Below are 55,439 nucleotides of genomic sequence, written 5' to 3' on the forward strand. Positions count from 1 at the left end.
GCCGGAGTGTTCTCCAGCTCGCGACGACGATGCATCTTGTTGAGACCCAGACCGACAAGCGTGGCCCGCTGGTCCTTGGAGCGGCGGATCGGGCTACCGATCTGCTCGACGGTGATCTTATCAGCCATGAGCTTCCTCCGTCACGCTGCTCTCCTCGGCCCGCGCGGTATCGATACGGCGAGACTGAAGCTCGGCATATTTGATGCCACGGGCGGCGGCGACATCCTTCGGATGCATCTGGTTCTTCAGAGCATCGAAGGTCGCGCGGATCATGTTGTACGGGTTCGACGTGCCGAGCGACTTGGCTACGACATCATGGATGCCGAGCGTCTCGAACACAGCGCGCATCGGGCCACCGGCGATAATCCCGGTACCCGGCTTGGCGGTGCGCAGCACGACCTTGCCGGCGCCATGACGGCCCTTGACGTCGTGATGGAGCGTACGGCCATCGCGCAGAGGCACGAAGATGAGATCGCGCTTGGCGCTTTCGGTCGCCTTGCGGATCGCTTCAGGCACTTCGCGCGCCTTGCCGTGACCGAAGCCGACCCGGCCCTTTTGATCGCCGACAACGACGAGGGCGGCGAAACCGAAACGGCGGCCACCTTTCACGACTTTGGCGACGCGGTTGATGTGAACGAGCTTGTCGACGAATTCGCTATCGCGGTCATCGCGATCGCGGCGGTCGTCCCTACGGTTCTGTGCCATGTTCCTATCCTTGTTCTTTTCCGGAAAACTGGCGATTGGGGTTTCCAATGGATCGGCCGCCACTTCGTTTTCACGAAGCAGCGGCGGCCGGTCCTTACAGCAATTCAGAAGGTGAGACCACCCTCTCGGGCCGCTTCGGCGAGTGCCTTGACGCGACCGTGATAAATGTACGGACCGCGGTCAAAAACGACTTCGGTCACGCCTGCTTCCTTGGCGCGCTCAGCGATCAGCTTGCCGACATTGGCGGCCGCATCGACATTGGCGCCGGAGGTGCTGCGCAGATCGGTGTCGAGCGTCGAAGCCGCGGCCAGCGTATGGCCTTTCACGTCGTCGATCACCTGGGCATAGATGTTCTGGCCCGAGCGATAGATCGAAAGACGGGGGCGGCCATTGGCAACCTGGCGCAGCTTCTTGCGGACGCGGAAAGCGCGTTTCTGGACGGGAGTCTTGTGAGCCATGATCTTCCGTTCCTTACTTCTTCTTGCCTTCTTTGCGGACAATCCGCTCTTCGGCATATTTCACGCCCTTGCCCTTATAGGGCTCCGGCGGACGGTATTCGCGGATCTTCGCTGCAGCTTCGCCGACAACCTGCTTGTCGATGCCCGAGACCGTAATCTCTGTAGGCTTGGGCACGGTGACGGTGACGCCTTCCGGCGGCACGAAGACGACTTCGTGGCTAAAGCCAAGCGACAGTTGCAGATCACTGCCACGCATGGCTGCACGATAACCAACGCCGTTGATCTCCAGCTTGCGCTCGAAACCGTTTTTGACGCCTTCCATGATATTGGCGATCATGGTGCGGCTCATGCCCCACTTGGAGCGAGCGTCCTTGCTGTCGTCACGCGGTTCGATGGCGATCGCGCCATCTTCCATCGCCACGGACACTTCTTCGCCAAGGGTGAATTCGAGTTCACCCTTCGGGCCCTTGGCCTTGACAGTCTGACCGTCGACGGTGGCGGTTACGCCATCCGGCACGGGGACCGGTTTTTTACCGATACGAGACATGATCGTATCCCTGTTCTATCGTTTCCGTTGGGCCCGGCTTAGAATATCTGACAGAGAACTTCTCCGCCGACATTCTGTTCACGAGCCGAGTGGTCCGCCAACACGCCGCGAGGCGTGGACAGGATGGAAATGCCCAGGCCATTGGCGACCTGCGGAATATTCTTCACAGAAGCATAAACCCGACGGCCCGGCTTGCTCACCCGCTCGATCTTGCGGATGACCGGCTGGCCTTCGTAATACTTCAATTCGATCTCGATGTCGGAACGGCCATTCTCATATTCGGTGACGGCGTAGTCACGAATATAGCCTTCGTCCTTAAGGACATCGAGAACGCGGGCCCGCAGCTTGGAGCCCGGCGTCGAGACGGAATTCTTTCGGCGCAGAGTCGCATTGCGGATGCGGGTCAGCATATCGCCAAGAGGATCATTCACAGACATGCCAATGCTCCCTTACCAGCTGGACTTTTTGAGGCCCGGAATCAGGCCAATGGAACCGAGGTCGCGCAGTGCGATACGGCTCATGTTGAGCTTGCGATAGTAAGCGCGCGGACGACCCGTCACACCGCAGCGATTGCGGATGCGGTTCTTGGCCGAATTGCGCGGCAGGGCCGCAAGCTGCAACTGCGCGGTGAAGCGCTCGTCCAGCGGGGCGGACCGGTCCATGACGATCTTCTTCAGCGCGGCCCGCTTGCCGGCGTATTTCTTCGTCAGCGCGCGGCGCTTTTCGTTTTTCTCAACAGCAGAGACTTTTGCCATTCCAGGCTCCTTTTCGCTTGCCGTTACTGCCGGAAGGGGAAGTTGAAGCCACGCAGCAGTTCACGTGCCTCATCATCCGTCTTGGCGGTCGTGCAGACGATGATGTCCATGCCCCAGATCTGGTCGACCTTGTCGTAATTGATCTCGGGGAAGACGATATGCTCCTTCAGACCCATGGCGAAGTTGCCACGGCCATCGAAGCTCTTGGGGTTCAGGCCGCGAAAGTCGCGAACGCGCGGCAGCGCGATCGTGATAAGGCGATCCAGGAACTCATACATGCGGTCACGGCGAAGGGTCACCTTCGCGCCGATCGGCATGCCTTCGCGGACCTTGAATCCAGCGATGGAATTGCGAGCACGGGTCACCACCGGCTTCTGACCGGCGATCATCGCCAGATCCTCGGCGGCAACGGTCGGCTTTTTGGAATCTGCCGTCGCTTCACCGACGCCCATATTCAGCACGATCTTCTCGAGCCGGGGCACCTGGTGCATGTTGGTGTAACCGAACTGCTCGGTCATGAGACCGCGAATCGAGTCATCATACTGAGACTTCAGCCGCGGCGTGTAATTTGCCTCAGCCATCGATCACTTCTCCCGAGCTCTTGGCAATGCGGACCTTCTTGCCGTCACGGACTTCGAAGCCAACGCGCGTCGGCTTTCCGTCCTTGTCAGCAAGGGCCAGGTTGGACAAATGGATCGCCGCTTCCTTTGCGACGATGCCGGCTTCCTGCGTCTGTGTCTGACGCTGGTGGCGCTTGATCATGTTGATGCCGCGCACCTTGGCGCGATCATCTTTCGGCATGACCTCCAGGACTTCGCCAGTACGGCCCTTGTCCTTACCGGTCAGCACCACGACCTTGTCGCCTTTGCGAATCTTTTGCATGGTCCGTTCTCCTCAGAGCACTTCCGGAGCCAGCGAAATGATCTTCATATGGCTCTTGGCGCGCAATTCGCGCGGAACCGGTCCGAAGATACGGGTGCCGACGGGCTCTTTTTTGTTATCGACCAGAACGGCTGCGTTCTTGTCGAAGCGGATGACGCTGCCGTCCGCGCGACGGATGTCCTTGGCCGTGCGAACCACGACCGCCTTCATCACATCGCCCTTCTTGACGCGGCCGCGCGGAATGGCTTCCTTAACGGAGACGACAATGATGTCGCCCACAGAAGCGTATTTCCGCTTGGAGCCGCCCAGCACCTTGATGCACTGGACCCGGCGAGCGCCCGAATTGTCGGCGACGTCGAGGTTAGTCTGCATCTGAATCATGACTGACCGCCTTCAAATTTACGGGAGCCGGGCGGGACCGCCCTGCCCCCTTGCGATTAAAATTCTCGTTACGTGACCCGATGTCCGATCAGGCCGTCTGAGCGTCGGTAACGACGACCCAGTTCTTGTCCTTCGAAATCGGGCGGCTCTCCTGGATCGACACGCGGTCTCCAACCTTACAGGCATTGGACTCGTCGTGCGCCTTGTACTTCTTGGTCGAGCGGACCGTCTTCTTGAACAATGGATGGGTGAAGCGGCGCTCGACGCGAACGACGACCGTCTTGTCGTTCTTGTCGGACACCACGGTGCCCTGAAGGATGCGCTTCGGCATATCTCTCAGCCCTTGTTTTCGGCCGCCTTCTGGCGGGCAATGGTTTGAATGCGGGCGATGTCGCGACGCACAATGCGCACGCGATCGGTTTTCTCCAGCTGGCCGCTGGCGGCCTGGAAGCGCAGGTTGAACTGCTCTTTCTTCAGCTCAGCCAGCTTGTCATTCAGCTGGTCGGGGCTCATCGCCCGGACGTCGGCGGCTTTCATGGCCTTCTTCCTCTTATTCGGCGATGCGCTGCACGAAGCGCGTCTTGACCGGCAGCTTAGCCGCTCCGAGACGCAGCGCTTCGCGCGCAACTTCTTCATTAACGCCGTCGATCTCGAACATGATCCGGCCCGGTGCGACGCGAGCGGCCCAATAGTCGACGGAGCCCTTACCCTTACCCATGCGCACTTCCGTCGGCTTCGACGTGACGGGCAGATCCGGGAAAATCCGGATCCAAACGCGGCCCTGGCGCTTCATGTGGCGGGTAATGGCACGGCGAGCAGCTTCGATCTGACGCGCGGTCACGCGCTCAGGCTCAGTCGCCTTGATGCCGTAGGAGCCGAAATTCAGCGCCGTGCCGCCTTTGGCACGGTTGCTGATACGGCCTTTGAACTGTTTACGATACTTCGTGCGCTTCGGCTGCAGCATCGGTATTTACTCCAATCGTTCAGCGGGGCGCCGTTCAGGCGTTCTCGCGGCGGCGGCCACCGCCACCCTTGTTGTCACCTTCGGCAGCGCGGCGCTCGGAAGCCATCGGATCGTGCTCAAGGATTTCACCCTTGAAAATCCAGACTTTCACGCCGCAAATGCCATAAGCGGTCTCTGCTTCAGCCGTGCCGTAATCGACATCGGCACGCAGCGTATGAAGCGGCACACGCCCTTCGCGGTACCATTCTGTCCGCGCAATTTCGGCACCGCCGAGACGGCCGCCGCAATTGATACGGATGCCCTGCGCGCCAAGGCGCATGGCGCTCTGGACGGCGCGCTTCATGGCCCGGCGAAACGCGACACGGCGCTCCAGCTGCTGGGCGATCGACTGCGCGACCAGGGTCGCATCCACTTCGGGCTTGCGTACCTCAACGATGTTCAGATGAACTTCGCTATCCGTCATTTCCGACAGTTTGCGGCGCAGCTTTTCAATATCCGCACCCTTCTTGCCGATGATTAGGCCGGGGCGTGCCGCATGAATGGTGATGCGGCACTTCTTGTGCGGACGCTCGATCACGATTTTGGAAACGGCAGCCTGCTTCAGCTCCTTCTCAAGATAGGTCCGGATCTTGATATCCTCGTGGAGGAGCTGCGCATATTCACCAGAAGCGGCGAACCAGCGGCTGTCCCACGTCTTGTTGATGCCGAGGCGAAGCCCGACTGGATTGATCTTGTGACCCATCAGGCCGTCTCCTCTTCGACTTCGCGCACGACGATCGTCAGATGCGCGAAAGGCTTCTCAATCCGGCTGGCGCGGCCGCGGCCACGGGCATGAAAACGCTTCATGACGATCGACTTGCCGACGAAAGCCTCGGCAACGATCAACGAATCGACGTCCAGATCGTGATTGTTCTCGGCATTGGCGATGGCGCTTTCCAGCGTCTTCTTTACCGTGCCAGCAATGCGTTTACGCGAAAATTCGAGATCCGCAACCGCTGTCTGCGCCTTCTTGCCGCGAATCATGGCAGCAACAAGGTTGAGCTTCTGCGGGCTGACGCGAATGGTGCGCGTTACCGCCCTTGCCTCATTGTCCGCCAGGCGGCGTGGGGCCTTGGCCTTACCCATGATTACTTCCTTCTCGCCTTCTTGTCGGCGCCGTGGCCGTAATAGGTCCGCGTCGGCGAGAATTCGCCGAGCTTGTGGCCGACCATGTCCTCGGACACGGAGACCGGAATATGCTTCTGGCCGTTATAGACGCCGAAGGTGAGGCCGACGAACTGCGGCAGGATCGTGGAGCGACGGCTCCACGTCTTGATCACCTCGTTACGGCCACCTTCACGAACCTTGTCGGCTTTCTTCAGGAGGTAGCCGTCGACGAACGGGCCTTTCCAGACTGAACGGGTCACTAGGCTGCCCTTCCCTTATTTCTTACGCGCATGGCGCGAACGCATGATGTATTTGTCGGTCTGCTTGTTGGACCGGGTGCGCTTGCCCTTGGTCGGCTTGCCCCAAGGGGTCACCGGATGGCGACCGCCGGAGGTCCGGCCTTCACCACCGCCGTGCGGATGGTCGACCGGGTTCATCACGACGCCACGAACATGCGGGGTCTTACCGAGCCAGCGCTTGCGGCCCGCCTTGCCGAGATTGATATTGGCGTGGTCCGGATTGGAGACCGCACCGACCGTCGCCAGGCAAGCGCCGTGAACGAGGCGCTGCTCGCCGGAGTTGAGGCGCAGGATCGCCATGCCGGCATCGCGGCCGACAAGCTGTGCGTATGCGCCAGCCGAGCGTGCGATCTGACCGCCCTTGCCGACCTTCATCTCCACATTGTGGACGATGGTGCCGACCGGCATCCGTTCCAACGGCATCGTATTGCCCGGCTTGACGTCGATCGCCTTGCCGGAGGCCATCACCTTGTCGCCGGAAGCCAGACGCTGCGGTGCAAGAATGTAGGACAGTTCACCATCCTCATAGCGGATGAGCGCGATGAAGGCGGTGCGGTTCGGATCATATTCAAGACGCTCGACCGTCGCTTCCACGTCGAACTTGCGACGCTTGAAGTCGATGCGGCGATAGGTCCGCTTGTGACCGCCACCGATGTAGCGGGCCGTGATCCGGCCATGATTGTTGCGGCCGCCGCTCTTGGTCAGGCCTTCGGTCAGCGCCTTGACGGGCTTGCCCTTATGCAGGCCGTCCCGATTGACCAGCACCAGCTGGCGCAGGCTCGGCGTGACCGGATTGAATGTCTTCAGTGCCATTGTCTATCCGTCCTTCCGGCTCGCTCTAGAGGCCGCTCGTGACATCGATGGACTGGCCGTCCTCGAGCGTCACGATGGCCTTCTTGACGTCGCTCTGACGACCGATGCGGCCGCGGAAGCGCTTAACCTTGCCCTTGCGGACAAGCGTGTTCACACCGGTGACCTTGACGCCGAAGAGTGTTTCGACGGCCGCCTTGATTTCCGGCTTCGTGGCGGTCTTGGCAACGTTGAAGACCACCTGGTTGTTCTCCGACGCCATGGTCGACTTCTCGGTGATGACCGGGCTGACGATGATGTCGTAATGGCTGAGATCGCTCATTTGAACCGCTCCTCGAGAGCTTCGACCGCCGCGCGGGAAAGGACCAGCTTTCCGCGACGCAGAATGTCGTAAACATTGATGCCCTGGACCGGCAGCACATCCACATGCGGAATGTTCGAAGCAGCGCGGGCAAAACCCTGATCGACTTCCGATCCACCGATGAAGAGCGCGTCGGCGATGCCGAGCTTGTCGAACGAGCCGAGCAGCGCCTTCGTCTTGGCTTCCGACACCTTCAACTCGTCGACGACGATCAGGCTGTCGCTCTTGGCCTTGGCCGAAAGGGCGTGCTTCAGGCCGAGGGCGCGAACCTTCTTCGGCAGATCGTGCGCATGGCTGCGAACGACCGGGCCGTGCGCCTTGCCGCCGCCGCGGAACTGCGGTGCGCGGGCCGAAGAGTGACGGGCGCGCCCCGTGCCCTTCTGGCGGTACATCTTGGCGCCGGTACGCGAAATCTCGCTACGCTGCAGCGCCTTATGCGTGCCCTGCTGCTTCTTGGCGCGCTGCCAGCGGACGACGCGATAGAGAATGTCGTCGCGCGGCTCCAGACCGAAGATCGCATCGTCGAGCGAAATCGTGCCGGATTCGTCACCGGCCATGGTGTTGACCTTAACGTCCATCATTCCGCTCCTTCGGTGGCCGGGGCTTCAGCCTCGGCCTCGGTTGCAGAACCGTTGCTGTTGCTACGGATCGCAGCCGGCTTCGGCGCATTGTCGGGAAGAGTGCTCTTGACCGCATCGCGCACTTCGATCCAGGCGCCCTTGGAGCCCGGAACGGCGCCGCGAACCAGGATCAGGCCGCGATCGACATCGGTCGAGACGATCTGTAGGTTCTGCGTGGTCACGCGGGTCTGGCCCATATGACCGGCCATCTTCTTGTTCTTGAAGACCTTGCCCGGATCCTGACACTGCCCGGTCGAACCGTGCGCGCGGTGGCTGACTGAGTTACCGTGGGTCGCACGGCCGCCGCCGAAATTGTGGCGCTTCATGACGCCGGCAAAACCCTTACCGATCGTGACGCCGGAGACGTCGACCATCTGACCGGGCACGAAATGCTCGGCGGTGATCTCCGCGCCAATATCGATCATATTATCTTCGGACACGCGGAATTCGCAGAGCTTGGCCTTCGGCTCGACGGAAACCTGCGCGAACTGGCCCCGCTGGGCCTTCGCCACATTCTTCACCTTACGAAAGCCAACACCGAGCTGCACGGCGCTGTACCCGTTTCTATCAGCGGTGCGCTGCGCGACAACCTGACAGTTTTCCATGCGGAGAACCGTCACCGGCACATGCTCGCCCGCATCGTTATAGACGCGGGTCATGCCCAGCTTCTGTGCAATGACACCTGAACGCATCGGTTCAATCCTTACATTCTCTCGCGAGCCAGCTTTTCGTTCGCTGTTCGCGGCTTCGTTTCAGAGGACTGTCATTGGACAGTCATGAAAGCTCCTTAGAGCTTGATCTCGACGTCCACACCGGCGGCCAGATCGAGTTTCATCAGCGCATCGACGGTCTGAGGAGTCGGGTCGACAATGTCGAGAAGGCGCTTATGCGTGCGCATCTCGAACTGTTCGCGGCTCTTCTTGTCGATGTGCGGACCACGGTTCACCGTGAATTTCTCGATCCGCGTAGGCAGTGGGATCGGTCCCCGCACATTGGCGCCGGTCCGCTTGGCCGTCGACACGATTTCGCGCGTCGACGTGTCCAGAATGCGGTGATCGAACGCCTTGAGGCGGATCCTGATGTTCTGTCCGTTCATGGAAGACATTCCTTATTCGAAAGGACAATGGGCGGACGATCCGCCCATTGTCGAAACGAGGCTTATTCTGTGATTGCTGCGACGATGCCGGCGCCGACGGTGCGGCCGCCTTCGCGGATGGCGAAGCGCAGCTTCTCTTCCATGGCGATCGGAACGATCAGTTCCACATCCACCGTCACATTGTCGCCCGGCATCACCATCTCGGTGCCTTCCGGGAGCGTCACGATGCCCGTCACATCCGTCGTGCGGAAATAGAACTGCGGACGGTAGTTCGTGAAGAACGGCGTATGACGGCCGCCCTCTTCCTTGGTCAGGATGTAGGCCTCGGCCTTGAACTTCTTGTGCGGCTTGACCGAGCCCGGCTTGGCCAGAACCTGGCCGCGCTCCACGCCCTCGCGGTCGATGCCGCGCAGCAGCGCGCCGATATTGTCGCCCGCTTCGCCACGGTCCAGAAGCTTGCGGAACATCTCAACGCCCGTGCAGGTCGTCTTCGTGGTGTCGCGAATGCCCACGATCTCAAGCTCGTCGCCGACATTGACCACGCCGCGCTCCACGCGACCCGTCACGACCGTGCCGCGGCCCGAAATGGAGAACACATCCTCGATCGGCATCAGGAAGGGCTGATCGATCGGACGATCCGGCGTCGGAATGTAGGCGTCCACTTCCTTCATCAGTTCGCGAACCGCATCCTCGCCGATCTCCTTGTTGCTGTCGTTCAGCGCCGCAAGCGCCGAGCCCTTGACGATCGGAATGTCGTCGCCCGGGAACTCGTAGCTCGACAGAAGCTCGCGCACTTCCATCTCCACCAGCTCAAGAAGCTCCTCATCGTCGACCTGGTCGACCTTGTTCAGGAACACCACGATCGCCGGAACGCCAACCTGGCGGGCCAGAAGAATGTGCTCGCGGGTCTGCGGCATCGGACCGTCCGCCGCCGAGCAGACCAGGATCGCGCCGTCCATCTGCGCCGCACCCGTGATCATGTTCTTCACATAGTCGGCGTGGCCAGGGCAGTCCACATGGGCGTAGTGACGGCTCTCCGTCTCATACTCAACATGGGCCGTCGAAATCGTGATGCCGCGCGCACGCTCTTCCGGCGCACCGTCAATCTCGTCATAGGCCTTGAAATCACCGAAATACTTCGTGATCGCCGCCGTCAGAGACGTCTTGCCGTGGTCAACGTGACCAATCGTGCCAATGTTCACATGCGGCTTGTTGCGCTCAAACTTACCCTTTGCCATCGTAGGCCTCCATTCTTAGTCTCTGGCCGCTCTGCGGCTGAATTCAGTTGTTCGTTCCGGTTCTTAAGACGCGTATTTCGCCTGGATTTCCTGGGCGACGTTCGACGGCACCGGTTCGTAATGATCGAAATGCATGGTGTACTGCGCACGCCCCTGCGTCGAAGAGCGCAGGCTGTCGACATATTTGAACATGTTGGCGAGCGGCACATAAGCGTTGATGACCTGGACGATACCACGGCTCTCGGTGCCCTGGATCTGGCCGCGGCGGCTGTTCAGGTCGCCGATAACATCGCCCATATAATCTTCCGGCGTGACAACCTCGACCTTCATGATCGGTTCCAGAAGCTGAGCGCCAGCCTTTTGGGCGCCTTCGCGGAATGCGGCGCGCGCCGCGATCTCGAAGGCCAGAACCGAGGAGTCGACGTCATGGTAGGCGCCGTCCGTCAGCGTGGCTTTCACACCCAGCATCGGGAAGCCGGCCACCGGACCGGAGGACAGCACGCTTTCGATGCCCTTCTGGACGCCCGGAATGTACTCCTTCGGCACGTTACCGCCGACGATCTTAGATTCGAAGACGAAGTCCTCGCCTTCCGGGTTCGGCTCGAAGGTGATCTTGACGCGAGCGAACTGGCCCGAACCACCGGACTGCTTCTTATGGGTGTAGTCGATATCGGCCGGACGGGTGATCGTCTCGCGATAGGCCACCTGCGGCGCACCGATATTGGCTTCCACCTTGAACTCGCGCTTCATGCGGTCGACCAGAATGTCGAGATGAAGCTCGCCCATGCCGGCGATGATCGTCTGGCCGCTTTCCTCGTCGCTCTTGACGCGGAAGGACGGATCCTCGGCCGCCAGGCGGTTGAGCGCGATGCCCATCTTTTCCTGGTCGCCCTTGGTCTTCGGCTCGATCGCGATCTGGATAACCGGATCGGGAAATTCCATGCGCTCCAGAATGACCGGCTTGAGCGGATCGCAGAGCGTGTCGCCCGTGGTCGTGTCCTTCAGACCGGCAAGCGCGACGATGTCGCCAGCATAAGCCACTTCAATATCTTCACGGCTGTTGGAATGCATCTGCAGCATGCGGCCGATGCGCTCGCGGTTTTCCTTGACCGTATTCATCACGCCGGTGCCCTTGTTGAGGACACCCGAATAGATACGGGCGAAGGTGAGCGAGCCAACGAAGGGGTCGTTCATGATCTTGAAGGCGAGCATGGACAGCGGCTCGTCATCAGACGATTTGCGGGTTGTCTCGCCTTCCGTCTTCGGATCTATGCCCTTGATGGCAGGCACTTCGACCGGCGACGGCAGATAATCCACGACGGCGTTGAGCAGCGGCTGAACGCCCTTGTTCTTGAACGCGGTGCCGCACATCATCGGGAAGAATTTCACTTCCAGCGTACCCTTGCGGATCAGTTCGCGAATGGTGTCGTTGTCCGGCATCTCGCCTTCGAGATACTTTTCCGTCCACTCATCATCGATCTCGCAAGCCGACTCGATGAGCATTTCGCGATACTCTTCAGCCTGAGCCTGCAGGTCGGCAGGAATGTCGACGACATCCCATTCCGCGCCCAGATTCTCGGACTTCCAGACCAGGGCTTTCATCTCGATCAGATCGACCACCCCGGCGAACTCGTTCTCAGCGCCAATCGGCAGCTGAAGGACTACGGCCTTCGCACCGAGCCGCGAGCCGACCATCTCGACGCAGCGGAAGAAGTCGGCGCCGGTCTTGTCCATCTTGTTTGCGAAGATCATGCGCGGGACATGATACTTGTCAGCCTGACGCCAGACCGTCTCGGTCTGGGGCTCCACGCCGGCATTGGCGTCGAGCAGTGCGACCGCACCGTCGAGGACACGCAGCGAACGCTCGACCTCAATGGTGAAATCGACGTGTCCGGGGGTATCGATAATGTTGAAGCGGCGCTTCTTACCGTCGCGCCCCTCCCAGAAGGTGGTCGTCGCAGCGGAGGTGATTGTGATACCGCGCTCCTGCTCCTGCTCCATCCAGTCCATCGTCGCGGCGCCGTCATGGACTTCGCCGATCTTGTGGGACTTGCCGGTGTAGAAGAGGATCCGCTCGGTCATCGTCGTCTTGCCGGCGTCGATATGCGCCATGATGCCGAAGTTGCGGTAGTCTTCGATTTTATATTCGCGGGTCATGATCGACCTCCGTCAATTCCGTTCGGCGTTACCAGCGATAGTGCGAGAAGGCGCGGTTGGCTTCCGCCATCCGGTGTGTGTCTTCGCGCTTCTTAACGGCCGAGCCGCGATTGTTCGCCGCATCCATCAGTTCGCCCGAAAGACGGTCGACCATGGTGGTTTCGTTGCGGCCGCGCGCTGCGCTGATCAGCCAGCGGATCGCCAGTGCCTGACGACGTTCCGTCCGCACCTCGACCGGCACCTGATAAGTGGCGCCACCGACACGACGCGAGCGGACTTCGAGATGCGGCGCGACATTGTCGAGCGCTTCATGGAAGAGGGCCAGCGGATCGGCCTTGGATTTCTGTTCCACCTGATCGAAGGCACCATAGACGATGCGCTCGGCGGCGGACTTCTTGCCATCATACATGATGGCGTTCATGAACTTGGTCACGACAAGATCGCCGAACTTCGGGTCCGGATTGATCTCTCGCTTTTCTGCGCGGTGACGACGGGACATCGCTTTTCCTGTCTCTCAAACCTCGAAGAGACGTCCGCAGCCGAACGCCCTTCCATCAAACTTCTTACTTCGGACGCTTGGCGCCGTATTTCGAACGACGCTGCTTGCGGTCCTTCACGCCCTGGGTATCGAGCACACCACGAATGATGTGGTAGCGCACACCCGGAAGGTCCTTCACGCGGCCGCCGCGGATCATGACAACGGAGTGCTCCTGAAGGTTATGGCCCTCACCGGGGATATAACCGATCACTTCGTAACCATTGGTCAGGCGTATCTTCGCAACCTTGCGAAGAGCCGAGTTCGGCTTCTTCGGGGTCGTGGTATAGACGCGGGTGCAAACACCGCGCTTCTGCGGATTCTGCTCCATGGCCGGCACTTTGTTGCGCTTGACTGGCGCTTTGCGCGGCTTGCGGATCAGCTGGTTAATGGTCGGCATTTCACCTTCCCTATTCCAAATTCTGTGTCTGTCGCCCCTCTTCAAGGGCCGGTTCAAGCAGTCATCAACGTGCACGAACGAGGCCCGAACCGCGTGTCATACACACGGCCTGCCTCGAAAACGCAGAGGAAAGGGATGGCTATCCAACCCCTTCTTGCAACACGAAAATGTCTTCGCTCGCTGTTCGAACCCTGTTTGAGGCTTAACTTCGCTAACGAGTCGTTTGCGAAAACCGACCTCACATCGGCTCAGACGAAGGCGCATTTAGCCGGTGCCCCGGGCCAAGTCAACAGTCGGCAATGAGGAAATTCCAAGGCAAAGAGCCCTGTCAGCCCCTTCGTCGGTCCTAATATGGTCAGCTTGAAGCGCCTGCCTATATAGCAAGCGAATGCCGCCCAACCGATTTTTCAAAATAGGCCAAGGATATCAGATAGATGGATGAAAATACCAAAGGCAATGTCCAGATCATAACGGGAAAGGTCTGGCGCGAGAAGGAACAGCCGGCGGAACGCATCCATATTCTTGTTTCCGCGCCTGACGACGACACCGCCGTGCAACTTGCCGCGCAGTCGCTACAGAAGGAGGGATTCGCGGAAGTCGAGTTCGAACAGATCGGCGAGATTCTCGAAGAGCCGGACGAAGAACCTCACGCTTCGGCCTATCAGGGTGCGCTTGAGGGCGAAGTCTCCATCATTATCGTCGACGGCGATGACGATTAGGCGAATCGCAATGAAGAAACACGATCGACGGGCATGAGTCGCCAGGCCGGGAAGCGCTGAACAGCCAGTTACCTGCCCTGCCCCATAACATCGCAAAGGCGATCAATGGTACGTCGAACTTCCGGGCGGTTGCGGTCGTCCTGGTGCGTGACCATCCACCGGTCATGGGCAAGGTCGGGTATGGTGGCGCCGGTGCGTTGCAGCCCTGTCTCGGAATCGCCGACGAAGGTCGGCAGAATCGCAACGCCCCTGCCCGCCAGCGCCAGGTCGAGACTGTTGCGCGGAGAACTCACTTCGCAAACGGCATCCTTATCCACCCTCTTTTCCAGCCACCGCGCGGACGGCGTATCGGCAAGCACCTTGATCCATCGGTCTGGTGCACCGGGGCAGGCATAGGGCGCGAACTCGACGCGTGAAAGCTTTCGCGCGGCCAGTCCCTCCTCGCTCGGCCGCCGATTGCGGAAGCCGATGACCGCCTCGCGGCGCGGAATATCGAGAACCGTTTCGGTCGAGAGAAAGCGCAGACGGACGTCGGCGGGCGCGCCTGTGATCTGCTCGAAATGTCGCAGGATGGCCAAGGTGGTCCATGTACCCGCTGAGATCTTTACCAAAGGCCGCTCGTCACGCTCCGCTCTCTCTGACACCCGAAGAAGGCGGGCTTCGACATCCTTCAATTGGCCCAGCAACTCTTCCGCTGCTGCGGTGAGGGCGTAGCCGCGCTCATGGCGGACGAACAATTCCCGACCCATTGCCTGTTCGAGAGCAAGCATTCGGCGGCCCAGTGTCGCCGGACTTCGGCCAGTCTTCCGCGCTGCCGGCGACAGGCCTCCTTCCCTCGCCACCGCCAGAAAGAGCTGCAGATCGTTCCAATCGACGTTCGTTTCATTCATGAAATGACCCGTTCGGATTGTTCTATTTCGTGCAGGTCAGCCAGCCATTAAGTTCGTTGCAGGTCAAGCGGCGAGAACAAGTCGGCGCAACGGCTCAGTTCGTAACTGCATGACTGATCCAGCGAACACCAAGGAGACAATCATGAGCGTTCACCCGCCTCTCCAGGCGCCGGACGGCGTGCCGTTTCCACATGCGAAGCGCAGCAAGGCGCTGCTGGCGGAGGACGCCTTCTACCAGATGCATGGCGGGCGCGGATCCCAGGCTCTATACCGGCTTGTCGATCTCGCGTCGTGCACCGTCGAACGGCCAATCCGTTCGACGGCATCGCTCAAGCGTGCCGGCGAACTGCTTCTCAAGCCTCTTCGTTTCCTTTTGCTCCGACGGGAGTGAGAGCGGGGAAGCCGACAACGATCCGTAACCTGCCGATCAATGGCGCGCGGTTCTGCCGATCGGTAAGCCATCCGACCGGCAAGAGGTCGCGATATAGAAAAAGGGCCGCATCAGACGATGCGGCCCTTTCTCGGTTTATGCTTTGCCAGTCGGCTTATTCGGCCGGCTGCTCTTCGCTCATGTCCGAAAGCATGGCGGCGCCGGCATCGCTCTGAGCTGCACGGCGGCGCTCGTCGAGAATAAGATCGTCGCGCGAGGATGCCACACGACGGATCTTGTTCATTGCGCCACCCGTACCGGCCGGGATGAGGCGACCGACGATCACGTTCTCCTTCAGGCCCTGCAGCGTGTCGGTCTTGCCGGCCACAGCCGCTTCGGTGAGCACGCGCGTGGTTTCCTGGAAGGAAGCCGCGGAGAAGAAGGACGGCGTGTGCAGCGATGCCTTCGTGATGCCGAGCAGGACGGGCTGGCTCTTGGCCGGCTTCTTGCCTTCATCGACGAGCCTCTGATTGACCTCGTCGAATTCGATCTGATCGACATTGTCGCCCGGAATATAGAGCGAATCGCCCTGTTCCGTAACTTCGACCTTCTGCAGCATCTGTCGGACAATCACTTCGATGTGCTTGTCGTTGATCAGCACGCCCTGAAGCCGGTAGACCTCCTGGATCTCATTGACGAGGTAAGAAGCCAAAGCCTCCACGCCCTTGATCGCCAGAATGTCATGCGGTGCGGGATTGCCGTCTAGGATGTAGTCGCCCTTCTCGATGGCGTCACCATCCTGAAGATAGAACGGCTTGCCCTTCGGAATAAGGTATTCCGCCGGCTCCACGCCCTCTTCATTCGGCTCGATCATGATGCGGCGCTTGTTCTTGTAGTCGCGGCCGAAGCGGATCGTGCCGGAGATTTCGGCGATCACCGCATGGTCCTTCGGACGACGTGCTTCGAACAGTTCGGCCACACGCGGCAGACCACCGGTAATGTCCTTGGTCTTGGCGCTCTCCATCGGGATACGAGCCAGAACGTCGCCCGGTTTGACGTGCGCGCCCGGCTCGACGGACAGCACGGCTTCCACGCTCATCATGTAGCGGGCGTCGCCGCCGCGCTCCAGTTTTGCGGGCTTGCCGTCCTTTCCTTCGATGATCAGCGCCGGCTTGAGGTCGGTACCGCGCGGGGTGGACCGCCAGTCGATAACCTCGCGCTTGGTGATGCCCGTGGACTCGTCTTCGGAAACGGACATGGACACGCCATCGATCAGTTCCTCGAACTCGACGCGGCCCTCGACCTCGGTCAGCAGCGGCCGGGTATAAGGATCCCATTCCGCAATACGCTGACCGCGCTTGATGGTATCGCCATCGTCGACGAAGATGCGCGAACCATAGGTGACGCGCTGGCTGGCGCGTTCCTCGCCCTTCTCGTCCAAAATGGCCACGGCCATGTTGCGGCCCATAACGACCATGTCGCCGGACGAGTTGCGGACGACCGAGCGGTTCTTCAGTTGCACCGTGCCGCCATAAGACGCCTCGAGGAACGAGGTATCAACGACCTGTGCCGTGCCGCCCATGTGGAACGTCCGCATGGTAAGCTGCGTGCCCGGCTCGCCGATCGACTGCGCGGCGATGACACCGACCGCCTCGCCGAGATTGACCGGCGTACCGCGGGCCAGGTCGCGTCCGTAGCAGATCGCACAGACGCCGACCTTGACGTCACAGGTCAGCGCGGAGCGAATTCGGACGGTCTGAATGCCCGCCGTCTCGATGGCATCGACATCGCGCTCGTCGATCGTCTTGCCAGCTTTCACAAGAGTTTCGCCGGTCTTCAGATCGACGATATCGTCCAACGATGTCCGACCCAGAACACGCTGGCCGATGGACGCGACAACCTGCCCGGCATCGACGATGGGCGTCATCGTCAGGCCGCGATCGGTACCGCAATCGGTCTTCACCACGATGCAGTCCTGGGCGACGTCAACGAGACGGCGCGTCAGATAGCCGGAGTTGGCGGTCTTCAACGCCGTGTCGGCCAGACCCTTTCGGGCGCCGTGGGTGGAGTTGAAGTACTCGTTGACCGTCAGGCCTTCCTTGAAGTTCGAGATGATCGGCGTCTCGATGATGTCGCCGGACGGCTTGGCCATCAGGCCGCGCATACCAGCGAGCTGGCGCATCTGCGCGGGCGAACCACGCGCACCGGAATGGCTCATCATGTAGATGGAGTTCATCGGCTTCTGACGATTCGTTTCCGGATCGAACTCGACCGCCTTGATGCCCTTCATCATTTCTTCGGCGACCTTCTCGGAGCACTTGGCCCAGGCGTCGACCACCTTGTTGTACTTCTCGCCCTGGGTGATCAGGCCGTCATTGTACTGCTGCTCGTATTCCTTGGTCAGCGTCTCGGTTTCCTCGACCATCTTGGCCTTGGCTTCCGGAATGATCATGTCGTCCTTACCGAAGGAAATGCCCGCGCGGCAGGCCTGGCCGAAGCCGAGCGACATGATGCGGTCGCAGAAGATAACCGTCTCCTTCTGGCCGCAGTGGCGGTAGACCGTGTCGATCATGCGGGAGATGTTCTTCTTGGTCATCTCCTGATTGACAGTCGAGAACGGCACGTTGACATTCTTCGGCAGCAATTCACCGATGATCATGCGGCCCGGCGTCGTGTCGTGAATTTCGGAGACGACATTGCCGTCCTCGTCCACGGTCTTGAACCGACCCTTGATCTTGGCGTGCAGCGTCACGACGCCCGTGTTCAAGGCGTGATGCAGTTCGCCCATGTCGGCGAAGGCCATGCCTTCGCCCGGCTCATTCTCGTTGACGATCGACAGATAATAGAGACCCAGCACCATATCCTGCGACGGCACGATGATCGGTGCGCCATTGGCTGGATGCAGGATGTTGTTGGTCGACATCATCAACACGCGCGCTTCCAGCTGGGCTTCCAACGAGAGCGGTACGTGAACGGCCATCTGGTCGCCGTCGAAGTCGGCGTTGAAAGCCGTGCAGACAAGCGGGTGCAGCTGGATCGCCTTGCCCTCGATCAGCACCGGCTCAAAGGCCTGAATGCCAAGCCGGTGAAGCGTCGGCGCACGGTTCAGCAGAACCGGATGCTCGCGGATCACCTCGTCCAGAATGTCCCAGACTTCCGGCTTTTCCTTCTCGACCAGCTTTTTGGACTGTTTGACCGTGGAGGAATAACCCTTGGCGTCGAGGCGCGCATAGATGAACGGCTTGAACAGCTCGAGCGCCATCTTCTTGGGCAGGCCGCACTGGTGCAGCTTCAATTCCGGGCCGGTCACGATGACCGAGCGTCCCGAATAGTCCACGCGCTTGCCGAGCAGGTTCTGGCGGAACCGGCCCTGCTTGCCCTTGAGCATATCGGAAAGGGACTTCAGCGGACGCTTGTTGGCGCCGGTGATGACGCGACCGCGGCGACCATTGTCGAACAGCGCATCGACCGCCTCCTGAAGCATGCGCTTCTCGTTGCGGATGATGATGCCCGGTGCGCGCAGTTCGATCAGCCGCTTCAGACGGTTGTTGCGGTTGATGACGCGGCGGTAGAGGTCGTTCAGGTCGGACGTGGCGAAACGGCCGCCATCAAGCGGCACAAGCGGACGCAGATCCGGCGGAATGACCGGCACGACCGTAAGGATCATCCATTCCGGCTTGTTACCGGACTCGATGAAATTCTCAACCACTTTCAGCCGCTTGAGCAGCTTCTTCTGCTTCAATTCGGACGATGTTTCGGCCAGATCCTCGCGCAGTTCGACCGCGATCTTCGGCAGTTCCATCGCAGCGAGCATCTCGCGGATGGCCTCGGCGCCGATCATGGCGGTGAAGCTGTCGTCGCCGAACTCCTCGGCCGCCGTCATGAACTCTTCTTCGCTTAGAAGCTGGTTCTCCTGAAGGCTGGTCAGGCCGGGCTCGGTCACGATGTAGTTCTCGAAATAGAGAACCCGCTCGATATCCTTCAGCGTCATGTCGAGCAGCGTTGCGATGCGGCTCGGAAGGCTTTTCAGGAACCAGATATGCGCCACCGGCGCCGCCAGTTCGATATGGCCCATCCGCTCGCGGCGAACGCGCGAGAGCGTGACTTCCACGCCGCACTTCTCGCAGATGATGCCCTTATATTTCATGCGCTTGTACTTGCCGCACAGGCACTCATAATCCTTCTGCGGACCAAAGATGCGCGCGCAGAACAGACCGTCCCGCTCGGGCTTGAACGTGCGGTAGTTGATGGTCTCCGGCTTCTTCACTTCGCCGTAGGACCAGGACAGGATCTTTTCCGGGCTCGCCAGCGAAATGCGGATGCTGTCGAAAGTGGGAGCCGGGGCCTGCGAATTGAACAGGTTCATGACTTCCTGGTTCATGCCATTCTCCTTCTGGGGCGTATCGCCCCTGTTCCGATAACCGGCGGGTGTCTCGTCCTCGTGCACCGCGCGCCGGCATTATGATGGCGGAAGGATTTGCCGCTCCCGCCATCAGGAGCGTGCCGCGCGAACCAGTAGCGGTCCGCGCGGTTGGCGTTTGCTACTCTGCCGCGTCGGGCAATTGCTGCTGATCCAAGGCTTCGGGATCGACCACACTGTTCTCCAGCTCGACGTTCAGGCCCAGAGAGCGCATCTCCTTGACCAGAACGTTGAAGCTTTCCGGAATGCCGGCCTCGAAGGTGTCGTCGCCACGGACGATCGCCTCATAGACCTTGGTGCGGCCGGCCACATCGTCCGACTTCACCGTCAGCATTTCCTGAAGCGTGTAGGCCGCACCGTAAGCTTCGAGCGCCCAGACCTCCATCTCGCCGAAGCGCTGACCGCCGAACTGGGCCTTGCCGCCCAGCGGCTGCTGGGTAACGAGCGAGTACGGACCGATCGAACGGGCGTGGATCTTGTCGTCCACCAGATGGTGCAGCTTCAGCATATAGATGTAGCCGACCGTGACCTGCCGGTCGAACGGTTCGCCCGAACGGCCGTCATAGAGCGTGCTCTGACCGGAGGACGAAAGACCTGCCTGTTCCAGCATCTCGTTGATCTGCGGTTCGATGGCGCCATCGAAGACCGGCGTCGCAATCGAGACGCCACGCTTCATCTGGCTCGCCAGTTCGACAACGGATTCGTCGTCGTAATCGCGAACCGGCTCGTTGCGGTCATTGTCCGGCACCACCGCCTCGATTGCCTTTCGGAGCGGTTTCATATCGCCACCGTCCCGATAGGCTTCCAGAAGATCGCCGATCTGCTTGCCCATGCCGGCACAGGCCCAACCCAGATGGGTTTCCAGAATCTGCCCGACATTCATGCGGCTCGGCACACCCAGAGGGTTGAGCACGATGTCGACATGAGTGCCGTCTTCGAGGAACGGCATGTCCTCGCAAGGCAGAATGCGGGAGACCACACCCTTGTTGCCGTGACGGCCGGCCATTTTGTCGCCCGGCTGGATCTTGCGCTTCACAGCGACGAAGACCTTGACCATCTTCATGACGCCCGGAGGCATCTCGTCGCCGCGCTGGACCTTTTCGACCTTGTCCATGAAGCGCTGCTCGAGCGCCTTCTTGGATTCGTCATACTGGCCACGAAGCGCTTCGAGCGAGCTCTGCAGCTGCTCGTCCTCGACAGCGAACTGCCACCACTGACTGCGCGGCGAGCCTTCTAGCGTTTGCGACGTCACCTCGGTGTTCTTCTTGAACCCCTTCGGACCTGCAATCGCAGTTTGGCCGACCAGCATGTCTTCCAGACGACCGTAGACGTTGCGATCGAGGATCGCCTGTTCGTCGTCGCGGTCCTTGGCGAGACGCTCGATCTCCTCGCGCTCGATCGCCATGGCGCGCTCATCCTTCTCCACACCGTGGCGGTTGAAGACGCGCACTTCGACGACCGTGCCGAAGGTACCGGGCGGCATCCGCATCGAGGTGTCGCGAACGTCCGACGCCTTCTCACCGAAGATGGCGCGCAGAAGCTTTTCTTCCGGCGTCATTGGGCTTTCGCCCTTCGGCGTGATCTTGCCGACCAGGATATCGCCCGGACCGACCTCAGCGCCAATATAGACGATGCCGGCTTCGTCGAGATTCTTCAGCGCCTCTTCCGATACGTTCGGAATATCACGCGTGATCTCTTCCGGACCCAGCTTGGTATCGCGGGCCATAACCTCGAACTCTTCCAGATGGATCGAGGTGAAGACATCGTCGCGGACAATCCGCTCCGACAGCAGGATGGAGTCCTCGTAATTGTAGCCGTTCCACGGCATGAACGCGACGAGCACGTTGCGGCCGAGCGCCAGATCGCCAAGATCGGTGGACGGGCCATCGGCGATGATGTCGCCCTTGCCGATCTTATCGCCCACCCGCACCAGCGGACGCTGGTTGATACAGGTGTTCTGGTTGGAACGCTGGAACTTCATCAGCCGGTAGATGTCGACGCCGGACTTGCCCGGATCGAGATCTTCGGTTGCGCGGATGACGATACGCGTGGCGTCGACCTGATCGACAACACCCGTGCGGCGCGCACCGATGGCGGCGCCGGAATCGCGGGCGACAATCGGCTCCATGCCGGTGCCGACAAACGGCGCTTCGGCACGCACCAGCGGCACGGCCTGACGCTGCATGTTGGAGCCCATCAGCGCGCGGTTGGCGTCATCGTTCTCCAGGAACGGGATGAGCGCGGCGGCCACGGAAACCAGCTGCTTCGGCGAGACGTCCATCAGATCGACGTTCTCGCGCGGCGCCATCATCACTTCGCCGGCATGGCGGCAGATGACGAACTCATCGACGAAGGAGCCATCGTCATTCAATTCGGCGTTCGCCTGCGCGACATAGTGCTTGGATTCTTCCATCGCCGAGAGGTAGTGGACCTCCTCGGTGACCTTGCCATCCTTGATCGTCCGATACGGGCTTTCGATGAAACCATATTTGTTGACGCGCGCGAAGGTCGCCAGCGAATTGATCAGACCGATGTTCGGGCCTTCCGGCGTCTCGATCGGACAGATCCGGCCGTAGTGGGTCGGGTGAACGTCGCGCACCTCGAAGCCTGCGCGCTCACGCGTCAGACCGCCCGGCCCAAGCGCCGAGAGACGTCGCTTATGCGTGATCTCCGATAGCGGGTTGGTCTGATCCATGAACTGGCTGAGCTGAGACGAGCCGAAGAACTCGCGCACAGCGGCTGCCGCCGGCTTGGCGTTGATCAGATCCTGCGGCATGACCGTGTCGATCTCGATCGAGCTCATGCGCTCCTTGATCGCGCGCTCCATACGCAGCAGGCCGACACGGTACTGGTTTTCCATCAGCTCGCCGACGGAACGCACACGACGATTGCCGAGATTGTCGATATCGTCGATCTCGCCGCGGCCGTCGCGCATTTCCACCAACGTCTTGACGATGGCCAGAATGTCGTCCTTGCGCAGCGTACGGACTGTGTCCTCGGCATCCTGGCCAAGGCGCATGTTCATCTTCACGCGTCCGACAGCCGACAGATCGTAGCGTTCGGCGTCGAAGAAGAGCGACTTGAACATCGCTTCGGCAGTGTCGATCGTGGGCGGCTCGCCCGGACGCATCACGCGGTAGATGTCGAACAGCGCGTCCTGACGGCTTTCGTTCTTGTCCGCCTTCAGCGTATTGCGGATGTAGGCGCCGATATTGACGTGGTCGATGTCGAGAATCTGCAGTTCATCGATGCCGTTGGCCAGCAGATCGATGAGCGTGCCCTTCTTCTCGCCGCTCTTGGCGTCGATTTCGACGGTCAGCTCGTCTCCAGCCTCGGCCCAGATCTCGCCCGTCTCAAGATTGACGACGTCTTCGGCCAGGTAGGAGCCGTTCAGTTCATCATCGGTCGCGCGAATATGGGTCAGACCATTGTCGGCCAGCTTCTTGGCTTGGCGCGGCGTGATCTTCTTGCCTGCCTCGACCACGACTTCGCCGGTATCGGCGTTGACGAGATCGGTGACCGTCTTCATGCCGCGGAAGCGCTCTGGCGAATAAGGAATGCGCCATCCATCCTTGTCGCGACTATAGGCGCTCTTCTCATAAAAGAAGTCGAGGATCTCCTCGCCATCCAGACCGAGCGCCATGAGAAGGCTCGTAACCGGCAGCTTGCGCCGACGGTCGATGCGGGCATGAACGATATCTTTCGCATCGAACTCGATATCGAGCCAGGAACCGCGGTAGGGAATGACGCGTGCGGCGAAGAGCAACTTGCCGGACGAATGGCTCTTGCCCTTATCGTGATCGAAGAAAACGCCAGGCGAGCGGTGCATCTGCGAAACGATGACGCGCTCTGTGCCGTTGACAATGAAGGTGCCGTTGCCGGTCATGAGCGGCATGTCGCCCATGTAGACATCCTGCTCCTTGATGTCCTTGATCGACTTGGCGCCTGTGTCCTCGTCGACATCGAACACGATCAGGCGCAGCGTTACCTTGAGCGGCGCAGCATAGGTCAAATCGCGCTGACGGCACTCGTCCACGTCGAATTTCGGTTGTTCGAATTCGTAACGCACGAATTCCAGCATTGCCGTGCCGGAGAAGTCGGAGATCGGAAAGACGCTCTTGAAGACGGCCTGAAGACCTTCTTCCAAACGGCCGCCCTCAGGCTCGTCTACCATAAGAAACTGATCGTAGGAGGCCTTCTGAACCTCGATCAGGTTCGGCATTTCCGCAACTTCGGGAATGTGCCCGAAAAACTTTCGTACGCGCTTGCGACCGTTGAATGTCTGGGTCTGCACCATGCGTCATATCCTCGTCGTGGGTCGTCCATCGTGGCCCCGGACCGGGCCATAACCGCCACCATCCAATCGTGACGGGTCCAATATTTCGGTCGAGCATGACAGTGCGCGAACCTGCTCATTACCGCACATCATGCTCTGGGGCCGCTCATCCATCCATTCGATGAGCCCGGCTCCTAACGGGCAAAACCCGTCTCCTGAAATCCCGCCATTCGGAACCTCAGGAAAAGGGTTCGGTCTGGGCTTCTACGCCCTCGCCTGCCCCGAGACAGCCGCCCGGCAAAAACCGGGCGGCCAATCCGTCGGGACGGAATTACTTCAGCTCGACCTTGGCGCCAGCCTCTTCGAGCTTCTTCTTCATCTCTTCGGCTTCGGCCTTGGAGACAGCTTCCTTGACCGGCTTCGGAGCGCTTTCGACCAGATCCTTGGCTTCCTTCAGGCCAAGACCCGTGATGCCGCGGACTTCCTTGATGACGTTGATCTTCTTGTCACCGGCTTCGGTGAGAACGACGTCGAACTCGGTCTTCTCTTCGGCCGCTTCGGCCGGAGCAGCGCCACCGCCGGCAGCCGCGACGGCGACCGGCGCAGCGGCGGAAACGCCCCACTTCTCTTCAAGCATCTTGGAAAGCTCGGCGGCTTCCATGACGGTCAGGTTGGAAAGGTCGTCAGCAATCTTTTCGAGATCAGCCATTTTTTAGTTCCTTGTCAGATAGTTCGAACAGTTGTTTGATTGGTTGGTTGAAGAAAAGCCTTACGCTTCCTCGTCCTTCCGGGCATAGGCGCCGAGAACGCGGGCCAACTGGCCAGCCGGAGCCTGGGTCACACCTGCAATGCGCGTGGCCGGCGTCGTGATGATGCCGACGATCTTGGCGCGCAGCTCATCCAGCGAGGGCAGCTCTGCAAGCTGCTTCACGCCGGACTGGTCGAGCATGGTGCCGCCCATTGCACCGCCAAGGATCACGAGCTTGTCGTTGGCCTTGGCGAAATCGGACGCCACCTTCGGTGCGGTTACCGGATCTTCCGAATAGGCAATCAGCGTCTGACCCACGAACAGGTCGGACATGCCCTCGGATTCCGTGCCCTGAAGAGCGATTTTGGCGAGGCGATTCTTCGCGACTTTCACCGTGCCGCCAGCTTCACGCATTTTCGAGCGCAGATCGCTCATTTTCGCGACGCTGAGACCGGTATAGTGGGCCACGACAACAGAGCCGGCGTTCTGGAAAACACCGTTCAGTTCCGTGACGAATTCGCGCTTTTCCGCTCTTTCCACTTCGTCTCTCCGTTTGATCGGCGACTTCTCGCCGATCGGTTGGCAGTCGCCGCCCCTCCCCTTAGGAAGACGCGACAGCGATGTTCCTGCCCCCTCGCCTTCAACTGCGCCAGGCAGCCATCCAGCTCGGAATACGGTTCGAACCATCCACCGGCGACATACCGATTTCCGGCCTCACCCCGTCTCATGCAGGCCATGCGATTAAGGCAAAGCCACCCACAATCTCGGACAGGATTGTCCGGATGTTTCCATCCGACCCGACCACCAGAAGCAGTCGGGATTTCGAACCGGCGACGAAATGTTCCTCGTCACCGGAATTCTTATTCGGCGCTAAGCGTACCCAGGTCGACCTTGACGCCCGGGCCCATGGTCGAGGTGATGCTCATGCGCTTCAGATAAGTGCCCTTGGCGCCAGCCGGGCGGGCCTTGGTGACCGCGTCGGCGAAGGCGCGAACGTTCTCGATCAACTTGTCGGCTTCGAAGGAAGCCTTGCCGACACCGGCATGAACGATCCCGGCCTTCTCGACGCGGAACTCGACGGCGCCACCCTTGGACGCCTTCACGGCGGCGGTGACGTCGGGCGTAACCGTGCCGACCTTCGGGTTCGGCATCATGCCGCGGGGGCCGAGCACCTTACCGAGACGGCCGACCAGCGGCATCATGTCGGGCGTGGCGATGACGCGATCGAAATCGATCTTGCCGCCCTGCACCTGTTCGACCAGATCTTCCGCGCCAACAATATCGGCGCCGGCGGCCGTCGCTTCTTCGGCCTTGTCGCCACGGGCGAACACGGCGACGCGAACGTCGCGGCCCGTACCGTTCGGCAGATTGACGACGCCGCGGACCATCTGGTCCGCATGGCGGGGATCGACGCCGAGATTGAACGCAACTTCGATCGTCTCGTCGAACTTGGCCGTCGCACGGTCCTTGATCATCGAGACGGCCTCAGCCAGATCGTAATTCTTCGTACGATCGATGCCTTCGCGCGCTTTTTCGGTGCGTTTTGCATTTTTCGCCATCAGATCAACCCTCCACCTGCAGGCCCATGGAACGGGCGGAGCCTTCGACCATACGCATGGCGGCTTCGACGTCGTTCGCATTGAGGTCGGTCATCTTGGCTTCGGCGATCTCACGCACCTGAGCCGAGGACAGCTTGCCAGCCACTTCCTTGCCCGGCGCCTTGGAAGCCGACTTCAGGCCGGCTACCTTCTTGATGAAGTAGCTCACGGGCGGCTGTTTGGTGACGAAGGTGAAGCTCTTGTCCTGGTAGTAGGTGATGATCGTGGGGATCGGCATCCCCTTTTCCATCTCCTGCGTGCGGGCGTTGAACGCCTTGCAGAACTCCATGATGTTGATGCCGCGCTGACCGAGCGCGGGACCGATGGGCGGCGCAGGAGCTGCGGAGCCTGCGGGCACCTGCAGCTTCAGTTCGCCAGCAACTTTCTTAGCCATGTTGCCAGTCCTTCATTTGTGCCGCGATCCTTCGCGGCGGTTGCAACGTGGTGGTCCGGGCTTTCTTCGAGACTGCCGGCAAAAGCACCCTCACCCTCCCACCGATGTGACGGTTCCACTGAACCGCCGAGAGGCCGCTTCGCAGCGACCGCGCGATCAGGTCTTTTCGACCTGCCCGAATTCCAGATCGACCGGGGTCGCACGACCGAAGATCGAGACCTCGACCTTGAGACGCGAACGCTCCGCATCGACTTCCTGAACCACGCCATTGAATGAAGCGAAGGGCCCATCGGAGACACGAACGTTTTCGCCGATCTCGAAGACGATCGAAGGCTTGGGTCGCTCCACGCCTTCCTGAACCTGGGTCAGGATCTGCTCAGCTTCACGATCGGGGATGGGAATAGGCTTGCTTTCCGTTCCGAGAAAGCCGGACACTTTCGGCGTGTTCTTGATAAGATGGAACACGTCATCGGTCAGATCGGCCCGGACCATGACATAGCCGGGAAAAAACTTGCGTTCGGTATCGACCTTTCGACCGCGCCGGACTTCCGTGACCTTCTCGGTCGGCACGACGATGTCCTCGAAGTGGTCCCACAGGCCTTTCTGCTTGGCCTGTTCCTCGATCGATTCCTTCACCTTCTTCTCGAAGTTCGCGTAGGCGTGAACGATATACCAGCGTGCGGCCATAATGAGTAAAGCTTCCCTCGAAAAAGCGCTTTGCGCGGCGTCAGGCGCCGATATTGAGAATGAGTTCGATGATGATCGCGAAGACCTGATCGGCGGCGAAGAAAAAGACGGCAGCAAGCGCCGCCATGACCAGCACCATGATCGTAGAGATCACGGTTTCGCGCCGACTCGGCCAAACGACCTTGCGCGCTTCGTCCCGCACCTGCTGAAGGTAGACGAAGGGGTTCTTGGTTCGTGTCGATGCCATCGTTCGCCTGACCTGCCGTTCCGCCGCTCATTGGTCCGGATGCCGCATGCCGTGGCAGCGCAAACGCGAACTGTCAACGAAACCCGCGCCTTACATCCATGCGCGATCCGGCGCTCCAGCGCCATCCTCGCGTCGTTTCGTTTCAGGAGATCGCGATGACCATCCAATCGTCACCGTCGATACCAATGGAGTTGTGCCTACTCATTTCGAGTCGGTTTGTCCATGCGCCACAGGCGCGAAAGCGATGAAACGCTTCGCGCCGAGCAACTCTATCTATCGAGTCGCGTTTCAGATTGCAAGGGTTCGATCTTTCGAGAACGACACAAGCGCGATGCGCCACCGAATGGCAGGGGCAGAGGGGCTCGAACCCCCGACCTGCGGTTTTGGAGACCGCCGCTCTACCAACTGAGCTATACCCCTAGCGCGATTGGCGCCCTCATAGGCAACGCCGCAGCGATTGGCAACAGGAAATACCGCCGCGCATTTGCGATAAGTCCACGCGAAGGACAGCAGGGATCGAAGATTCGTTCGGTTGCAGTTCGTCGCCCGTCACTATAGATCAGCGCCGGCAAGCGGCGAAATGCTGCGACCACTGACAAGATGGCTCTGCCCAACCATGCCACCCTCTCGGTTCGACCTCATTCTCTTCGATCTGGACGGGGTCATTCTCGATTCACGAACCAATATGGACCGCGCCTGGCGGGCCGTTCAGAGCGAACACGGGCTGGCGACGCCATTCGAGGAATATTTCGCGGAGATCGGCCGACCGTTTGCCGACATTATGGCCCGCCTCGGTCTTGCCGATCGCGCGAGCGCCATCGAAACGACGTTCCGCCGCAGCTCGACGGAAACCATCGGTCAGACCGCGTTTTTCGACGGAATGTCGGATGTGCTGGCGCGCATATCGGCCTCATCCGTCAAGGTGGGAATCGTAACATCGAAAGACGAAATCCGGGCGAAGCTGGTGCTGGAGCGTCTGGATTGCAAACTCGATATCATTCTGACGCCTCGCTCCGATCTTCGTGGCAAACCGGCGCCGGATGCGCTTCTCTACGCCATGGCTCTGCTTCATACCGACCCGGCCCACACCATCTTCATCGGCGATATGGCCAGCGATCACGAGGCGGCCAAACGCGCCGGGATCGCTTATGGGCACGTCGATTGGGGTTATGGCGATCCGGCGAACGATGATTGCCGTCGCCTGCAAAACCCGCAAGAGCTTCTCACCCTGCTTGGATTGGAGTGATCATGCCAAACGTCGCCGCCATCATACCGTGCCGATACGGCGCTACCCGCTTTCCGGGTAAGCCGCTCGCCGACATTAATGGCAAACCCATGATGTGGCATGTCTTTCAGCGCGCCTGCGAAACCCAGTTGGTCGGCAGGGCGTATATCGCCACAGACGACGATCGGATTGCGCGACAATGCGAAATTCTCGATCTGCCGGTGATCCGTACCCGATCGAGCCATCCGACCGGCACCGACCGTATCGCCGAGGCTATCCGCGCTACGGACGAAGATGTCATCGTCAATGTTCAGGGCGATGAACCCATGATCGATCCGGCTGCCATCGACGCCGTGGTTCAGGCGCTGATCGACAGCCCGGACGAGGTTCTTGTCACCAATGGGTGCCATGTGATCACCCATTCCGGCGATGCCATCGATACCAACAATGTGAAGGTCGTGTGCGATTTCCAAAGCAATGCGCTGGCCTATTCGCGCCTGCCGATTCCCTATCCGAAGGGGGATGCCGTGCGGCATTTGCGCCAACTCGGCCTTTACGCTTTCCGGCGCGATGCGCTGAAGCTCTTCAGTTCTTTGCGGCCGGGTCCATTGGAGCGGGCCGAGAGCGTGGAAATGCTGCGCTTTGTCGAGCATGGCCATAAAGTGAAAATGGTCGAAGTGGCGCCCGGCGACGATATTCCGGTCGATACGCCCAGCGATCTGGAACGGGTGCGCGCCAAAATGAGCGGGCAGAAAGTCCAGGGCCCGACCTGACAGCCTTTTTGGCTCTACCCGGTACCGTCCGATCGCTTGGCCAGCGAGCGAAGGCGTGCCCCCCATTTGCGCAGGACAGCGCCGCTATCGCGGCGGCGCACGGCCTTCGCGGCTAGAGAACGGGTCGCCGCCACGGTGATTTCCAGATTGCCCTGGACCACTTCGGCAATTTTCGAAACGTCCATATCCGGATAACGGCTTTGCAACGCCTGAACGGTCGTCGTTCCCGGTTCAGGCAAGCGTGTCAGACGCCCTGCTCGCCGCTCGATCTCGAGCACGCTCTGTTCCAAAATCCAGTCGTGACTGTTCAGCATTTTGTTGGCGCCGTCCGGAACGCCGGTAAAGCCGTCGAGCGTTACCGTCATCCAAGGGCAGTTCTCCATCAGCCAAAGCGCCACCATGAAGCCGGTCGATGGTGGCCGGCCCTGCGTGTACCAACCATGTACCGTTGCGCGGCCATCGATCACGAAGTCGATACCGTCCGGGCGAATGGTCGCCGGCCTGCCATCCAGCGGACCAAAATGATCCTTGCCGCCCCGAACCGCTGCCGTGCCGATCAGGGCGCCGGACGCGAATAGCGCCTGCGCGGCCTCGCGATTGCCCGCGGACTGGATAAGCGTCTCATGAGTGCGCATCGGCTGACAAAGAAGACTGTTCTGCGTGAACGGCTCGCCGAGAATTTTCCAGACGGGCCCGAAGAACACATGCAGACGTTTGGTATCGGGCTTCGCCTCGTAGCCAGCGGGGTCGGCGGCCGTGCTGTTGGCGAAAATGACAGCCGTTTCAAAACGCTTTAGACGGTCCCGTAGCGAATTGTCGTTTTCTGCACGATCATTCATCATTAGCGTCCGGCGCTTCAGCCCCGCTATCGCTGATCTCGTGAACTTCGATAACATTGCCAACCGGGTCATGGAAGAAAATCTGGTGCCAGCTATCGGTCGCAACGCCGCCATAGTCGGAATATGAAATGCCCTTGTCTTCCAGAAGCTTGCGGAAGGCGACGAGATCGTCGGTCCGGAAGGCGATATGGCCGCGCTCGACGGGATTGATCGCGTTGCCAGAACGAAAGCCGAGATCGAGATCGCGACCCGCCAGATGCATCTGCACGGCGCCATCGCTTAAAAACGCCACCGGTGCGCTATAGCCGTCACTGCGCACCGGAATGTCTTCGGTCTGTCGCTGCAAACCCAGAACGTCGCCATAGAAGTCTTGCAACTCCTCGACATTATGGGAGACGACATTGATATGATGAAGCCAGAGTTTCATTCACCAAACCTTCCAGCCTTCACCGCGAGCGCCGCAATTCAGCCGGCATCGCGTTGCGTGACGTGCATCATCCGGTCGCGACAGGCGAACCACTCGTCGGCGTAGTCATCGTCCGCATATTCATGGAAATAGGGTCCGCCATCGGTAAAATGGACGTTCTTGGCCCCTTCGTTTCTCTCATACTCGTTGACCAGATAGTTCCACTCGACGGGCAGTTCTCCGATCTCGTCGTCCGAGCCTAGCCATTTGAACTGGTGCAATTGCAGACCGGTCGCCTCATTCACGTAATCCTTCGTCAAGGCGCGACAACGCGCATTGTTGAACAGCATGACGCTCGACCAGTTCTTCTTCTCATACCTGGTCTGGGTCTGTCCGAGGAACTTCGTCTCGATCTTCGGGGTGTAGTCGTGCTTGACGCACATGACCGATTTCGTCTCGTCGCGCAGAGCCCAGAGTTCGGAAATGTCGGCACGAACGAGCATGTCGCAATCCATGAAAAGGCTCCAGCCCTCGTAGCCGCAAAGGTATGGCACCAGAAAGCGGCTGAAAGAGAACTCGGTGGACTGGAGGGAGTTGCGCTCGCGGGTGAATATACCGGCGAGATTGTCCAGCATGATCGGGCTGAACATGACCGGTATCGTGCTCTTCTCCAAAATGCTCTGCGCCAGCACGTGGTAGGCGACCACTTCATTGGAATCGAAGCCCACGAAAACGCGCGCGATGTCCGCCATCTGATCAATCCTTATTCCCGCAGCCGAAAGCTATTATACATGCCCTTAGGACCCAGTTCGCCCCTCACAAACCGGTTTACCGCCGGCGGCGCAACCCCAAGCGTGAGGCCAGTTTGTTATAAATCCGCTGATACCATCTGTCGCGCGACAAGTGCGCCACAACCTTGTCGGTCGCCTGAAACTGCCCGCGCAACACATCGGCATAGACCGCAGCCACCGTGGCGGGGGGCAGTTCGGGGTAACGCTCAGCGATATTTTCGATTGACGCCCTTTCAGCCATTTGGCCGGAATCTTCGAAACGGCTGATGGTTCCCATGCGGTATTCCAGCCGCAGAACCGTCTGCTCGATGGTCCAGTCGTGCACGGACAGCATCTTTAGATTCAAGCTACGCTGTCCGGTAAATCCGGCAAGGATGATGGACTTTTCCGGCAGATGGCGGCTGAGCCAGAGCGCTGCGGCAAAGCCGGTCGTCGGCGCGACGCCCTGCGTATACCAGCCGTTGAGAACAGGATCGCAGTTCATCAAGAATGGCAATTCCGCTGAAAAATCGCCGTCATTCGCAGCACTATTCGTCGAGCGGTGATCTTTGCCGGCCTGGAGGCCGACCTGGCCTTTCAGCGCCGTTTTGTCGAAGAGCGCCAATGCTGTTTCGACAGACCGACGACCGTGATTGATCGCTCCCTGCCGGCCCAACCTATGGATTAGCATGGCGGGACGAGCGAATGGCTCGGTCAAAATCTTCTGGACTTTGCCGAAGAAGACGAAAAGCGTCTGGTCGGCCGAATAGGTGCTCAGGAGGGCATCGAGATCCGTCTTCTCGCTATTGGCGACAAGCACGATGCGATCGTAAGAGGCCAAAAGATCGAGCAGCCGTCGCTCTCGCGCGAGTAAGGGGTAGGTCATAGCCAACTTGCTCAAACTCTTTGATTTCGGACTATCGATGGTTCCCAACCAAGCCAAGGCATACCTGCCTGCCGGCCATCGTCACCCTGTATCCGGAAAAAGCATTTACCGGAAAACAAAACGGGGCGGATGAAACCACCCGCCCCGTATATCTGCCATCAAGCACTCTTCGAAACGAGGCTTATTCTGTGATTGCTGCGACGATGCCGGCGCCGACGGTGCGGCCGCCTTCGCGGATGGCGAAGCGCAGCTTCTCTTCCATGGCGATCGGAACGATCAGTTCCACATCCACCGTCACATTGTCGCCCGGCATCACCATCTCGGTGCCTTCCGGGAGCGTCACGATGCCCGTCACATCCGTCGTGCGGAAATAGAACTGCGGACGGTAGTTCGTGAAGAACGGCGTATGACGGCCGCCCTCTTCCTTGGTCAGGATGTAGGCCTCGGCCTTGAACTTCTTGTGCGGCTTGACCGAGCCCGGCTTGGCCAGAACCTGGCCGCGCTCCACGCCCTCGCGGTCGATGCCGCGCAGCAGCGCGCCGATATTGTCGCCCGCTTCGCCACGGTCCAGAAGCTTGCGGAACATCTCAACGCCCGTGCAGGTCGTCTTCGTGGTGTCGCGAATGCCCACGATCTCAAGCTCGTCGCCGACATTGACCACGCCGCGCTCCACGCGACCCGTCACGACCGTGCCGCGGCCCGAAATGGAGAACACATCCTCGATCGGCATCAGGAAGGGCTGATCGATCGGACGATCCGGCGTCGGAATGTAGGCGTCCACTTCCTTCATCAGTTCGCGAACCGCATCCTCGCCGATCTCCTTGTTGCTGTCGTTCAGCGCCGCAAGCGCCGAGCCCTTGACGATCGGAATGTCGTCGCCCGGGAACTCGTAGCTCGACAGAAGCTCGCGCACTTCCATCTCCACCAGCTCAAGAAGCTCCTCATCGTCGACCTGGTCGACCTTGTTCAGGAACACCACGATCGCCGGAACGCCAACCTGGCGGGCCAGAAGAATGTGCTCGCGGGTCTGCGGCATCGGACCGTCCGCCGCCGAGCAGACCAGGATCGCGCCGTCCATCTGCGCCGCACCCGTGATCATGTTCTTCACATAGTCGGCGTGGCCAGGGCAGTCCACATGGGCGTAGTGACGGCTCTCCGTCTCATACTCAACATGGGCCGTCGAAATCGTGATGCCGCGCGCACGCTCTTCCGGCGCACCGTCAATCTCGTCATAGGCCTTGAAATCACCGAAATACTTCGTGATCGCCGCCGTCAGAGACGTCTTGCCGTGGTCAACGTGACCAATCGTGCCAATGTTCACATGCGGCTTGTTGCGCTCAAACTTACCCTTTGCCATCGCTCTTTCGTCCTGTGCTTCTCTTGCCCTTATGGCAAGCCTCGAAACGATGGGCCGCGACATAGAGCGTTGTGCGCGCCGAAGCAAGCCATGGGCGCCACACAGGCGATTTTCGGGAAAAGTCAAACGCAACAAGGCTTTGGCGCTTCTTTAACTTTTCTTCCCGAAAATGCCGCGGCGCAACGATCGGATTGATCCGATTTGAATCACAAGAAAGTCGTTGAATGAGCGAGGCAAGCCAGCCAACGCGCGCGAAAGCGGAAGCGCTGACAGCGCTTCACAGCAAGCCGACATCTGCGATCCATGGTCTCGTCACCAGCTTCGCGGCTTTCGGCATGGCGGCGATCAACACTTCGGACTGGCGGTTCCTTATTCCCGGCGCCGTAATGGGCCCGTTCTCGGTCTTCCGCCTGTGGCGCATGTACGAGTTCCAGCGCAAAGGCATAGAGGTCCGCACGCACACGGATTGGGACCGGTCCTTCTTCTTCTGCAGCGTCATTATCGCATTCGCTCACGGCCTCTTCGTTCTGCAGGCCATGCTGCTGACCGATCACGTCTTCGTGATTTCCCTGTCGGTGGGGCTGTGCCTCGCTCAGATGGTCGGTGTGGTGGCTCGCAATTACGCTTCCTCCAGCCTTGTCAGCGCACAGGCGCTTGCAATGGGCATTCCCTGCGCCATCGGCTGGTGGCTGCACCCCAACCCCTGGTTCGGCGTAACGGCCATATTCTTCGTTCCCTTCTTTCTCAGTGCGCGTTCGCTGGCCGCCGGCATCCGGAACCTGCTCGAAGGCCAGCGCGACGCGTTGGAGACGATCCGCCGAGTGGCCATCCGCGACAGCCTGACCGGCGTGCTGAACCGCAAGGGTTTCTACGAAAGGCTGGCCGAGGAACAGGCGCGGCCGGAACGGGGCCATTACATTGCCGTCCTGGTAGACATCGACTATTTCAAAGCCGTCAATGACAGCTATGGTCATTCCGTCGGCGATGCGCTGCTGGTGCAGATCGCCCGACGCCTGCAGTCGATCGAGCGCGACGGGCTAACCGTCGCACGCCTTGCCGGCGACGAATTCGCCATTCTGGCGCGATCCCACAAGCCGCAGGAGAAGATGGAGGAGATCTGCGGCAAGGTATTGGAATGCTTCGACGATCTTTTCAATTGCCGCGGCGTCTATCTGTCGACGACGGCCAGCGTCGGTGCGGCTTCGGTCCAGAACGCCGATCCGCATAACTCGGTCATCGTCTGTGCCGATCTTGCGCTCTACGAGACCAAGGAGAAGGGCCGCAACGGCTATCACATCTATCGCGACGAGATGCAGGGCAAGTTCGAGCGGCGCGAAATTCTCCGCCGCGACCTGCGTCAGGCCGTGACAGCGGGCGAACTTCGTCTCGTCTATCAACCGATCGGCGATGTACACACCGGCGCCATTACGTCCTGCGAATCGCTGATGCGCTGGCAACACCCAACTTTGGGGACGATCTCGCCGGACGAGTTCATCCCGCTTGCCGAGTCCGCCGACATCATCAGCGATTTCACCCGGTGGGCCGTTGAATCTGCCGTCGCCGAATGCGTGCACTGGCCAGCGGATATCGGGGTCACGGTCAATCTGTCGGCCTGCGATCTGCGCCGTCGCGATATCGTCAATACGGTCTTCGACGTCCTGATCCGTTATGGTCTCGCACCGCACCGGCTGACCATGGAAATGACGGAAACGGCGCTGGCCGAAGAGCCGCTCATGACCCGGCAGGTTTTGCACGGCCTGCGGGCGCTGGGAGTGAAGACAGCCCTCGACGATTTCGGAACCGGCTATGCCAATTTTGGCTATTTGATCGACTATGAATTCGACAAGCTCAAATTGGACCGGTCGCTTATCGAGCAAATTTCGGAAGGTTCGCGGGCGCGTATCCTGATCGCCGGGCTGGCGCGTACCTCGCAGGAACTCGGCCTGACCATCATCGCCGAAGGCGTGGAGCGACGGAAGCAGTTCGATGCGCTGCGGTCGCTCGGAAGTGTCGATTCCATTCAAGGCTGGCTTCTGAGCCGTCCGATACAAGGCGGCGGAGACATTCGCACCTATCTGATGCAACCGCACTTCGATCCGGATCGGATTTGCGAAGAGAAGAACGACGGCATCAGCCTGCACGCCTGATCGTTAACTGGCGCCATTCCGCTCAGGCGGCGGCGCCTGAGGCGGCATCGGCTTTATCCAGCCTGGCTATACCGTCGTCATTGTCGTTCATGCGCTTTAGAACGAGTTGCGCGGTCGGCCGCGCGCAGAAGCAGCATCGTCGCGCTGTTTCCTCGTCGAACAGCATGGCGCGCTCCGACTCCAGCGAATGCAGGAAAGGTAGCCGATCCAGCATGCGCTGATCGTTGGCGCCAATCCGCGTCGCCGTCAGATCGACGGGAAAAGTAACCGTTCCACATTCCCCACCGGTCGCGAAGGTCTCGGCGTGGAAATAGCGCTGGTAGAACGCCTTATGACGTGGCCGGACGAGGTGCAGAATATAGTCGGCCTCAAAAAACAGCGCCGCCATGGCTGAGAGGCGCGGCGGCATGAATCTCAGCGCTGCGCGGTCGACGGACGGATCGAGGTCCGGATCGATGGCAAACCGACTGCAATCGATAAAGCTCTGTCCCAAAAGGAGACGGGAGTCGAGGTGGTTCGGATAGCTTTCCCGCGATGGGCCATCGGGATGCTCCCGATCCAGATGGTGGATCCGAATGCTCATACTCAGTTCGTCGTCGACGAAGATGCCGAAAACGAACGTGTTGTCGGCGAAGTCGAAATGGTCGCTATCCAACCGCGACTCGTTGCTCTCGATGTAGTCGCGCGTTCGGTAGGCGTTGTAACGCAAGCGAAAAATGTCTTCCCAGTCTTCGCCTGTCGTCGGACGGCGAACCACGGTCCGATCCAGAAGCTGTAAAACACGTTCAAACGGCCGCTGATCCGGCGACTTTGCTGGAACCGCCATACTCGATAACTCCAAGGCAATTCATGGTTTATAAAGTGTTAACTAATACGACCAGTCTGTCCAGCAACCGCAGGTAATTTTGCCTACCGGTTCGGGATTATGATTAATTTGAGGGAATCCGCCTGTGGCCGGGTCGTCGGCAAACCGGGTCGTACGGCGGATTCGCAGCGCGCATAGCGCATCGCCAAGGCAACGATTGGTTGGACTATGAAGCCGAGACGCGTGCTGCTGGAGCGGGTAGCGGGAATCGAACCCGCATATTCAGCTTGGAAGGCTGCTGCTCTACCATTGAGCTATACCCGCGTCTCAGTACGAGCATCCGATGTCCGGACCGATGGTGGAGGGGGCTGGATTCGAACCAGCGTACGCATAGCGAACGGATTTACAGTCCGTCTCCTTTAACCACTCGGACACCCCTCCGAACAGACCGGTACAGAGCCGTGCGGCTTTGTGCGCCAGTGACGATTGGCGCGACCGATGGGAGCGCCTTATGGCGAGCCACGATTGCTCTGTCAACCATTTGAAGGCGCTAAAACCAATCTGTTTAAAAGCGCCATTGCGAGCCCCTGCCCGGACGGCTAGACCACGCCCATGACAAGGAAGAAAACCGATCCAAGCGGAACGCCCAAGGACAGCCATTACGCCAGGCTGCGGCGGGCTCATCGTGAACAGACCAGACCGGCGAAAGAACCGGCCGACGACAGCGTGGTGCATCTCTATGGCCTGCATACGGTGCGCGAGGCGATCCTCAATCCGACCCGGAAAAGGCGCCGCCTGCTTGTCACGCGTAACGCCATGCAAAGGTTGGATCTGAATCCCGCCGCGTTGAAAGGTCTGGACGTCGAAACAGTAGATCCGAAAGCCATTGACGCACTGGTCAATGCCGATGCGGTTCATCAGGGCGTCTGTCTCGAGGCCGAGGCGCTGACGCCTCAACCGCTATCCAAGCTCTCCGATACGTCTCTGCTTCTGATTCTCGACCAGATTACCGATCCGCACAACGTCGGTGCGATCATGCGCTCGGCCGTCGCGTTCGGCGCGGGCGCGCTGATCACGACCCACCGCCATTCTCCCACCGAGAGCGGCGTTCTGGCGAAGGCGGCTTCCGGTGCGCTGGAGCACATTCACCACATCACGGTTCGCAATCTGGCCAACGCCATCGAGGAACTGAAGTCGATCGGTTTTCAGACTGTCGGTCTCGATTCGGAGGGACCGGAACCGCTCGAGACGACGTTTTCGGGCGCGCGCATCGCACTGGTTCTCGGTGCGGAAGGCAAGGGTTTGCGTCAGAAGACACGGACGACGGTCGATGCCCTCGCCCGCCTCGACGTTCCCGGCGCGATCCGATCGTTGAACGTCTCCAACGCTACAGCCATTGCGCTCTACGCCGCTCATCGGCACCTATCGTCCAAGGTGTGACGTGGAATCACAGCCGGCCGCCTCGTCGCTCAGGCTGGCAATCTTACCGGGCTCAATGGCCCCGCCTTCGTGCTAATTTGCGCCTTCTCCCTTGTCCAGCCGGTAAATTTATACAAGTCTTTCTATGACTTGCCGGCTGAAGACCGGTCGCGCAGCAGGTATTTTCTCCGAACTCACCTGCCATAGGAACGAACAAGCGAGGTTGCATGTCGTATTTCGACGAAATGGGGGCGGAGGACGATTTGCGGGATCCTTATGAAACGTACTCGGCATGGTTGCGCCAACAGGACAACGAGGCCCTGATCCGCAAACATCACGATGCCGAGCGCGTGTTCCGTAGAACCGGGATCACCTTCGCCGTCTATGGCCAGGACGAGGCCGAAGAGCGCCTCATTCCGTTCGACATCGTGCCGCGCATTATATCGGCCCGCGAATGGCGGCGTCTGTCACAGGGTATCGAGCAGCGCGTGGTGGCCATCAATGCGTTTCTCGAGGACATCTACTCCAAGCAAGAGATCATCAGAGCTGGCGTGCTTCCTGAATCCATCATCGCCGGCAACGCGGCCTTCCTGCCGGAGATGATGAATTTCCGCCCACCTCAAGGCGTCTACACTCATATTATCGGTACCGATATCGTTCGGACAGGGCCGGACAAGTTCTACGTGCTGGAAGACAATGCGCGCACGCCGTCCGGTGTCTCCTACATGCTGGAAAACCGCTCGGCGATGATCCGGCTCTTCCCCGAACTGTTCCGTGCCAACCGGATCAAGAATGTCGAGAACTATCCGGACCTGCTGCGCCAGTCGCTGGAAAGCGTCGCCCCACCCGCCTGCAGCGGCAAGCCGACCGTCGCGGTCCTGACGCCCGGCATCTACAATTCAGCCTATTTCGAACATGCGTTCCTCGCCGACAATATGGGCGTCGATCTGGTCGAGGGGTCCGATTTGCAGGTCTCCGGCGGGCGGATCTGCATGCGCACCACCCAAGGCATGAAGCCAATCGACGTCATTTACCGGCGAGTGGACGACGCCTTTCTCGATCCCCTCACCTTCAATCCGGACAGCATGCTTGGTGTGCCGGGTATCATGGACGTCTATCGCAATGGCGGCATCACGATCGCCAATGCTCCGGGAACTGGCATCGCGGACGACAAAGCGCTCTACACCTACATGCCGGACATCGTGAAGTTCTATACTGGGTCCAAGCCGCTTCTGGAGAACGTGCCCACATGGCGCTGCGTCGAAAAAGACAGCCTTGCCCATGTACTGGACAATCTGCAGGACCTCGTCGTCAAGGAGGTACATGGCTCGGGCGGCTACGGGATGCTGATCGGCCCCACGGCGACGAAAGAAGAGCGCGAGGCCTTCGCAGCCAAACTTCGCAAGCACCCCGAAAATTATATCGCCCAGCCGACTCTATCTCTCTCGACCTGCCCGGTCTTTACCGAGCAGGGCCTGGCGCCACGGCATGTCGATCTACGCCCCTTCGTTCTGATGGGCGGCGACAAGGTGCGTATCGTGCCGGGCGGGCTGACACGGGTGGCGCTCAAGGAAGGCTCGCTCGTGGTCAATTCGTCGCAGGGTGGCGGCACCAAAGACACATGGGTTCTGAATGACGACTGATCTTTTACCGCCTTTCCCCGACAGGACAGTTTCATGCTTCTAGGTCGTACCGCAAGCGGACTATACTGGCTCTTCCGCTATATCGAGCGCGCGGAGAATGTCGCACGCATCGTCGATGCCGGCTCTCATGTCGCGCTGACCGGCGACGCCGACCGCAGCGATGTTTGGCCTTCGGTCCTGCGCAGCGCAGGCGTCGACAGTGTCTTTCCCGGCGATGTCGATCATGCAACGGAAGCTGAAGTCGCCGATTTTCTGCTGCGCAACCGTAAGGAGAATTCCTCCTCGGTGCTATCCTGTATCGACCTTGCGCGCTCCAACGGTCGAATGGTCCGTACGGCGCTGACACGCGAAGTCTGGGAAAGCCTGAACGAGGCCTGGATGACGATGAACGCGTCATTGTCCGGACCGATCGATCTGGATGAGCTCGTCGAAAGGTTGGAGGAGATCAAGCGGCAGACAGCCCAGATACGCGGCGCGTTCTTCGGCACCATGATGCGCGATGACCGCTACTCGTTCTGCCGTCTCGGCACCTATTCCGAAAGGCTGGACAACACCGCGCGTATCATGGACGTGAAGTATTACGTTCTGCTTCCGAGTTCCTCCTGGGTCGGAACGCCGCTCGACAACCACCAATGGCGGTCGATCCTGCGCTCAGTCTCGGCGCATCGGTCTTTCACATCGGTCTATGGCACCGAGTTCAAATCCTCGCTGATCGCCGAATTTCTGATCCTCGACCGGACGATGCCGCGCTCGCTGACCTTCTGCGCCGCCGGCCTCGACCGGACGCTGGGATATCTGGCGGAACATTACAGCCAGAGCCAGCCCTGCGACGAGGCCGCCCACGAGATGCTTCTTAAGCTGCGGACACAGAAAATGGACGAGATTTTCGAGATGGGGCTGCACGATTTTCTTCAGGAAATGATCCGGCAGAACAGCGGCCTTTCCATGCAGATCGCAACAGACTACAACTTTAGCTGATGCGTATCGCGATCCAACACAACAGCCGTTACCACTATAAAACGCCCCCCGCTTTCGCCTTGCAAAAGGCGCGACTGACGCCACTGAGCGATTTTCGCCAGAATGTCGAACAATGGCAATTGATCGTCACCGGCGCCGAGCAGCAGCTCACGTCCCGCGATGCGTTCGGCAACACCTGCACGCTCATTCGCGCCGATCCGGATGTCGAAATACTCGAAGTCTCCGCTCAAGGAATGATCGACACGGAGGAGACGCAAGGGATCATGGAACAGGCCGCCGGTGTCATGCCGCTCTTCGTCTATCGCCAGCCGACGGCTCTTACCGCCAAGAGCGAAGACCTTGCCGCTCTTGCCGAAAGCGTCCGTCAGGACGATCCGATCGATATGTTGCACCGGCTGATGGATGCGATTGCCGAGAAGGTGCTCTACGAGCCGGGCGTCACCCATGTCGGCACCACCGCCGATGAGGCATTGCAGGAAGGAAGAGGCGTCTGTCAGGACCTTACTCACATCTTCCTGGTGGCGGCCCGTCACCTTGGTGTGGCCACTCGCTACACATCCGGCTATTTCGTGTCCGGCAACGATCTGGGCGGCGACGCCTCGCATGGCTGGGCCGAAGCCTTCGTGCCCAATGTGGGGTGGATCGGCTTCGATCCGACAAATCGGAGGTGCCCAGACGAACGCTATGTGCGAATCGCTTCGGGTCGGGACTATACTGACGTCAGTCCCGTCAGCGGCGTGCGGGTCGGCGCTGGCAGCGAACGTCTGACGGTCAGCCTGGCCGTCGAGCAGCAGTAGGCTGCAGGGACGCCGTTCGGCAGGGGGTTCGTTCCGTGACATATTGCGTTGCCATGATGCTGGATCGCGGCCTCGTTTTCATGAGCGATACGCGCACCAATGCGGGCGTCGACGACGTCTCGCGCGTCAAGAAGATGCATATGTTCGAAATGCCGGGCGAGCGCTCCATGGTGCTGCTGTCTTCCGGCAATCTGGCGACCACACAGGCGGCAATCGGCCTTCTGGAAGAACGCAGCAAGGCGCCCGACGACCGCGACCCTTCGATCTTCCGTACCCAGTCCATGTTCCAAACAGCCAAGCTCGTCGGCGAAACGCTGAACGAGGTGGTCGCAAATATGCGCATCCGCGACGACCAACCGACGGCGCACGCCTTTTCCGCCACCCTTATTCTCGGCGGGCAGATTGCCGGCAGCGACCCGCGCCTGTTCCTGATCTATCCGGAAGGCAATTTCATCGAGGCCAAATCCGACAACCCGTTCTTTCAGATCGGTGAAATCAAGTATGGGCGCCCCATTCTCAGCCGCGCCTACAATGCTGGAATGGACTTCGCCGAGGCCGCCAAGCTGATGCTGATCTCCTTTGACTCGACGTTGCGTTCCAATCTTTCGGTCGGACTGCCCATCGATATGGCGGTCTACAGAAAAGACAGCTTCGAGATCGGTCCCTTTCGACGGTTCGAAGAACACGATGCCGATTTTCGTGCCATTTCGCTGGGCTGGTCCGATGCGCTGAAGCATGCCTTCGCCCGGCTACCCGATCTGTCGATCGATGAGGATGCGTAACACACCATCTCTTCGCTAGTGCAAAACCTTGCTTCGCTTAAGCGAAGAACCATGTGACATTACGAAGGGCGCGCGCCGAACGCGCCAGAAACATACAGCAGGAAGGACAATTTATGTGCGGCATTGCCGGTGAAATCCGATTCGACGGCGAATGGGCCGACACGGCCGCTGTGGGCCGCATGGTGTCTTCGATGCACAGCCGTGGTCCGAACGGCTCGGGCCTTGTCGGCCATGGCCGCGCCGCATTCGGCCATCGCCGTCTGAAGATTATCGATCTGTCGGAAAAGGCCCAGCAGCCTATGGTGGATCCAGCGCTCGGCCTGACCATCGTCTTCAATGGATGCATCTACAATTACCCGGAATTGCGAGGCGAACTGGAAGGGCTCGGCTACAGCTTCTTCTCCACTGGCGACACGGAAGTCATTCTGAAGGCGTTCCACGCCTGGGGCGAGGATTGCGTCGACCGCTTCCACGGCATGTTCGCCTTCTGCATCTATAATCGCGATACCGGCGAAGCCGTCATGGCGCGCGACCGGTTCGGCATCAAACCGCTCTATTTCAGTCGCCAGGGCAAGCGCCTACGCTTCGCATCCACCCTCCCCGCTCTTCTCGCTGCCGGCGATATCGACACGTCGATCGATCGCGACGCCCTGCATAATTACATGAGCTTTCACGCCGTCGTACCGCCGCCCCGGACGATCCTGAATGGCGTGCGCAAATTGCCGCCCGCGACGATCCGCCGCATCGATGCCAACGGCAAGGAGACCGACCGCCTCTACTGGCAGCCGCCCTATACGCGCCGCGCCGAAGACAGCGGCCTTTCCTTCAACGACTGGCGGGACCGGGTTCTGGACGCACTGCGACTGGCAGTTCAGCGCCGCATGGTCGCCGATGTTCCGGTCGGCGTTCTTCTGTCGGGCGGGGTCGACAGTTCCGTCATTGTCGGCCTGTTGGCTGAACAAGGCCAGCACGATCTGAAGACCTTCTCTATCGGCTTCGAAGAGGCCCATGGCGAAAAGGGCGACGAGTTTCAGTATTCCGATCTCATCGCCAGCCATTTCGGCACCGATCACAATCAAATCTTCGTGCCGTCCGCCGACCTGATCAACGAATTGCCGGACACCATCCATGCCATGAGCGAGCCGATGGTCTCCTACGACAATGTCGGCTTTTTTCTGCTGTCGCGGGAAGTGTCCAAGCAGATCCGGGTCGTTCAGTCCGGTCAGGGCGCCGACGAAGTGTTCGCTGGCTATCACTGGTATCCACCATTGATGAACTCCAACGATGTGGTGTCGGACTACGCAAAGGTCTTCTTCGACCGCGACCAGGCGAAGATGGCGACGCATCTGTCCGACGACTGGCTGGCGGAAACCGATGCCAGCCGCGAACTGGTCCGCGCCCATCTCATGGCGGGCGATGCCGACACGCCGGTCGATCGGGCGCTCCGGCTCGACAGCCAAATCATGCTGGTCGACGATCCGGTCAAGCGGGTCGACAATATGACCATGGCCTGGGGCCTCGAAGCGCGCGTGCCGTTTCTCGATCACGAACTGGTGGAGCTGGCCGCGACCATTCCGCCCGAACACAAGCTGGCTCACGGCGGCAAGGGCGTGCTGAAGGAAGCGGCTCGGCTTGTGATTCCGTCCGAAGTGATCGACCGCAAGAAAGGCTATTTTCCGGTGCCGGCGCTCAAATACATTTCCGGGCCCTATCTGGAGATGGTCCAGGATGCACTGTCGAGCCAGGCGGCAAAGGATCGCGGCCTCTTCCGCCAGAGCTACCTGGACGACCTCTTCACCAACCCCACCGATCACATCACGCCACTGCGCGGCTCTGAACTCTGGCAGGTCGCGCTGCTCGAAATGTGGCTCCAATCCCACGGCGCCGGGAGTGCCTGATTATGGCCGAGAGCCAAGGACCAAAGACAGATTACAGCCTCGACTGCGGCTGGGGACGGCTCGTCTTCGGCCAAACCTTCGAGGATGGCGGCGAGTTGATCGAGACGCTGCGGCGGGAACGTGCCGATGCTCGTGACATCGCTGTCTATGTCGATGATCCGCATGTGCTGCTTTCGCTGGCGCCGCACGAACTGTTTCTCGACCCGTCGCATACGTTCCGCATCGATCTGACGAAAGACCGGCCCCCCGATCCGAAGCCCAGCAACTTTTTCATCCGCCGCCTGTCGTCTCATGGCGATGCAGAGGAGGTGAACCGCATTTATCAGACGCGCGGCATGGTGCCTGTCCCGCCGGAATTCTTCTGGTCACACCGCGATGCACGCGCGCTTACCTATTTCGTCGCGGAGGACGAGCAGACCGGCGCGATCATCGGCACCGTCACCGGCGTCGATCACCTCCAGGCCTTCGACGACCCGGAACGCGGATCTTCGCTCTGGTGTCTGGCCGTCGATCCGCAGGCGCGCCAGAGCGGCATCGGCCAGGCGCTGGTTCATCGACTGGCAAGCCACTTTGCCGAGCGCAACGCCGCCTATATGGACCTGACGGTCCTGCACGATAATGAAAGCGCCATCGCCCTCTACGAGAAGCTTGGTTTCCGCCGCGTTCCCTATTTTACCGTGAAGCGGAAGAACGCGATCAACGAGCAGCTATTCAGCGGGCCCGAGGAAGATCACGGCCTCAACCCCTACGCAAAAATCATCGTCGACGAAGCCCGACGGCGCGGCATTCAGGTGGAAGTCACCGATGCCAAGGGCGGTTTCTTCCAACTCTCCTATGGTGGACGGACGGTACAGTGCCGAGAAAGCCTGACGGAGTTCACATCGGCCATCGCAATGAGTATTTGCGACGACAAATCCGTGACGCGGCGCATTGTCGAGAAGGCGGGCGTTCGCGTTCCTAAACAGATAACCACCAAAGCGGCGGATCAGGACATCAAGGCCTTTCTCGACGAACACAAGGCGCTTGTCGTCAAACCGGCCCGTGGCGAACAGGGGCATGGAATCACCGTTGGCGTCACCAGCAGCCAGGAGCTGGAAGCGGCTATCGCGGCGGCCGAAAAGGTGGCTCACGAGGTGCTCATCGAGGAAATGGTGGAGGGTAACGACCTTCGGCTGGTGATTATCAATTATAAGCTCGTTGCCGCGGCCATACGCAAGCCGGCCCAGATTGTCGGCGACGGCCGTTCGAGTGTCGCGAAGCTGATCGAGCGTCAAAGCCGGCGTCGAAGTGCGGCAACCGGAGGCGAATCCCGCATTCCGCTCGACGATGATACGCACGCCACGTGCCGAGCGGGCGGATATGAGATGAACGATATCCTGCCGGACGGCGAGACGCTCCAGGTTCGCCGAACCGCCAATCTGCATACGGGCGGCACCATTCACGACGTCACCGGTGAAGTGCACCCGGCGCTGGTCGATGCGGCTGTCCGCACCGCCCGTGCCATCAACATTCCGGTCACGGGCATCGATTTCATGGTCAAGAGCCCGCGCGGACCGGATTACGCCTTCATTGAGGCCAACGAGCGGCCAGGGCTCGCCAATCACGAACCGCAACCGACGGCCGAGCGATTTATCGATCTACTCTTTCCGCTATCGATGCCTTATGCAGCGAGGGAAGCGCTTCGCGCGTCCCATTCGGAGCTTCCTGCATGAATCGATTGCCGATCGACACGAAATATCTGTCGAACGTCCTTTCCGAACTTCTCGATATACCGAGCCCGACCGGTTACACCGACACCATCACCATGCGCGTCGCCGATATGCTCGACGAGCTCGGCCTCAACGTCGAACTGACGCGGCGCGGCGCGATCCGCGCTATTAGGCGCGGACGCGACATTCGCGGTGCGCGCGCCATTGTGACCCATCTTGATACGATCGGCGCCATCGTCAAATCCATCCGTCCGAACGGCCGCCCGTCGCTGGTGCCCGTCGGCACCTGGTCGGCACGCTTCGCAGAAGGCGCGCGCGCGACGGTCTTTTCACGCAAGGGCGGTTATCGCGGCACGATCCTGCCGCTCAAATCTTCCGGCCATACGTTCAATGACGAGATCGACAGCCAGCCCGTCAGTTGGGACAATGTCGAACTCCGTATCGATGCGCTGACGCGTTCGCCCGAGGAAACGGACCGGCTGGGCGTCGAGGTTGGCGACCTGGTCGCCATCGATCCGCAGCCGGAATTTCTGCCCAACGGCTTCATCGTATCCCGACACCTGGATAACAAGGCCGGCGTTGCCGCAGGGCTAGCCGCGCTTTCAGCCATGCAGCAGGAAGAGGTCGAAACGCCGGTCGATATCCACTGGCTCTTCACGATCGCCGAAGAGGTCGGCGTGGGCGCGGCCTCGATCGTCTCGAACGATGTCGCCTCGCTTCTGGCCATCGATAATGGCACGACCGCTCCGGGCCAGAATTCCGACGAGTTCGGCGTCACCATCGCCATGGCCGATCAGACCGGTCCGTTCGACTATCACCTCTCCAAGAAGCTCGTCGAGCTCTGCGTCGAAAACGATATTCGCTACCAGAAGGATGTGTTCCGCTATTATCGCTCGGACTCGGCGTCCGCGCTTGAAGCGGGTGCCGATGTGCGGACGGCGCTCGCGACCTTCGGCGTCGATTCCAGCCATGGCTATGAGCGCATTCATCTGCACGCGCTGCGATCCGTTGCGGAACTGGTCACGGCCTTCTGCATCTCGCCTGTGGCTATCGAACGGGATTTCTACAAGCGCACCGACACCACCGGCTTTACCGACCAGCCGATCGACCAGGCCGAGCAGCGTTTGCCGCGCGATGTCAGCCGCGTTCATCCGCCCAAGAGCGAGTAGCGCAGTTCGGGAACCTTACGGCTCGCCTCCCGTTTTCCGAGCACCGCTCGGTGCGTTGGGTAAGGTAGGAGTGCGTGAGCGATGTTGGCGTTCAGTGGTTCCGTAAATGTCGAACAGCAGCTGCCCGATCCGGATGCAGACGACTATTACGAACAGCTCGCCGATCGCGCCTCCCTCATCTATGTCAATGATGACGATATCGGCTGGACCCGCCGTGGTGCCGGCAGGGGATTCGTCTATCGCGACGAGAATGGCCATCGCATCGCCGACAAAGCCGTTCGGGACCGCCTCAACGCACTCGCCATTCCCCCGGCCTGGACCGATGTATGGCTCTGCCCCGATCCCCGTGGTCATATTCAGGCGACCGGGCGTGATGCAAAAGGGCGCAAGCAATACCGCTATCATCCGGACTGGATGGAGCAGCAGCATCGGTTGAAATTCGAAACCCTACCCCTTTTCGGTGCATCGCTGCCAACCCTTCGCCAGCGTGTCGATGCCGACCTTCGCCGCCATGGCATGCCGAAGGACAAGGCGCTGGCGCTTGTCGTCTGGCTCCTCGACAACACGATGATCCGCATCGGCAATGTGCGCTATGCGGAGATGAATCGCAGTTTTGGACTGACGACGCTAAAGAAGCGCCATCTCGATCTCGGCCACTCGACCGTGCGCTTCACCTTCCGCGGCAAAAGCGGCAAGGAGTGGGACCTGTCGTTGACCGACCGCCGCATCGCGCGGCTGATCCGCACGATTTCGGAACTGCCTGGCCAGCACCTGTTCAAGTATCTCGGCGATGACGGGCAGCGCCAGCCGGTCCGAAGCCATGACGTGAACGACTATATACGGGATACGCTCGAACAGGATTTCTCGGCAAAGGACTTTCGCACATGGACCGCGACCGTTCTTGCCGCCGATATTCTGAACGGTATCGAATTGCCCGAAACCAAAAAAGCGCAGACTCAGATGCTGAATTCGGCCATCGATGAAGTTGCGTCTGTTCTGGGTAACACGCGCGCAGTCTGCCGCGGCCAGTACATTCATCCGGGCGTGATCGAAAGCTGGCACAGCAACCGGCTATGCGAACAACTGGCCGCCTTCGAAGCGGAAGATGAGGACTGGCTAGATGCCGGCGAAATAAGGCTTTTGCAATGGTTCGCGCAACAGGCCGACTGCCCCGTGCGCCAGCAGGCCGCATGACGATCGCGCCGAAACCCACGTCATCCGATCATTGCCGTTCCTCGACCCATCGGTCGACGTCGAACTGGCGCTCCAGCGCACCGTGGCCCATCGGTCGAACCTTGCCGATCACATCGTTCTCCTGAAACGCTCTGTCATGGAGACCAAACACCCATAGCGTGTTGGCAAAACTGTTGGGATCGCCGCCATCCAGAAAATAGCGGTTGTTCAGCGTCAACAGCGTCTTATGGGCTGTTTTCGGATCGCGCATCGTCTTGGCGATGTATTTGCCCCAGAACATGCGCAGATGATTATGAAGATAGCCGCGCTTCTTCATCTCCCCCATCGCGGCGTTCCAGACCCCATCGTCCGTTTTCGCCTTTTCCAGGGACGTTGCGCCATATTTCGGATCGCGTTCGTCTCCTTCGTGATCGTCGAGCGTTTCGCGCGCCCAATCGGGCAGCGCCGCGAGGCGGTCGTAAGACGGTGCGTAGTGGCAGAAATTGCAGGCCAGTTCGCGCCGCACGACGAGTTCCTCGAGAAAAGGGCTGGCATCGGCCTTGGCCGCCCTCGCCTTGCTGACGATTTCCGTCGGCGCAAGATGACCGAATCGCAGATAGGGCGACAGAAAGGAGACGTTCTCCTTGTTGGCGTCGGCCCGATCGTCATCGTAGTGTTGCAGATCGCTTCTGAGAAAACTGCTAAGCCGCGATCGCGCCTGTTCAGTTCCCCCTTCGATCCAATCGACCGCTGCCGCTTTATCATCGGAAACACCATCGATCTTTTCGAAGTCAAGCGGGCTCTCCTCCAGCTCGAGCCGCAAACCGCTCCGGTTTTCGAGCGTTGGAAGGCTGGCCTCCGTCAGCCAGTCATCCAGCCTGTCCATCAACTTGCTACGGATCGTCCGCGCGGCATATTCCTGTTTGTCGGATACCTTTGCGACCGGCACGCAGACCATGGTCTCCAGCGCTTCGATACGTCCATCGAAAGATTTTCCCAGTTCTTCGCGCTGCTTGCGATGGTGCCGCAGATAGCCGAAATCGGTTACGATGGCGGCCGCGCGATCGAGTAGAGCGCTGGGAAGTCCCTCATCGCAGACAGCGAGGAAAAAGAAAAGAATCCCATGTTCCTTCAACGCTTCCTTCATCTCCGACAGGCCTTCGATTGCGAATTTCGCCTGGCGCCGCGTCAATTCACCGCCGTGAATGGATAGACTGGGCACCACGAGACAGCGCTTGCCGCTTTCGTTGGCCAATTCGATAGCGCGCGCCAATGCCGCATTGTCGGCAACGCGATGGGCCAGAACGCTCCAATAAACGACGGTATCGCCATCGCTTCTCAATTCGCCTCTGCAATGGCTGATACGGCCCTCGAATTTGCTCATCTCGGCCCGGCTCCTTTGGATTTTCCTGTTCGAGCAGGAATGCGCGCGATGGAAGGGCGGTTCCGCCTCTTGCCAGCAAAGCTTTGGCGGCCTATCTGGGCGGCTTGGAATGCCCTTGTAGCTCAGCTGGTAGAGCAGCGGTTTTGTAAACCGAAGGTCGGCGGTTCGATTCCGTCCGGGGGCACCACTCCTCCGCCTCATTCAACTGACCCGCCCGATCGCCCTATCCATTATCCCAGACGCCAAGACGGTGGACGTGCTGCGATCTTGCGTTCACAGCGGCATGCTTCGTGGTTTAAGGTGCGGCGAAACGATCCCTGTTTCGCCCGGTGGGCAACAGCGATCAGGTAAGCAGGAAAGCGCCTTGACCCGAGTCTTCGTTCAGATCCGCTGTCGTCCTGGAACGGCTTACAGCGTCGCCAACCGCATTGCGGACCGCGAGATTTACGCCCAGCTCTATTCGACCAGCGGCCGCTTCGACCTGCTTTTAATGCTCCACGTACCCGACGATGAGGATGTGGGGCGTTATATCCACGATCATCTTCTCGATATTGACGGGATCGAACGGACCGAAACGATCATGACCTACAACGCATTCTGGCCGATCGGTCATGACGGCATGGCCAAGGTCAAGAGCGCGAAGGCCACGGATCGGGACGAGTGAGCGCGAGTGTCCATCATGTTGTTGTTCGTCCGAAGGCTGTCGAAGGCAGGGCGGCGCGTCTGACGATCCCTGCCCTGAGATGGCTAGCGGCGTGCTCCGCATGAAGCTTTCCTTCGTTCACAGCGATACCGAAGAAGCCAAAGGCGCGGCCGAACGGCTGAGCGAGCGCTACGGCAACTATGACAGCCGTGAAGCGGACGTGATCGTCGCGCTTGGCGGCGACGGCTTCATGCTGCAGACCCTGCATGATCACATGGACACCGAATCGCGCATTTTCGGTATGAATCGTGGATCCGTCGGTTTTCTGATGAACGATTATTCCGATGACGGACTGTTCGAACGCATCGCGGACGCCGAAGGAGAAACGATCCGCCCATTGCGCATGGTCGCCACCGACCTTGCCGGCGAGGACCACCATGCCGCTGCGCTCAATGAGGTCTCGCTGCTGCGGCAATCCTATCAGGCCGCGAAGATCCGAATCCTGATCGATGGTCGCCTGCGTATGGAGGAGTTGATCTGCGACGGCGTCATGGTGGCGACGCCGGCGGGCTCTACCGCCTATAACCTCTCGGCTCATGGCCCGATCCTGCCGCTCTCGGCGCCCCTGCTGGCGCTGACGCCGGTGAGCCCCTTCCGGCCCCGGCGCTGGCGCGGTGCGCTTCTGCCCAACCAGTCGACGGTCGATCTGGAGATTCTGGAACCGGAAAAGCGACCGGTAAACGCCGTTGCCGACCATACCGAAATCAAAAGCGTAAGCGCCGTGACCATCCGCGAAAGCCGGTCGCTTTCCGCCACGATATTGTTCGACAGAAGTCATGGGTGGGACGAACGTATTCTTTTGGAACAATTCCGTTACTGATCGACCACGATCAGAGCCAAATTAAAAAGTTCCGTCGGCGCAAACGCCGTCTTCGCTTGACTTTCGGTCGGTCAGGCCGTAGGTCGCCGGAAAGCGGGGCTTGCCGATTGCACGCCCCTGTCCTGTTCGCGCCGCAATATGGATCGATCCATCGCCGCGCCTGTTCCAAGACCGGATTGCCGTGACCGTTTCGGAAAACGAGACTCAAGATACATTACCGACATTCGCCGAACTCGGCCTGTCGAAAAAAGTTCTCTCCGCCGTGGAGGATGCCGGCTACACCACGCCGACGCCGATCCAGGCCGGGGCCATTCCCCATGCGCTGGAGCGCAAGGATGTACTGGGCATTGCCCAGACCGGCACGGGCAAGACGGCATCCTTTACCCTGCCGATGCTGACCTTGCTGGAAAAGGGCCGCGCCCGCGCACGCATGCCGCGCACCCTTATTCTGGAGCCGACGCGTGAACTCGCCGCTCAGGTGGAAGAGAATTTCGAGAAATACGGGAAGAACCATCGCCGGCTCAACGTTGCGCTCCTTATCGGCGGCGTTTCCTTCGACGAACAGGAAAAGAAGCTGGAACGCGGCGCCGATGTGCTGATCGCGACGCCCGGTCGCCTTCTCGATCATTTCGAGCGCGGCAAGCTGCTGCTGACCGGCGTCGAAATTCTCGTCATCGACGAAGCCGACCGTATGCTCGATATGGGTTTCATTCCCGATATCGAACGGATCTGCAAACTCATTCCCTTCACCCGGCAGACGCTGTTCTTCTCGGCCACGATGCCCCCCGAGATCCAGCGCCTCACCGAGCAGTTTCTGCAAGCACCGGTAAAGGTGGAGGTTTCCAAGGCCTCGTCGACCTCGGCGACCATCGAGCAGAAGATCGTCGCGGTGGGCAAGAAGGATTACGACCAGCGGGCCAAACTTCGCGAACTGATCGATGCCGAAGGCGACGATCTGAAAAACGCGATCATCTTCTGCAACCGGAAGGTGGAGGTTTCCACGCTGTTCCGCTCGCTGATCAAGCATGGCTACGATGCCGGCGCGTTGCACGGCGACATGGATCAGCGCGCCCGGATGGCGACGCTCGAAGCGTTCCGCAATGGCAAGTTGCGCCTGCTCGTCGCATCCGATGTGGCCGCCCGCGGCCTCGACATTCCCGATGTCAGCCATGTGTTCAATTTCGATATTCCACGCCAGGCCGAAGATTACGTCCACCGCATTGGGCGGACAGGCCGCGCGGGCCGTCTCGGCAAGAGCTTCACGCTGGTCTCCAAATCAGACGAAAAATATCTCGATTCGGTGATCAAGCTGATCGAGAAGGATGTCGAATGGGTTGGCGGCGATCTGTCCTCACTTGACGATGAAGGCGCTGACGACCGGAAGGGTGGACGTGGCCGTTCGTCGGGCCGCAGGCGCAACAGCCGCAGTTCGGACAAAGTCTCGACGGTCTCGGACAAAGGGCCAAAGGCTGCATCCTTGGACGACACGGAGCAAAAGGCGAAGGGCGAACCTGCCGTCTCCACCGATGTCGAGAAGACCGAACAGACAACGACCGAAGAAAAGCCGACGAGAAACCGTTCTCGGACGAAGAAGAACGGTGATGCGGTCAGCAAGCCTGAACCAGCCAAAAGCCGCAATCAGACCAATAATGGCCGTGGCCGCAAGAAGGACGATCTCGGCGATGCGCCCCGCGGTTTCGGCGATGAGGTTCCGGCGTTCATGATGAACGGTCTGGCCTGACGATCATCATCGCAGACCGGCAGTAGTGCCGGCCGGCCAAGCTCATCTATTTTCGCTTCTTTTCGTCTGCGCGCAGCGCAGCAGCGAAGGCGCTCCGCGCCCATGGCGTCATGGCATCCGGATCATCCATCGCTTCATCCGGCGCGTTCCAGTAAGGCATCGCCGTCGGCTTTCTGCCCGATCGTTGATAGGTCCATCGTTCGCAACCGGCTGCTTCGTAATCGCCGGCGTTCAGCGCATCGCCTTTCAGCATGATGCGCCCGTCGCTCATATCGAGCGCAAATATCAGACCCTGATGATAAATGCCTTTGCCGCCGAACATTCGGCGAATGGTGATCGGGCCAAGGCCGGAAAACAGATCGGCAAGATGATCGTCGTCCAACAGGCGATCCTCAGGCGGATTTCCGCGCTTCGGCCAGTTCCTTCAGATCGGCGGCCTCCAGCTCGACGGATTCGCCGCAGCCACAGGCACTGCTCTCATTGGGATTGCGGAAGGTAAAACCGGTGCGCAGGGGCGACTTCTCGAAGCCGACTTCCGTGCCGAGCAGAAACAGCATGGCCTCGGGCGCGATCCATAGATGGGCGCCATCGACCTCAACATGATCATCCTTCGGGTCGGGTTCGGTGACGAGATCGACCGTATATTCCATGCCGGCGCAGCCACCCTTCTTGATACCCAGACGAAGGCCGAGCGCACCGTCACGGTCGGCGACGATCTCATGAATGCGGTGGACGGCATCATCCGTCAGATTGACCAGCGAAAAGCCCATGATTTCTCCTTCCCGGCCGGGTTCAAGGTCCGGCGGATCGGGTTTTCCTCCCACCCAAGATGGGAGAATTGCAAGCGACGATCAAGTCGCCGGCATCTATCGTCAGTACCAGCCGACCGCGAATTGCGCTTCTTCGCTCATCCGGTCCGGCGTCCAGGGCGGATCGAACACCATGGCCACATCGACCGACTGAACCCCTTCGACGGTGGAGACCGCATCCTGCACCCAACCCGGCATCTCTCCAGCCACCGGGCATCCCGGCGCGGTCAGCGTCATGTCGATCTTGACGGTCCGGTCATCCTCGATATCGACCTTGTAGATCAAACCCAGCTCGTAGATGTCGGCCGGAATTTCGGGATCGTAAACCGTCTTCAGCGCCGTGACGATGTCGTCCGTCATCCGCGCCAGTTCATCGGCCGGAAGGGCAGAGGCGGAATAGACCTTCTGCGCGCCTTCGGCCTGATCGGTTTCGCTACTCATTGCATCACCCAAAGAAATCGTGCGCCTTCTGAAGCGCCTCCGCCAATCTGTCGACCTCATCGAGCGTATTGTAAACCGCAAATGAGGCGCGACAGGTGCTCGTCACGCCGAAATGCTGAAGCAGCGGCTGCGCACAGTGCGTGCCGGCACGAACCGCTATGCCCGACCGGTCGATCAGCATCGACACGTCATGGGCGTGAACGCCCTCCATCTCGAAACTGACGATCGCGCCCTTGTCCGGCGCGTTGCCGAAAATCCGCAGCCAGTTAAGCCCGCCGAGGCGTTCGTGCGCGTAGTTGCGAAGTTGCGCTTCATGAGCTGCGATCGTGTCGCGTCCGATGCCGTCCATCCAGTCCAGCGCCGCGGCCAGACCGACGACTTCCACGATATTCGGCGTACCCGCTTCGAAACGATGCGGCGGCTGGTTGTAGGTGACGGTCTCGGTCGTCACCTCCTCGATCATTTCACCACCCCCTAGGAAGGGTCGCATGGCATTCATTCTCTCCGGACGGCCGTAGAGAACACCGACCCCGGTCGGCCCATAGGCCTTGTGTCCGGTGAAGACGAACCAGTCGCATCCGAGCGCCTGCACATCGACCGGCATGTGAACGGCGCTCTGGCTGCCATCGACAAGCGTCGCGATACCGCGTTCGCGCGCCATGCTGCAAATATCCACCATCGGCGTCACCGTGCCGAGCACGTTCGACATGTGGGTCATGGCGATCAGCCTGGTGCGGTCGGTGATCGCTGCCTCGACGTCTTCCAGATGGAGCGATCCATCGTCGCGAACGGGCACCCAGACCAGTTTGACGCCTTTGCGTTCGCGCAGAAAATGCCACGGCACGATATTGGCATGGTGCTCCATGATCGAAAGAACGATCTCGTCGCCCTCTTCGAACTCCACCATGCCATGGCTGTAGGACACCAGATTGATGCCTTCGGTCGCGTTGCGCGTGAAGACGATGTCATCCACATTTCCGGCGTTGAGGAAGCGACGCACCGTCTCACGCGCCTGCTCGAACGCATCGGTCGCCTCGTTCGACAATGTATGCAGGCCGCGAT

The 55,439-nt window shown here is 60.1% G+C and carries 61 protein-coding genes and 4 tRNA genes (2 of these 65 only partly in view); 18 read left to right on the forward strand and 47 right to left on the reverse strand.

Annotated features, from left to right (window positions below; translation table 11 throughout):
* From rpmD to rpsL, 24 genes are all read right to left on the reverse strand, one after another.
* Positions 1-128, reverse strand: partial view of a 50S ribosomal protein L30 gene (rpmD, locus tag B7H23_RS13120; RefSeq protein WP_094077920.1) — the 5' portion only. The gene continues 58 nt to the left of window position 1, outside the view; 128 of the gene's 186 nt are visible here — the first part of the coding sequence; its start codon is at positions 126-128; its stop codon lies off the left edge, out of view.
* On the reverse strand, positions 121-705 hold the full coding sequence (rpsE, locus tag B7H23_RS13125; RefSeq protein WP_094078382.1) for a 30S ribosomal protein S5: 585 nt from the start codon (positions 703-705) through the stop codon (positions 121-123). Before rpsE ends, rpmD begins: the two co-directional genes overlap by 8 nt.
* A 104-nt stretch (positions 706-809) precedes the next feature.
* Positions 810-1,163: a 50S ribosomal protein L18 gene (rplR, locus tag B7H23_RS13130; protein ID WP_094077921.1), complete on the reverse strand. Its 354-nt coding sequence runs from the start codon at positions 1,161-1,163 to the stop codon at positions 810-812.
* 13 nt (positions 1,164-1,176) lie between these two features.
* Positions 1,177-1,710, reverse strand: coding sequence for a 50S ribosomal protein L6 (gene rplF, locus B7H23_RS13135; RefSeq protein WP_094077922.1), 534 nt, complete (start codon positions 1,708-1,710; stop codon positions 1,177-1,179).
* Between the two features lie 38 nt (positions 1,711-1,748).
* Entirely contained in the window at positions 1,749-2,147 is a 399-nt protein-coding gene (rpsH, locus tag B7H23_RS13140; RefSeq protein ID WP_094077923.1) for a 30S ribosomal protein S8, read from the reverse strand.
* A gap of 12 nt (positions 2,148-2,159) precedes the next feature.
* Positions 2,160-2,465 (reverse strand): 30S ribosomal protein S14, encoded by a 306-nt coding sequence (rpsN, locus tag B7H23_RS13145; RefSeq protein ID WP_094077924.1) that lies wholly within the window; start codon positions 2,463-2,465, stop codon positions 2,160-2,162.
* Positions 2,466-2,488: 23 nt separating this feature from the next.
* The gene (gene rplE, locus B7H23_RS13150) at positions 2,489-3,046 is read right to left on the reverse strand and encodes a 50S ribosomal protein L5 (RefSeq protein WP_094077925.1); all 558 of its coding nucleotides are present in this window, start codon (positions 3,044-3,046) and stop codon (positions 2,489-2,491) included.
* Complete coding sequence (gene rplX, locus B7H23_RS13155) at positions 3,039-3,347, reverse strand: 50S ribosomal protein L24 (protein ID WP_094077926.1); 309 nt, start codon at positions 3,345-3,347, stop codon at positions 3,039-3,041. The genes rplE and rplX overlap by 8 nt, the downstream gene beginning before the upstream one ends.
* A 12-nt stretch (positions 3,348-3,359) precedes the next feature.
* Positions 3,360-3,728 (reverse strand): 50S ribosomal protein L14, encoded by a 369-nt coding sequence (gene rplN / locus B7H23_RS13160; protein ID WP_094077927.1) that lies wholly within the window; start codon positions 3,726-3,728, stop codon positions 3,360-3,362.
* 88 nt (positions 3,729-3,816) lie between these two features.
* Positions 3,817-4,059 (reverse strand): 30S ribosomal protein S17, encoded by a 243-nt coding sequence (gene rpsQ / locus B7H23_RS13165; protein WP_094077928.1) that lies wholly within the window; start codon positions 4,057-4,059, stop codon positions 3,817-3,819.
* 5 nt (positions 4,060-4,064) lie between these two features.
* Positions 4,065-4,265, reverse strand: coding sequence for a 50S ribosomal protein L29 (gene rpmC / locus B7H23_RS13170; RefSeq protein ID WP_094077929.1), 201 nt, complete (start codon positions 4,263-4,265; stop codon positions 4,065-4,067).
* Between the two features lie 13 nt (positions 4,266-4,278).
* Positions 4,279-4,692, reverse strand: coding sequence for a 50S ribosomal protein L16 (rplP, locus tag B7H23_RS13175; protein WP_094077930.1), 414 nt, complete (start codon positions 4,690-4,692; stop codon positions 4,279-4,281).
* A 34-nt stretch (positions 4,693-4,726) separates the two neighbouring features.
* A complete protein-coding gene (rpsC, locus tag B7H23_RS13180; RefSeq protein WP_094077931.1) occupies positions 4,727-5,434 on the reverse strand; it encodes a 30S ribosomal protein S3 in 708 nt (235 codons plus the stop codon).
* Entirely contained in the window at positions 5,434-5,817 is a 384-nt protein-coding gene (gene rplV, locus B7H23_RS13185; protein WP_094077932.1) for a 50S ribosomal protein L22, read from the reverse strand. Before rplV ends, rpsC begins: the two co-directional genes overlap by 1 nt.
* A 2-nt stretch (positions 5,818-5,819) precedes the next feature.
* Positions 5,820-6,098 (reverse strand): 30S ribosomal protein S19, encoded by a 279-nt coding sequence (rpsS, locus tag B7H23_RS13190; protein ID WP_094077933.1) that lies wholly within the window; start codon positions 6,096-6,098, stop codon positions 5,820-5,822.
* Between the two features lie 15 nt (positions 6,099-6,113).
* A complete protein-coding gene (gene rplB / locus B7H23_RS13195) occupies positions 6,114-6,950 on the reverse strand; it encodes a 50S ribosomal protein L2 (RefSeq protein WP_094077934.1) in 837 nt (278 codons plus the stop codon).
* 25 nt (positions 6,951-6,975) lie between these two features.
* Complete coding sequence (locus B7H23_RS13200; RefSeq protein WP_094077935.1) at positions 6,976-7,269, reverse strand: 50S ribosomal protein L23; 294 nt, start codon at positions 7,267-7,269, stop codon at positions 6,976-6,978.
* Complete coding sequence (gene rplD / locus B7H23_RS13205; protein WP_094078383.1) at positions 7,266-7,886, reverse strand: 50S ribosomal protein L4; 621 nt, start codon at positions 7,884-7,886, stop codon at positions 7,266-7,268. Before rplD ends, B7H23_RS13200 begins: the two co-directional genes overlap by 4 nt.
* Positions 7,886-8,620 (reverse strand): 50S ribosomal protein L3, encoded by a 735-nt coding sequence (gene rplC, locus B7H23_RS13210; protein ID WP_094077936.1) that lies wholly within the window; start codon positions 8,618-8,620, stop codon positions 7,886-7,888. Before rplC ends, rplD begins: the two co-directional genes overlap by 1 nt.
* A 95-nt stretch (positions 8,621-8,715) precedes the next feature.
* Positions 8,716-9,024: a 30S ribosomal protein S10 gene (gene rpsJ, locus B7H23_RS13215; RefSeq protein WP_094078384.1), complete on the reverse strand. Its 309-nt coding sequence runs from the start codon at positions 9,022-9,024 to the stop codon at positions 8,716-8,718.
* 62 nt (positions 9,025-9,086) lie between these two features.
* Complete coding sequence (gene tuf / locus B7H23_RS13220) at positions 9,087-10,262, reverse strand: elongation factor Tu (RefSeq protein ID WP_094077937.1); 1,176 nt, start codon at positions 10,260-10,262, stop codon at positions 9,087-9,089.
* A 63-nt stretch (positions 10,263-10,325) separates the two neighbouring features.
* Positions 10,326-12,419 (reverse strand): elongation factor G, encoded by a 2,094-nt coding sequence (gene fusA / locus B7H23_RS13225; RefSeq protein ID WP_094077938.1) that lies wholly within the window; start codon positions 12,417-12,419, stop codon positions 10,326-10,328.
* Positions 12,420-12,447: 28 nt separating this feature from the next.
* Complete coding sequence (gene rpsG / locus B7H23_RS13230) at positions 12,448-12,918, reverse strand: 30S ribosomal protein S7 (protein WP_094077939.1); 471 nt, start codon at positions 12,916-12,918, stop codon at positions 12,448-12,450.
* A 64-nt stretch (positions 12,919-12,982) separates the two neighbouring features.
* Positions 12,983-13,354, reverse strand: a complete 372-nt coding sequence (gene rpsL / locus B7H23_RS13235; protein ID WP_094077940.1) for a 30S ribosomal protein S12 — start codon at positions 13,352-13,354, stop codon at positions 12,983-12,985.
* Positions 13,355-13,788: 434 nt separating this feature from the next.
* Here rpsL and B7H23_RS13240 point away from each other — a divergent pair, with 434 nt between their 5' ends.
* Positions 13,789-14,073, forward strand: a complete 285-nt coding sequence (locus tag B7H23_RS13240) for a transcriptional regulator (protein ID WP_094077941.1) — start codon at positions 13,789-13,791, stop codon at positions 14,071-14,073.
* A gap of 68 nt (positions 14,074-14,141) precedes the next feature.
* On the opposite strand, the gene B7H23_RS13245 is transcribed toward B7H23_RS13240, so the two are convergent.
* Positions 14,142-14,963, reverse strand: coding sequence for a LysR family transcriptional regulator (locus B7H23_RS13245; protein ID WP_094077942.1), 822 nt, complete (start codon positions 14,961-14,963; stop codon positions 14,142-14,144).
* Positions 14,964-15,105: 142 nt separating this feature from the next.
* On the opposite strand from B7H23_RS13245, the gene B7H23_RS13250 reads away from it, so the two are divergent.
* Positions 15,106-15,354, forward strand: coding sequence for a hypothetical protein (locus B7H23_RS13250; RefSeq protein ID WP_094077943.1), 249 nt, complete (start codon positions 15,106-15,108; stop codon positions 15,352-15,354).
* 154 nt (positions 15,355-15,508) lie between these two features.
* Here the strand turns inward: B7H23_RS13250 and rpoC are convergent, their stop codons facing one another.
* The 9 genes from rpoC to B7H23_RS13295 all read right to left on the reverse strand — a co-directional run bounded on the left by rpoC (position 15,509) and on the right by B7H23_RS13295 (position 28,123).
* Entirely contained in the window at positions 15,509-19,714 is a 4,206-nt protein-coding gene (rpoC, locus tag B7H23_RS13255) for a DNA-directed RNA polymerase subunit beta' (RefSeq protein ID WP_094077944.1), read from the reverse strand.
* 160 nt (positions 19,715-19,874) lie between these two features.
* Entirely contained in the window at positions 19,875-24,050 is a 4,176-nt protein-coding gene (gene rpoB, locus B7H23_RS13260) for a DNA-directed RNA polymerase subunit beta (protein WP_094077945.1), read from the reverse strand.
* A gap of 310 nt (positions 24,051-24,360) precedes the next feature.
* Positions 24,361-24,738, reverse strand: coding sequence for a 50S ribosomal protein L7/L12 (gene rplL, locus B7H23_RS13265; RefSeq protein ID WP_094077946.1), 378 nt, complete (start codon positions 24,736-24,738; stop codon positions 24,361-24,363).
* Positions 24,739-24,798: 60 nt separating this feature from the next.
* Complete coding sequence (gene rplJ / locus B7H23_RS13270; protein WP_094077947.1) at positions 24,799-25,317, reverse strand: 50S ribosomal protein L10; 519 nt, start codon at positions 25,315-25,317, stop codon at positions 24,799-24,801.
* 320 nt (positions 25,318-25,637) lie between these two features.
* The gene (gene rplA / locus B7H23_RS13275) at positions 25,638-26,336 is read right to left on the reverse strand and encodes a 50S ribosomal protein L1 (protein WP_094077948.1); all 699 of its coding nucleotides are present in this window, start codon (positions 26,334-26,336) and stop codon (positions 25,638-25,640) included.
* A gap of 4 nt (positions 26,337-26,340) precedes the next feature.
* Positions 26,341-26,769: a 50S ribosomal protein L11 gene (gene rplK / locus B7H23_RS13280; protein WP_094077949.1), complete on the reverse strand. Its 429-nt coding sequence runs from the start codon at positions 26,767-26,769 to the stop codon at positions 26,341-26,343.
* Between the two features lie 156 nt (positions 26,770-26,925).
* The gene (nusG, locus tag B7H23_RS13285) at positions 26,926-27,456 is read right to left on the reverse strand and encodes a transcription termination/antitermination protein NusG (protein ID WP_094077950.1); all 531 of its coding nucleotides are present in this window, start codon (positions 27,454-27,456) and stop codon (positions 26,926-26,928) included.
* A 40-nt stretch (positions 27,457-27,496) separates the two neighbouring features.
* The gene (gene secE / locus B7H23_RS13290; RefSeq protein ID WP_094077951.1) at positions 27,497-27,703 is read right to left on the reverse strand and encodes a preprotein translocase subunit SecE; all 207 of its coding nucleotides are present in this window, start codon (positions 27,701-27,703) and stop codon (positions 27,497-27,499) included.
* A 344-nt stretch (positions 27,704-28,047) separates the two neighbouring features.
* A tRNA-Trp gene (locus tag B7H23_RS13295) sits at positions 28,048-28,123 on the reverse strand.
* 196 nt (positions 28,124-28,319) lie between these two features.
* On the opposite strand from B7H23_RS13295, the gene B7H23_RS13300 reads away from it, so the two are divergent.
* On the forward strand, positions 28,320-28,949 hold the full coding sequence (locus tag B7H23_RS13300; protein WP_158215840.1) for an HAD family hydrolase: 630 nt from the start codon (positions 28,320-28,322) through the stop codon (positions 28,947-28,949).
* A gap of 2 nt (positions 28,950-28,951) precedes the next feature.
* Positions 28,952-29,701, forward strand: a complete 750-nt coding sequence (kdsB, locus tag B7H23_RS13305; protein ID WP_094077953.1) for a 3-deoxy-manno-octulosonate cytidylyltransferase — start codon at positions 28,952-28,954, stop codon at positions 29,699-29,701.
* 14 nt (positions 29,702-29,715) lie between these two features.
* Here kdsB and B7H23_RS13310 read toward each other — a convergent pair whose 3' ends face one another.
* From B7H23_RS13310 to tuf (B7H23_RS13330), 5 genes are all read right to left on the reverse strand, one after another.
* Entirely contained in the window at positions 29,716-30,543 is an 828-nt protein-coding gene (locus tag B7H23_RS13310) for a hypothetical protein (protein ID WP_094077954.1), read from the reverse strand.
* The gene (locus tag B7H23_RS13315) at positions 30,533-30,967 is read right to left on the reverse strand and encodes a VOC family protein (RefSeq protein WP_094077955.1); all 435 of its coding nucleotides are present in this window, start codon (positions 30,965-30,967) and stop codon (positions 30,533-30,535) included. Before B7H23_RS13315 ends, B7H23_RS13310 begins: the two co-directional genes overlap by 11 nt.
* A 38-nt stretch (positions 30,968-31,005) precedes the next feature.
* Complete coding sequence (locus B7H23_RS13320; protein ID WP_094077956.1) at positions 31,006-31,698, reverse strand: glycosyltransferase family protein; 693 nt, start codon at positions 31,696-31,698, stop codon at positions 31,006-31,008.
* 76 nt (positions 31,699-31,774) lie between these two features.
* Positions 31,775-32,602 carry a hypothetical protein gene (locus tag B7H23_RS16070; RefSeq protein ID WP_094077957.1) on the reverse strand — a complete coding sequence of 276 codons (828 nt, stop codon included), beginning with the start codon at positions 32,600-32,602 and terminating at the stop codon, positions 31,775-31,777.
* A gap of 181 nt (positions 32,603-32,783) precedes the next feature.
* Positions 32,784-33,959 (reverse strand): elongation factor Tu, encoded by a 1,176-nt coding sequence (gene tuf, locus B7H23_RS13330; protein ID WP_094077937.1) that lies wholly within the window; start codon positions 33,957-33,959, stop codon positions 32,784-32,786.
* Positions 33,960-34,183: 224 nt separating this feature from the next.
* On the opposite strand from tuf (B7H23_RS13330), the gene B7H23_RS13335 reads away from it, so the two are divergent.
* Positions 34,184-36,106, forward strand: a complete 1,923-nt coding sequence (locus tag B7H23_RS13335) for a putative bifunctional diguanylate cyclase/phosphodiesterase (protein ID WP_094077958.1) — start codon at positions 34,184-34,186, stop codon at positions 36,104-36,106.
* Between the two features lie 22 nt (positions 36,107-36,128).
* On the opposite strand, the gene B7H23_RS13340 is transcribed toward B7H23_RS13335, so the two are convergent.
* From B7H23_RS13340 to B7H23_RS13350, 3 genes are all read right to left on the reverse strand, one after another.
* Positions 36,129-36,932 carry an N-acyl amino acid synthase FeeM domain-containing protein gene (locus B7H23_RS13340; protein WP_094077959.1) on the reverse strand — a complete coding sequence of 268 codons (804 nt, stop codon included), beginning with the start codon at positions 36,930-36,932 and terminating at the stop codon, positions 36,129-36,131.
* Positions 36,933-37,161: 229 nt separating this feature from the next.
* Positions 37,162-37,235 (reverse strand) — tRNA-Gly (locus tag B7H23_RS13345).
* Positions 37,236-37,267: 32 nt separating this feature from the next.
* A tRNA-Tyr gene (locus B7H23_RS13350) sits at positions 37,268-37,352 on the reverse strand.
* Between the two features lie 171 nt (positions 37,353-37,523).
* Here B7H23_RS13350 and rlmB point away from each other — a divergent pair.
* The 9 genes from rlmB (at position 37,524) to B7H23_RS13395 (ending at position 48,500) form a co-directional block, all read left to right on the forward strand.
* A complete protein-coding gene (rlmB, locus tag B7H23_RS13355; RefSeq protein WP_094077960.1) occupies positions 37,524-38,351 on the forward strand; it encodes a 23S rRNA (guanosine(2251)-2'-O)-methyltransferase RlmB in 828 nt (275 codons plus the stop codon).
* Positions 38,352-38,557: 206 nt separating this feature from the next.
* The gene (locus B7H23_RS13360; RefSeq protein WP_094077961.1) at positions 38,558-39,973 is read left to right on the forward strand and encodes a circularly permuted type 2 ATP-grasp protein; all 1,416 of its coding nucleotides are present in this window, start codon (positions 38,558-38,560) and stop codon (positions 39,971-39,973) included.
* Positions 39,974-40,006: 33 nt separating this feature from the next.
* Positions 40,007-40,951: an alpha-E domain-containing protein gene (locus tag B7H23_RS13365; RefSeq protein ID WP_094077962.1), complete on the forward strand. Its 945-nt coding sequence runs from the start codon at positions 40,007-40,009 to the stop codon at positions 40,949-40,951.
* Positions 40,951-41,748: a transglutaminase family protein gene (locus tag B7H23_RS13370; protein ID WP_094077963.1), complete on the forward strand. Its 798-nt coding sequence runs from the start codon at positions 40,951-40,953 to the stop codon at positions 41,746-41,748. The genes B7H23_RS13365 and B7H23_RS13370 overlap by 1 nt, the downstream gene beginning before the upstream one ends.
* Positions 41,749-41,783: 35 nt before the next feature.
* On the forward strand, positions 41,784-42,530 hold the full coding sequence (locus tag B7H23_RS13375) for a proteasome-type protease (protein WP_094077964.1): 747 nt from the start codon (positions 41,784-41,786) through the stop codon (positions 42,528-42,530).
* Positions 42,531-42,643: 113 nt separating this feature from the next.
* Positions 42,644-44,428 carry an N-acetylglutaminylglutamine amidotransferase gene (locus tag B7H23_RS13380; protein ID WP_094077965.1) on the forward strand — a complete coding sequence of 595 codons (1,785 nt, stop codon included), beginning with the start codon at positions 42,644-42,646 and terminating at the stop codon, positions 44,426-44,428.
* A gap of 2 nt (positions 44,429-44,430) precedes the next feature.
* Positions 44,431-46,140 (forward strand): N-acetylglutaminylglutamine synthetase, encoded by a 1,710-nt coding sequence (ngg, locus tag B7H23_RS13385; RefSeq protein WP_094077966.1) that lies wholly within the window; start codon positions 44,431-44,433, stop codon positions 46,138-46,140.
* Complete coding sequence (locus B7H23_RS13390) at positions 46,137-47,306, forward strand: osmoprotectant NAGGN system M42 family peptidase (RefSeq protein ID WP_094077967.1); 1,170 nt, start codon at positions 46,137-46,139, stop codon at positions 47,304-47,306. Before ngg ends, B7H23_RS13390 begins: the two co-directional genes overlap by 4 nt.
* 81 nt (positions 47,307-47,387) lie before the next feature.
* Positions 47,388-48,500 carry a DNA topoisomerase IB gene (locus B7H23_RS13395; protein ID WP_094077968.1) on the forward strand — a complete coding sequence of 371 codons (1,113 nt, stop codon included), beginning with the start codon at positions 47,388-47,390 and terminating at the stop codon, positions 48,498-48,500.
* Positions 48,501-48,528: 28 nt separating this feature from the next.
* Here B7H23_RS13395 and B7H23_RS13400 read toward each other — a convergent pair whose 3' ends face one another.
* A complete protein-coding gene (locus B7H23_RS13400) occupies positions 48,529-49,863 on the reverse strand; it encodes a deoxyribodipyrimidine photo-lyase (protein ID WP_094077969.1) in 1,335 nt (444 codons plus the stop codon).
* A gap of 111 nt (positions 49,864-49,974) precedes the next feature.
* Here B7H23_RS13400 and B7H23_RS13405 point away from each other — a divergent pair.
* The 4 genes from B7H23_RS13405 to B7H23_RS13420 all read left to right on the forward strand — a co-directional run bounded on the left by B7H23_RS13405 (position 49,975) and on the right by B7H23_RS13420 (position 53,127).
* Positions 49,975-50,050: transfer RNA gene (locus tag B7H23_RS13405), tRNA-Thr, on the forward strand.
* A gap of 177 nt (positions 50,051-50,227) precedes the next feature.
* On the forward strand, positions 50,228-50,527 hold the full coding sequence (locus B7H23_RS13410) for an Lrp/AsnC family transcriptional regulator (RefSeq protein ID WP_205320119.1): 300 nt from the start codon (positions 50,228-50,230) through the stop codon (positions 50,525-50,527).
* A gap of 100 nt (positions 50,528-50,627) precedes the next feature.
* Positions 50,628-51,386 (forward strand): NAD kinase, encoded by a 759-nt coding sequence (locus B7H23_RS13415; protein ID WP_240535108.1) that lies wholly within the window; start codon positions 50,628-50,630, stop codon positions 51,384-51,386.
* Positions 51,387-51,567: 181 nt separating this feature from the next.
* Positions 51,568-53,127, forward strand: coding sequence for a DEAD/DEAH box helicase (locus B7H23_RS13420; RefSeq protein ID WP_094078385.1), 1,560 nt, complete (start codon positions 51,568-51,570; stop codon positions 53,125-53,127).
* A 46-nt stretch (positions 53,128-53,173) separates the two neighbouring features.
* On the opposite strand, the gene B7H23_RS13425 is transcribed toward B7H23_RS13420, so the two are convergent.
* From B7H23_RS13425 to B7H23_RS13440, 4 genes are all read right to left on the reverse strand, one after another.
* Positions 53,174-53,509 (reverse strand): TfoX/Sxy family protein, encoded by a 336-nt coding sequence (locus tag B7H23_RS13425; RefSeq protein ID WP_094077972.1) that lies wholly within the window; start codon positions 53,507-53,509, stop codon positions 53,174-53,176.
* Positions 53,510-53,519: 10 nt separating this feature from the next.
* Positions 53,520-53,897, reverse strand: coding sequence for a Fe-S cluster assembly scaffold SufA (sufA, locus tag B7H23_RS13430; protein WP_094077973.1), 378 nt, complete (start codon positions 53,895-53,897; stop codon positions 53,520-53,522).
* A gap of 102 nt (positions 53,898-53,999) precedes the next feature.
* Positions 54,000-54,377 carry an SUF system Fe-S cluster assembly protein gene (locus tag B7H23_RS13435; protein ID WP_094077974.1) on the reverse strand — a complete coding sequence of 126 codons (378 nt, stop codon included), beginning with the start codon at positions 54,375-54,377 and terminating at the stop codon, positions 54,000-54,002.
* Positions 54,378-54,381: 4 nt separating this feature from the next.
* Positions 54,382-55,439, reverse strand: partial view of a cysteine desulfurase gene (locus B7H23_RS13440; RefSeq protein ID WP_094077975.1) — the 3' portion only. The gene runs 196 nt beyond the window's last position; 1,058 of the gene's 1,254 nt are visible here — the last part of the coding sequence; its start codon lies beyond the right edge, outside the window; it ends in the stop codon at positions 54,382-54,384.

It is taken from the genome of Notoacmeibacter marinus, assembly GCF_002238045.1.
Lineage (GTDB): Bacteria > Pseudomonadota > Alphaproteobacteria > Rhizobiales > Rhizobiaceae > Notoacmeibacter > Notoacmeibacter marinus.

What these genes read in the sequence shown, in the direction of transcription:
- B7H23_RS13380 (WP_094077965.1), top strand. Translation starts at nt 42,644, where the DNA reads ATGTGCGGCATTGCCGGTGAAATCCGATTCGACGGCGAATGGGCCGAC.
- B7H23_RS13370 (WP_094077963.1), top strand. Translation starts at nt 40,951, where the DNA reads ATGCGTATCGCGATCCAACACAACAGCCGTTACCACTATAAAACGCCC.
- rpsC (WP_094077931.1), bottom strand. Translation starts at nt 5,434, where the DNA reads ATGGGTCACAAGATCAATCCAGTCGGGCTTCGCCTCGGCATCAACAAG.
- rplB (WP_094077934.1), bottom strand. Translation starts at nt 6,950, where the DNA reads ATGGCACTGAAGACATTCAATCCGGTCACGCCGAGCCTGCGCCAGCTG.
- rplP (WP_094077930.1), bottom strand. Translation starts at nt 4,692, where the DNA reads ATGCTGCAGCCGAAGCGCACGAAGTATCGTAAACAGTTCAAAGGCCGT.
- rpoC (WP_094077944.1), bottom strand. Translation starts at nt 19,714, where the DNA reads ATGAACCAGGAAGTCATGAACCTGTTCAATTCGCAGGCCCCGGCTCCC.
- rplR (WP_094077921.1), bottom strand. Translation starts at nt 1,163, where the DNA reads ATGGCTCACAAGACTCCCGTCCAGAAACGCGCTTTCCGCGTCCGCAAG.
- B7H23_RS13395 (WP_094077968.1), top strand. Translation starts at nt 47,388, where the DNA reads ATGTTGGCGTTCAGTGGTTCCGTAAATGTCGAACAGCAGCTGCCCGAT.
- B7H23_RS13320 (WP_094077956.1), bottom strand. Translation starts at nt 31,698, where the DNA reads ATGGCGGACATCGCGCGCGTTTTCGTGGGCTTCGATTCCAATGAAGTG.
- B7H23_RS13400 (WP_094077969.1), bottom strand. Translation starts at nt 49,863, where the DNA reads ATGAGCAAATTCGAGGGCCGTATCAGCCATTGCAGAGGCGAATTGAGA.
- ngg (WP_094077966.1), top strand. Translation starts at nt 44,431, where the DNA reads ATGGCCGAGAGCCAAGGACCAAAGACAGATTACAGCCTCGACTGCGGC.
- B7H23_RS13315 (WP_094077955.1), bottom strand. Translation starts at nt 30,967, where the DNA reads ATGAAACTCTGGCTTCATCATATCAATGTCGTCTCCCATAATGTCGAG.
- kdsB (WP_094077953.1), top strand. Translation starts at nt 28,952, where the DNA reads ATGCCAAACGTCGCCGCCATCATACCGTGCCGATACGGCGCTACCCGC.
- sufA (WP_094077973.1), bottom strand. Translation starts at nt 53,897, where the DNA reads ATGGGCTTTTCGCTGGTCAATCTGACGGATGATGCCGTCCACCGCATT.
- B7H23_RS13250 (WP_094077943.1), top strand. Translation starts at nt 15,106, where the DNA reads ATGAGCGTTCACCCGCCTCTCCAGGCGCCGGACGGCGTGCCGTTTCCA.
- tuf (WP_094077937.1), bottom strand. Translation starts at nt 33,959, where the DNA reads ATGGCAAAGGGTAAGTTTGAGCGCAACAAGCCGCATGTGAACATTGGC.
- rplC (WP_094077936.1), bottom strand. Translation starts at nt 8,620, where the DNA reads ATGCGTTCAGGTGTCATTGCACAGAAGCTGGGCATGACCCGCGTCTAT.
- rlmB (WP_094077960.1), top strand. Translation starts at nt 37,524, where the DNA reads ATGACAAGGAAGAAAACCGATCCAAGCGGAACGCCCAAGGACAGCCAT.
- nusG (WP_094077950.1), bottom strand. Translation starts at nt 27,456, where the DNA reads ATGGCCGCACGCTGGTATATCGTTCACGCCTACGCGAACTTCGAGAAG.
- fusA (WP_094077938.1), bottom strand. Translation starts at nt 12,419, where the DNA reads ATGACCCGCGAATATAAAATCGAAGACTACCGCAACTTCGGCATCATG.
- B7H23_RS13200 (WP_094077935.1), bottom strand. Translation starts at nt 7,269, where the DNA reads ATGAGCGATCTCAGCCATTACGACATCATCGTCAGCCCGGTCATCACC.
- B7H23_RS13435 (WP_094077974.1), bottom strand. Translation starts at nt 54,377, where the DNA reads ATGAGTAGCGAAACCGATCAGGCCGAAGGCGCGCAGAAGGTCTATTCC.
- rpsG (WP_094077939.1), bottom strand. Translation starts at nt 12,918, where the DNA reads ATGTCCCGTCGTCACCGCGCAGAAAAGCGAGAGATCAATCCGGACCCG.
- rpsN (WP_094077924.1), bottom strand. Translation starts at nt 2,465, where the DNA reads ATGGCAAAAGTCTCTGCTGTTGAGAAAAACGAAAAGCGCCGCGCGCTG.
- B7H23_RS13360 (WP_094077961.1), top strand. Translation starts at nt 38,558, where the DNA reads ATGTCGTATTTCGACGAAATGGGGGCGGAGGACGATTTGCGGGATCCT.
- secE (WP_094077951.1), bottom strand. Translation starts at nt 27,703, where the DNA reads ATGGCATCGACACGAACCAAGAACCCCTTCGTCTACCTTCAGCAGGTG.
- rpsQ (WP_094077928.1), bottom strand. Translation starts at nt 4,059, where the DNA reads ATGCCGAAGCGCATCCTTCAGGGCACCGTGGTGTCCGACAAGAACGAC.
- rpmC (WP_094077929.1), bottom strand. Translation starts at nt 4,265, where the DNA reads ATGAAAGCCGCCGACGTCCGGGCGATGAGCCCCGACCAGCTGAATGAC.
- rplK (WP_094077949.1), bottom strand. Translation starts at nt 26,769, where the DNA reads ATGGCTAAGAAAGTTGCTGGCGAACTGAAGCTGCAGGTGCCCGCAGGC.
- rplV (WP_094077932.1), bottom strand. Translation starts at nt 5,817, where the DNA reads ATGGGTAAGGCCAAGGCCCCACGCCGCCTGGCGGACAATGAGGCAAGG.
- rplA (WP_094077948.1), bottom strand. Translation starts at nt 26,336, where the DNA reads ATGGCGAAAAATGCAAAACGCACCGAAAAAGCGCGCGAAGGCATCGAT.
- B7H23_RS13240 (WP_094077941.1), top strand. Translation starts at nt 13,789, where the DNA reads ATGGATGAAAATACCAAAGGCAATGTCCAGATCATAACGGGAAAGGTC.
- B7H23_RS13340 (WP_094077959.1), bottom strand. Translation starts at nt 36,932, where the DNA reads ATGGCGGTTCCAGCAAAGTCGCCGGATCAGCGGCCGTTTGAACGTGTT.
- B7H23_RS13245 (WP_094077942.1), bottom strand. Translation starts at nt 14,963, where the DNA reads ATGAATGAAACGAACGTCGATTGGAACGATCTGCAGCTCTTTCTGGCG.
- B7H23_RS13335 (WP_094077958.1), top strand. Translation starts at nt 34,184, where the DNA reads ATGAGCGAGGCAAGCCAGCCAACGCGCGCGAAAGCGGAAGCGCTGACA.
- rpoB (WP_094077945.1), bottom strand. Translation starts at nt 24,050, where the DNA reads ATGGTGCAGACCCAGACATTCAACGGTCGCAAGCGCGTACGAAAGTTT.
- rpsH (WP_094077923.1), bottom strand. Translation starts at nt 2,147, where the DNA reads ATGTCTGTGAATGATCCTCTTGGCGATATGCTGACCCGCATCCGCAAT.
- rplL (WP_094077946.1), bottom strand. Translation starts at nt 24,738, where the DNA reads ATGGCTGATCTCGAAAAGATTGCTGACGACCTTTCCAACCTGACCGTC.
- rplF (WP_094077922.1), bottom strand. Translation starts at nt 1,710, where the DNA reads ATGTCTCGTATCGGTAAAAAACCGGTCCCCGTGCCGGATGGCGTAACC.
- B7H23_RS16070 (WP_094077957.1), bottom strand. Translation starts at nt 32,602, where the DNA reads ATGACCTACCCCTTACTCGCGCGAGAGCGACGGCTGCTCGATCTTTTG.
- rpsJ (WP_094078384.1), bottom strand. Translation starts at nt 9,024, where the DNA reads ATGAACGGACAGAACATCAGGATCCGCCTCAAGGCGTTCGATCACCGC.
- rpsE (WP_094078382.1), bottom strand. Translation starts at nt 705, where the DNA reads ATGGCACAGAACCGTAGGGACGACCGCCGCGATCGCGATGACCGCGAT.
- tuf (WP_094077937.1), bottom strand. Translation starts at nt 10,262, where the DNA reads ATGGCAAAGGGTAAGTTTGAGCGCAACAAGCCGCATGTGAACATTGGC.
- B7H23_RS13300 (WP_158215840.1), top strand. Translation starts at nt 28,320, where the DNA reads ATGCCACCCTCTCGGTTCGACCTCATTCTCTTCGATCTGGACGGGGTC.
- rplE (WP_094077925.1), bottom strand. Translation starts at nt 3,046, where the DNA reads ATGGCTGAGGCAAATTACACGCCGCGGCTGAAGTCTCAGTATGATGAC.
- B7H23_RS13310 (WP_094077954.1), bottom strand. Translation starts at nt 30,543, where the DNA reads ATGATGAATGATCGTGCAGAAAACGACAATTCGCTACGGGACCGTCTA.
- rpsL (WP_094077940.1), bottom strand. Translation starts at nt 13,354, where the DNA reads ATGCCGACCATTAACCAGCTGATCCGCAAGCCGCGCAAAGCGCCAGTC.
- B7H23_RS13390 (WP_094077967.1), top strand. Translation starts at nt 46,137, where the DNA reads ATGAATCGATTGCCGATCGACACGAAATATCTGTCGAACGTCCTTTCC.
- rplD (WP_094078383.1), bottom strand. Translation starts at nt 7,886, where the DNA reads ATGGACGTTAAGGTCAACACCATGGCCGGTGACGAATCCGGCACGATT.
- rplX (WP_094077926.1), bottom strand. Translation starts at nt 3,347, where the DNA reads ATGCAAAAGATTCGCAAAGGCGACAAGGTCGTGGTGCTGACCGGTAAG.
- rplN (WP_094077927.1), bottom strand. Translation starts at nt 3,728, where the DNA reads ATGATTCAGATGCAGACTAACCTCGACGTCGCCGACAATTCGGGCGCT.
- B7H23_RS13415 (WP_240535108.1), top strand. Translation starts at nt 50,628, where the DNA reads ATGAAGCTTTCCTTCGTTCACAGCGATACCGAAGAAGCCAAAGGCGCG.
- B7H23_RS13365 (WP_094077962.1), top strand. Translation starts at nt 40,007, where the DNA reads ATGCTTCTAGGTCGTACCGCAAGCGGACTATACTGGCTCTTCCGCTAT.